Consider the following 57,204-nt stretch of genomic DNA (forward strand, 5'->3'; position numbering starts at 1 on the left):
CGTCACGTTCGGCAGTGCCAGCAATGCGGCCTTGAGTGACTTCACCAGACGCGGGTTGCGCACGTTGGCGACGTCGGCCATGTAGATCGCCCGGGCAAAACCACTGCCCAGCACCGGCACGGCGTCGTGTGCGGCCGATATATCCACCGCGCTGAGCGGGCGATTTTCCCGGGCGGCCCATGCCAGGGCTTCAGCCTCGTCATCCAGATCCAGCCAGTACAGACCGGTGGTGTGCACTTCAGGATCAACCCCAGTGGCGGCAAACAAGCGCTCGCCCAGCTGTGGATAAAAGTCCTGGGACCAGTGAGCCAATGCGGTGACCGCCGGGCTGTAGCGCCACGGGTAAAGCGGCGAAACGATGCCGCCACCGGCCCAGGACGATTCCTGGCCGACGCTCGAGCGATCCAGCAGCACAACGCTTTGCACTTCGGAGGCGAGATTGAACGCCGTCAGCAAACCAATCACCCCGCCGCCGACAATCACCACTTGCTGTTGCCTGGTCATGTTCTGATCCAATCGTTAAATAGACAGAGGGTACAAAAGGCACCCGAAAAAAACTCAGCGCCCCCAGCAGTCTTTGCTGGTCAGGCCGGATTCCGCGTTGACCATACCGAGCACACCGGTGTTGGTGATGGTCAGATCACCGCACTTGTCAGTGGCCATGCTCGAATCAGCCTTGCGCACCGCCGTCAGCAGAAAGGTCTGGTCGGTCAGGGTCGGTGTGATGCTGTAGTAATCATTGCCGGCACTGAGGCCCGTCGCATCGGTGTAGGCATTTTTCTGCGAGTAGAAGCGCTCCAGGAGTTGCGCCTGCTCCGAGAGCAGACCGGCTGCTTCTGCGCGACGGCCCTTGTTCATGTATTCGGTGAGACTCGGGGCAGCAATGGTCATGACAATACCGATGATCGCAATCACGATCATGATTTCGATCAGGGTAAAACCGCGGTTGGAACTACGCATGCATCAACTCTCACTCACTGTATTTGTCGCCACATGATGCGACGGCTGCCGCCGGATTTTTCCATCCCCGCAGTACCGTCGCCAGTGGAATCGTTCACGACCCCGCCGCTGTCGCTGGCGTCCCGGGTCGAATGTTCTCCGATAAAGATCACGCCATCGGATAGTGTGTCGCTGTTGTCGACCACTCCATCGGCGTTGCTGTCGAGCATCTTAACGCTGATCGCAGCGGGCAGCTTCAGGCAGACGGCCTTCAACCCCTGATTGCTGTGATAAAAACCGTACCAGTTGCCATTGGCCAGACAGGTTGGCCGGTTCAGCGCTGGCGAATCCACTGATGTGGCAGCGTGCGCCGACATCGACAGGTCAAGCGCGACGACAACAAATAGTTGCGACCATAACCTGGCAGGTCGCTCAGTACTTCGCATAGATGCTCTCCACCACACTGCGCGAGTGCCCCGCGATGCCGACTGCCGTTACCCGATACAAGGTTGCCGGGGTATTGATTGGCACATTCACCGCATTTTGGCTGATACCGATGTTTTGCACGCCATAAAAACCCTTGTCCGATGCAATCCAGGTCACGCCAGAAGAGGCGTTGAAACCGGCAGCGGTAATTGTCGAAGACTCGGACGGTGGTGCACATTGCACGATGCCGCTGCAAACAGGCAGCGCATAACTGTCCCGCTGCACCGTACCCTCGCCGACCCGCAATGCGGCTTCGGCACTCTGGAACGACTGGTTGCGCAAGGCGACGCTAGCGGCCATTTTTTCCTGCAGGGTGGCGCTCTGCATCGATGAAAGACCAATCAACGTCAGCAAGAGCAAGAACACCAGGCTGACCAACAGGGCCATGCCGCGTTGGGCGAAATACGTCTTGGGAGCACGATTCATTGGCACTCCCTCATGGCAAGCGGTTGCGCAGGGCGGCAACCACGTTGAAGGTTTGATCGGCCACCCGGTGGTTCGGATCGAAGAGAGTCAGGCTCAGGCGAACACTACGAATCAGCGCGGGGTCCGGCGGGTTGCTGCTGTAACGCGAAGCTGCCAGATCAGTGGCCGTGCTGGCCAGGCCGAAGCTCACGTCAAAAGCGCTGACGTTATCCACCAGCACCTGTGGTGCTGCAGCCCCGCTCTTCATCAGCAGTTGGTCGTTGCTGTAGCTATAAGTCAGCCGCCGGATCGGAAATGCCAGCTGCCCTGCCACTGGCTTCCGACCTTCACTGTAGGCCGTCGAATGGGTTCGACAATCGGAAAGTACGGTCCAGTCCGGCTTGTCACCATTAACGCCGACATCCGCCGTAACCAGCGTCAACTTACGGCCGCCGCTGTCCCAACGGATCGGTGCTAGCTGACTGGCATGGAAATCACCTTTCTGACTTGAATCGGTGATCGTTTCCAGACAACCGAACATCCCGACCATGCGGACTTCCTGAATCATTTTGCTCAACACAAAACGTGCGTCCTCCTGCATGTTCGCGGCCGCGTTCTGGCTGAGATAAGTGTTCTTGGCTGCGATGAAAACCTGCACCACGCCCAGCACCACGATCAGGCTCAATGCCAGGGCGATCAGCAACTCGACCAGGCTAAAACCCCTGCTGCGCCGACTCACGGGATCACCGTCGGATCAATGTCCGCGCGACTGCTCAGGACGAAATTGCGCCGCGAGTCGGCAGCCTTCGCAGCCCGCGAGTCGTCCCAGGTAATCGTGATGGTGTACACCTTCTGGCTGACAGTGACACTGCCCGTCGCGGAGGCACCGAGTGAACTGACGATGTTGGTGTTGAAGTCAAACAGGTCCTGATCCCGGGTAACGTCGGGGTTGCCCGAAGTCGGCGGCGCAATGGTGTAATCCGCTGCGGCATTGGCGCGAATGCGGTCCATCAGGTCGTAGGCGATAAAACTGGCCTGACTGGTCATGCGCGCGCTGTCCGTGTACTTCAGCGCATTGAGCTGAAACGCCGCCGCCCCCAGCAAGCCCACTCCCAGAATGACTAACGCCACCAGGACTTCGACCAGCGTCATACCCTCCTGCGCTCTTTGCCTCCCGGCCCTCATCCGCAACTTCCACCCATTAGAATTCGTCCGTTCAAACACACCGTCAGCGTCCTGCTTTGTGTGCCCCGCCCATAGCTGATCACCACCTCTGAGGACGGTGATGACAATCCGCCCATACTGTTGAAATCGATGGCAGTGATGCCAGAGGTTAGCGCCAGAGTTGCGCCGCCGCTCATCGCCGGAACAACCCGCAATACATTGGCCAAAGCGCCAGTACCGTCGTAAATCGTCAGCTCCCCGCTCCAGACATCCCCGCCGGCCGTCGGGCGCACCCGTGTGGTATTGCCCCGATCGATGGCTTCTAACCGGGCAAAATTCAAGGCTCGTCGCAGGTCAGCGATTTCAGTATCAGCCCTGGTTGTTTGCGTCGAGCGGGTAAACGCCGGCACAGCCAGAGTCAGCAGAATCAGAAGGATCGCGATCGCGACCAGCAACTCGATCAGCGTGAAACCTTTTGTAGGATGATCCATCGGGGCCTTCTGTTTCCTTCGGCTATACCTGCTCTTGCGCGGCACCACATTCGAGCGATGCGGTGCGTTTGCGTTGCCATTTCTCGCGCAGGGATTGCGCGAGCCACAGCACGCCACGGAGGGAGATGTCATGCGGCAACAAGGCTTCAGCCTGATCGAACTGCTCATGGGACTGGCAATTACAGGAATTGTTCTGCATTTGGTCAGTCCGGCGTTCGCAACGCTGATCGAATCGAACCAAAGACAGCAAGCGGCACAGGCTCTGTCCAGCGGTATTCGTACCGCCCGGAACGAAGCCATCACCCGCAACCAGGCCGTGGTGATTCACGGCATCAATGGCGACTGGGGCCAAGGCTGGCGGATCATTCTGGATATCAGCGGCAAAGGGGAAATGGACAGCGACAATCCACTACTGACCGAACGCCAGAGCGGCCCACGCGTGTCGATTGTGGGGAACAGTACGGTCGAAAGCTCCATACGGTTCAGAGGCCAGGGCGAGTCACTGTTAGGAGGGACTTTACACATTTGCGCCGTTCGCGAACCGGTGAGCCAACATCAAGTGGTGCTGGCTCGGACCGGTCGCGTCAGCCTGCGCAGCGACAAGGCTGAGCATCCGTTATGCGAAAAAAGGAGAACATTCAGGTCAACGAGCGAACGCGCAGTTCTTTAGGCATCGAGAACGTGATGTTTTCCTCGCGACCGGCCAGTTCATCGGCACCGGTTGCACCCCAGGCCTGCAACTGCTGGATCACGCCGCGCACCAGGACTTCCGGGGCGGATGCACCGGCGGTGATACCGATACGCTCAACGCCGTCGAACCAGCTCTTTTGCAGGTCTTCAGCACCGTCGATCAGGTAGGCAGGAGTGGACATGCGTTCTGCCAATTCGCGCAAGCGATTGGAGTTGGAGCTGTTCGGGCTGCCGACCACCAGCACCACGTCGCACTCGTCCGCCAGTTGCTTGACCGCATCCTGACGGTTTTGCGTGGCGTAGCAAATGTCGTCCTTGCGCGGTCCACCGATGGCCGGAAAGCGCGAACGCAGGGCGTCGATAACACGACTGGTATCGTCCATCGACAGCGTGGTCTGGGTCACGAAGGCGAGCTTTTCAGGGTTGTTCACCTGCAACGCCGCGACATCCTTCTCGTCTTCGACCAGGTAGATCGCGCCGCCATTGCCGCCATCGTACTGGCCCATGGTGCCTTCGACTTCCGGGTGACCGGCGTGGCCGATCAGAATGCACTCTCGGCCGTCACGGCTGTAGCGCGCCACTTCGATGTGGACTTTGGTCACCAGCGGGCACGTGGCGTCGAACACTTTCAGCCCACGACCAGCCGCTTCGCTGCGCACGGCCTGGGAAACGCCGTGGGCACTGAAGATCACGATGACGTCGTCCGGCACCTGATCCAGTTCTTCAACGAAGATCGCTCCACGGGAGCGCAGGTCTTCGACGACAAATTTGTTGTGGACCACTTCGTGGCGTACATAGATCGGCGGCCCGAAGACTTCCAGGGCGCGGTTGACGATTTCGATCGCACGGTCCACACCGGCGCAGAAGCCACGGGGGTTGGCGAGTTTGATTTGCATGCTGTGCCTCGTGTCTTGCGCGCAAGAAATAGCGAAAACTGTAGAAACTAACTGTGGGAGCGAGCAAGCCCGCTCCCACATTTTTGACCGTGTCCGGTCAGTTACAGCGCTTTGACGGAAATGATTTCCACATCAAAGGTCAAGGTCTTGCCCGCCAGCGGGTGGTTGAAGTCGATGGTCACTTGCGCGTCATCGAACTCTTTGACCACGCCCGGCAATTCAGTATTGGCCGCATCGTTGAAGATCACCAGCAAACCAGGCGACAGTTCCATGTCCTGGAACTGGGAACGCGGGATGATCTGCACGTTTTGCGGGTTCGGCTGGCCGAAAGCGTTTTCCGGCTCGATGCTCAGCGTACGCTTGTCACCGGCCTTGAAACCGAACAGCGCCGCTTCGAAACCTGGCAACAGGTTGCCATCACCGACCTTGAAGGTCGCCGGGGCTTTGTCGAAAGTGCTGTCCACCGTGTCGCCGTTCTCCAGGCGCAATGCGAAATGCAAGGTGACTTCCGTGTTCTGGCCGATGCGTTGTTCAGCCAATACCTGTTCAGTCATGAACGGTTTCTCCGGTCTTTTTACTTTTGAACATATCCAGTGCCAGCATGACAGCACCAACAGTAATGGCACTGTCGGCAAAGTTGAACGCCGGGAAGTGCCAGCGGTTCTGCCAATGCACCAGAATGAAATCGATCACATGGCCCAGGGCAATGCGGTCATACAGATTGCCCAGCGCGCCACCGAGCACCAGTGCCAGCGCAACCGCCAGCCAGGTCTCGTTGCGGCCCAGACGCTTGAGCCACACCACCAGCACCGCACTGACCACGATAGCGATCAACGCGAACAGCCAGCGCTGCCAGCCGGAGCTGTCAGCCAGGAAGCTGAACGCCGCGCCAGTGTTGTAGGCCAGGGTCCAGCTGAACAAATCGGGAATCACCACGATTTGCTGATACATCTCGAGCTTGCCTTCAAAGTAGAACTTGCTGGCCTGGTCGATGACCAGGACCAGCAGACTCAACCAAAGCCAGCTCAGCCGTCCGAAACGGCCAACGGCATTAGGCATAATGACGGACCTCGCCAGCGCCGCTGATGTTGTCGACGCAACGGCCGCAGATTTCCGGGTGCTCCGGGTTCACGCCGACGTCTTCACGGCAGTGCCAGCAACGAGCGCACTTGGCGTGGCTCGACTTGACGATCTTCAGCTTCAGGCCGCTGACTTCGGTGACCACGGCATCGGCCGGTGCTTGCACCAGCGGTGCAACAGCAGCGGTCGAAGTGATCAGTACGAAGCGCAGTTCGTTGCTCAGTTTGGCCAGGTCGGCGGTCAGTGCGTCTTCGGCGAACAGCGTCACTTCGGCCTGCAGGTTGCCACCGACGGCCTTGGCGGCACGCTGGATTTCCATTTCCTTGTTGACCGCAACCTTCACGGCCATGATCCGGTCCCAATACGCGCGACCCAGTTCGAAGCCTTCCGGCAATTCGGTCAGGCCTTCGTACCAGGTGTTGAGCATCACCGACTCGTTACGCTCACCCGGCAGGTATTGCCACAGCTCGTCAGCGGTGAAGGCCAGGATCGGTGCGATCCAGCGAACCAGCGCTTCGCAGATGTGAAACAGCGCGGTTTGCGCCGAACGGCGGGCCTTGCTGTTCGCGCCAGTGGTGTACTGACGGTCCTTGATGATGTCGAGGTAGAAGCCGCCCAGTTCCTGCACGCAGAAGTTGTGGATCTTCGAGTACACATTCCAGAAGCGGTATTCGCCGTAGTGCTCTTGCAGCTCGCGCTGCAGCAGCAGGGTACGGTCCACGGCCCAACGGTCCAGAGCCAGCATTTCTTCGGCCGGCAGCAGGTCGGTGGCCGGATTGAAGCCGGTCAGGTTCGAAAGCAGGAAGCGCGCGGTATTACGGATACGCCGGTAGGCGTCCGCACTGCGTTGCAGGATCTGCTCGGAAACCGCCATTTCGCCCGAATAGTCGGTCGAAGCGACCCACAGACGCATGATGTCGGCGCCCAGGGTGTCGTTGACTTTCTGCGGAGCAATCACGTTGCCCAGGGACTTGGACATCTTGCGGCCGGACTCGTCGACGGTGAAGCCGTGGGTCAGCAGCTCGCGATACGGCGCGTGATTGTCGATGGCGCAACCGGTCAGCAGCGACGAGTGGAACCAGCCACGGTGTTGGTCCGAACCTTCCAGGTACAGGTCGGCGCGCGGGCCGGTTTCGTGGCCCATCGGGTGCGAACCGCGCAGGACGTGCCAGTGCGTGGTGCCCGAGTCGAACCAGACGTCCAGGGTGTCGCTGATCTTGTCGTACTGCGGCGCTTCATCGCCCAGCAACTCGGCGGCGTCCAGCTTGAACCAGGCCTCGATGCCTTCGACTTCAACGCGCTTGGCCACGATTTCCATCAGCTCGACGGTACGTGGGTGCAGCTCGCCGCTTTCCTTGTTCAGGAAGAACGGGATCGGCACGCCCCAGTTGCGCTGGCGGGAAATGCACCAGTCCGGGCGGTTGGCGATCATCGAGTGCAGGCGCGCCTGACCCCAGGCCGGAACGAACTGTGTTTCTTCGATGGCTTTGAGCGAGCGCTGACGCAGGGTGTCGCCGGTGGTCGGCTGCTTGTCCATACCGATGAACCACTGCGCGGTGGCGCGGTAGATCAGTGGGGTCTTGTGGCGCCAGCAGTGCATGTAGCTGTGTTCGATAATAGTGGTGTGCAGCAGCGCACCGACTTCGGTCAGCTTGTCGACGATGGCCGGGTTGGCCTTCCAGATGAACTGGCCGCCGAAGAATTCCAGCGAGGTCGCGTACACGCCGTTGCTTTGGACCGGATTGAGGATGTCATCGTTGACCATGCCGTACTTCTTGCAGGTCACGAAGTCGTCCACACCGTAGGCCGGAGCGGAGTGAACCACACCGGTGCCGGCGCCCAGTTCAACGTAGTCGGCCAGGTAAACTGGCGACAGACGGTCGTAGAACGGGTGACGGAAGTTGATCAGCTCCAGCGCTTTACCGGTGGTGGTCGCAATGACCGAACCTTCCAGCGAGTAGCGCGCCAGGCACGACTCGACCAGCTCTTCAGCCAGTACCAGCAGCTTGTCGCCGACGTCGACCAGGGCGTAGTTGAATTCCGGGTGAACGTTCAACGCCTGGTTGGCCGGGATGGTCCACGGGGTGGTGGTCCAGATCACGATCGAGGCAGGCTTGGCCAGCGATGGCAGGCCGAAGGCGGCAGCCAGTTGGGCTTCATCGGCAATCGGGAACGCCACGTCGATGGTCGAGGACTTCTTGTTCTCGTACTCGACTTCCGCTTCGGCCAGGGCCGAACCGCAGTCGAAACACCAGTTCACAGGCTTCAGGCCCTTGAACACGAAACCACCCTTGACGATTTCGGCCAAGGCACGGATTTCACCGGCCTCGTTCTTGAAGTCCATGGTCTTGTACGGGTTGGCGAAGTCGCCCAGCACGCCGAGACGGATGAACTCGGACTTCTGCCCTTCGATCTGCTCGGTGGCGTAGGCCCGGCACAGTTCGCGGGTCTTGTCCGCGCCCAGGTTCTTGCCGTGGGTCACTTCGACCTTGTGCTCGATCGGCAGGCCGTGGCAGTCCCAGCCCGGAACATAAGGCGCGTCGAAGCCCGACAGGGTCTTCGAACGGATGATCATGTCCTTGAGAATCTTGTTCAGCGCATGACCGATGTGAATCGAGCCGTTGGCGTACGGAGGGCCGTCGTGCAATACGAACTTCGGACGATCCTTGCCAATCTCGCGCAACTTTCCGTACAGGCCAATACTGTCCCAGCGCTGCAGGATCTGCGGTTCGCGCTGTGGCAGGCCGGCCTTCATTGGGAAGGCGGTGTCCGGAAGGTTTAGCGTGGCTTTATAGTCGGTCATTTAAGGCTCTTCATTAGCGATGGGCGCTAGGTGCGGCTAGTGCACGGGCGGCGGCGACATCCGCGTTGATCGCCGTTTTCAACGCCTCCAGAGAGGCGAAACGCTGCTCTTCGCGCAGCTTGTGGTGGAAAACCACCGTTAAACGCCGGTCATACAGATCGCCGGCAAAATCTAAAAGATGCACTTCCAGGTGGGCTTTGCCATCACCTTGAACCGTGGGCCGCACGCCAATGTTGGCGACGCCGGGCCAGGTCTTGCCGTCGATCTCGACATCCACCAGGTAAACCCCGGTGAGCGGCACGCGACGGCGCTTGAGTTGAATATTGGCAGTGGGCGTACCCAACTGCCGGGCCAGCTTCTGGCCATGCAATACGCGACCGGCGATCCGGTACGGCCGCCCGAGCAGGCGTTCGGCCAGGGCGAAATCCGCGGCGGCCAGGGCATTTCGAACTTGCGTGCTGCTGACCCGGATGCCATCGAGTTCGACGGTTTGTGCCGCTTCGACGGTAAAACCCTGAAGGGTGCCTGCCTGTAGCAGGAAATCGAAATCTCCCGCGCGGTCACAGCCGAAACGGAAGTCGTCACCGACCTCCAGATGCTGCACGCCAAGGCCATCCACCAGAATGGTATCGACGAATTCACTGGCACTGAGCTTGCTCAGGCGCTGGTTGAAAGCCAGGCAAAGCACACGGTCGACGCCTTCGGCGGCCAACAATTGCAGCTTGTCCCGCAGGCGGGCCAGACGGGCCGGCGCGGTGTCCGGAGCGAAGAACTCCCGCGGCTGCGGCTCGAAAATCACCACGCAACTGGGCACGCCCAACTCGAGCGCACGCTCACGCAGGCGCGCCAGGATAGCCTGGTGGCCACGGTGAACACCGTCAAAGTTGCCAATAGTGGCGACACAGCCCCGATGCTGGGGGCGCAGATTGTGGAGGCCTCGAACCAGCTGCATAACGCGCTTCTTGCTCATAAAGTGGTCGATTATAACCACACCCGGCGGCCGACGACAGGCAACACCGTAACCCAAAGTGATCAAGCCGACAAAACCGCCGGCTCGCCCGTGTTTATCGAGGCCAGAACCTCAGCCCAGCGCCTTGCGATTGAAGTCGCGCAAACGAAAGCCCATCAACACTAACATGCCGAAATAAGCCACCACACCGGCAACGACCAAGGCACCCAGGCGCAGGAAACGCTCAAGCATCTGCCCCTCGCCCCAGGCCGGCATGAAATGCATCCCGGCCAGCAATACGCCCGACATCACCGATACCGCGATCACCAGTTTCAAGCCGAACTTCGCCCAGCCCGGTTGTGGCTGGTACATCTGCTGTTTGCGCAGTTGATAGAACAGCAACCCCGCATTCAAGCAGGCACCAGCGCTGATAGCCAGAGCCAGGCCGGCGTGGGCCAGCGGTCCGATCAACATCAGGTTGAACAGCTGGGTGACCACCAGGGTGAAAATCGCGATTTTTACCGGCGTGCGGATGTTTTGTTGCGCATAAAAGCCCGGCGCCAGCACTTTGATCACGATAATCCCGAGCAAACCGACGGAGTAGGCGATCAACGCGCGCTGGGTCATCGCCGCATCATGGGCATCGAACTGACCGTACTGGAACAGCGAAACCGTCAACGGCTCGGCCAGAATCCCCAGCGCCAGGGCGCAAGGCAATACCAGCACGAAGCATAGGCGCAGGCCCCAATCGAGGATGCGCGAGTATTCGTGACGATCCTTGCTGGCGTAGGTCTTGGCCAGGGTCGGCAACAGAATCGTCCCCAACGCCACGCCCAGCACGCCGGAAGGCAGTTCCATCAAGCGGTCGGCGTAGTACATCCAGGACACGGACCCGGCAACCAGGAACGAAGCGAAGATGGTGTTGATGATCAGCGAGATCTGACTCACCGAGACACCGAGGATGGCTGGCAGCATCTGCTTCATTACGCGCCAGACGCCGGTGTCGCGCAGGCTCAGGCGCGGCAGCACCAGCATGCCGATTTTTTTCAGGTGCGGCAGCTGGTAGAGCAACTGCGCCAGGCCACCTGCCAGAACCGCCCAGCCGAGCGCCATTACGGGCGGATCGAAGTACGGCGTGAGGAACAACGCAAAAATAATCATGCTGACGTTGAGCAGCGTCGGCACGAATGCCGGGACCGAAAAACGGTTCCAGGTGTTGAGGATCGCGCCCGCCAGCGACGACAGGGAAATCAGCAATATGTAGGGAAAGGTCACCCGCAACAGGCTGGAAGTGAGCTCGAATTTTTCCGGGGTATCGGTAAAACCCGGCGCAGTGACCCAGATGACCCACGGCGCGGCGATCATGCCCAACACCGTGACCAGCGCCAGTACCAGCGTCAGCAGGCCCGAGACATAGGCAATGAATGTGCGGGTCGCCTCTTCACCCTTCTGGCTTTTGTATTCTGCAAGAATCGGCACGAATGCCTGGGAAAACGCCCCTTCGGCAAAGATCCGCCGCAACAGATTGGGCAATTTGAAGGCGATAAAGAAGGCGTCAGTCGCCATTCCCGCGCCAAATGTTCGCGCAATGAGGGTGTCGCGAACAAACCCCAGAACCCGGGAAAGCATCGTGATAGAGCTGACGGCGGCCAACGATTTGAGCAGATTCATGGAAAGAGTTTGTGCCTGTCGATAAACAGCAGGCGAACTACGCGCCTACTTATGCGATACTCCGCGCCGCAACAGCACAGAGCCAAAGCTCGCGAGTTTACAGGTCGCACGCCGGAAAGAAATCTCCAAGCTTGCTTCACCTACCACTTAGCGGAACGTCTCAACCGCCCTTGACAAGACCTCAACTCATCGGCATGATTCGCGGCCTATTTTGTTTGCTATTTCCTAAAAAGTCTTTCGAGGAGCTCGACGGTGGCCAACTCACCTTCCGCCAAAAAACGTGCAAAACAGGCTGAGAAGCGTCGCAGCCACAACGCCAGCCTGCGTTCCATGGTTCGTACCTACATCAAGAATGTAGTTAAGGCCATCGACGCAAAAGACGCTGAAAAAGCTCAAGCTGCATACGTTCTGGCTGTGCCAGTTATCGACCGTATGGCCGATAAAGGCATCATCCACAAGAACAAGGCTGCTCGCCATAAGAGCCGTTTGAATGGCCACGTTAAGGCCCTGAACGTTGCCGCTGCTGCCTAAGCGACTCGTTCATTAAAAAACCGACCTCAGGGTCGGTTTTTTATTGCCTGCGATTCAGTGAATTCGACGCAAAAAAATGTGAGAGCGAGCCTGCTCGCCCCCACAGCTCTGATTGTGTGAAATTACTGAGTGTGGGCCCACGGCAAAATCGGAATCGCCGTCACCGCATTCTGCGGACTGCCCTCGATCAGGCGATCGCTGTACACCAGATACACCAGCGTATTACGCTTCTTGTCGAGGAAACGCACCACCTGCATGGTCTTGAACACCAGGGACGTGCGCTCCTTGAACACCTCGTCGCCATCCTTGAGCTCACCCTTGAAGCTGATAGGCCCGACCTGCCGGCAAGCGATAGACGCTTCAGCACGATCCTCGGCCAAACCAAGACCCCCCTTCACCCCACCGGTCTTGGCGCGCGACAGATAGCAGGTCACACCATCGACCTTGGGATCATCAAAGGCCTCGACCACGATCCGGTCATTCGGCCCGACGAACTTGAACACCGTCGACACCTGACCAATCTCTTCGGCCGAAGCCAACAGCGGCATCGCCAACAGCAACCCCAACAATCCTTTTGCCACGCGCATTCAGGTATTCCTTCAGACCAGGATCAGGTTATCGCGGTGAACCAGTTCCGGTTCCGCCATGTAACCCAACAGACCGACAATCGCCTCGGACGACTGACCGATGATTTTTTGCGCTTCCAGCGCACTGTAGTTGGCCAGGCCACGGGCAATTTCACGACCGTCAGGCGCCACGCAGACCACCATCTCACCGCGACGGAAACTGCCCTGGACCAACTTGACGCCGACCGGCAGCAAACTTTTATTGCCCTGGGACAACGCCATCACCGCACCCGCATCCAGCACCAGGGTGCCACGGGTTTGCAGATGACCGGCCAGCCACTGCTTGCGCGCCGCCAGCATGCCGCGCTCCGGCGACAGCAAGGTGCCGATGCGTTCGCCCGCCTTGAGGCGATCCAGCACACGCTCGATGCGCCCACCAACGATGATGGTGTGAGCGCCGGAACGGGCCGCCAGACGCGCAGCACGCAACTTGGTCTGCATGCCGCCACGCCCCAGCGCACCACCAGTGCCGCCCGCCACCGCATCGAGCGCCGGATCATCGGCACGCGCCTCGTAAATCAGCTGGGCATCCGGATTATTGCGCGGATCGGCGTCGAACATGCCGTCGCGATCCGTCAGGATCACCAACAGGTCAGCCTCGACCAGATTCGCCACCAGCGCCGCGAGCGTGTCGTTGTCGCCAAAACGGATTTCGTCGGTGACCACGGTGTCATTCTCGTTGATCACCGGAATAACCTTCAGCTCGACCAGCGCACGCAAGGTGCTGCGGGCGTTCAGGTAGCGCTTGCGATCGGACAAGTCGTCGTGAGTCAGGAGAATCTGCGCGGTATGCCGGCCATGCTCGGCAAAGCTCGACTCCCAGGCCTGCACCAACCCCATCTGACCGATTGCGGCGGCAGCCTGAAGCTCGTGCATCGCACTGGGTCGCGAGGTCCAGCCCAAACGGCTCATGCCGGCCGCCACCGCCCCGGAGGACACCAGCACCAGTTCGACACCCGCCTCATGCAAGGCCACCATCTGCTCAACCCAGACACCCATTGCCGCGCGATCCAGGCCTTTGCCGTCCGCCGTCAGCAAAGCGCTGCCGATCTTCACGACCCAACGCTGCGCACCTGTCACCTTGCTCCGCATCATCTTCAACCTTAGCTTGAGGGCAACGCGACCTAGCACTGCCCGTGACGTTATTCGTGGTTACTCGTGACCAACAATCGATTTCCAGATACCAAAACGCCGCTCGATTGAGCGGCGCTTAAGTTTATCGCAACGAATCAGTCACGCACGTAAATGATTTCCGGACCGTCTTCGTCATCCACATCTTCTTCGTCCCAATCATCGTCGCCGATGTCGTGGACCGACTTCACGCCGCTGCGACGCAGGGCACGCTTGTCATCCAGCGCCTGCAGCTGCGCGCGAGCTTCATCTTCGATGCGCTGATCGAGATCGGCCAGCTCTTCCTTGTAGGCCGGGTCATTGGCCAGGCGATCAGCACGATCTTCCATGTAACGCATGATGTCGTGGCACAGACGCTCGGTACCAAGCTTGGAGATGGCCGAAATCACGTAGACCGGACCCGTCCATTCCAGGCGATCAACGATTTCCTTGACGCGAGCATCGTGCTCTTCATCAAGGATCTGGTCGCACTTGTTCAGGACCAGCCAGCGATCACGCTCCGCCAGGGACGGGCTGAACTTGATCAGCTCGTTGACGATCACTTCAGCGGCATCCGGTGCGCTGGCGTCATCCAGCGGCGCCATGTCCACGAGGTGCAGCAGCAGACGCGTGCGCGCCAAGTGCTTGAGGAAGCGAATGCCCAGGCCAGCACCTTCGGAAGCACCCTCGATCAAACCCGGAATATCGGCAATGACGAAGCTCTTCCAGCGATCGACGCTGACCACACCCAGGTTCGGCACCAGCGTGGTGAACGGGTAGTCGGCAACTTTCGGCTTGGCAGCCGAAACCGAACGAATAAAGGTACTTTTACCAGCGTTCGGCAAGCCCAGCAGACCGACATCAGCCAGTACTTTCATTTCCAGCTTCAGGTCGCGCTGCTCACCCGGCTTGCCCGGAGTGGTCTGGCGCGGCGCGCGGTTGGTACTGGATTTGAAACGGGTGTTACCCAGACCGTGCCAGCCGCCCTGCACTACCATCAACTTCTGACCGGCCTTGGTCAGGTCGCCGATGACTTCCTGAGTCGCGGAGTCGATCACCGTGGTGCCGACCGGAACGCGCAGGATCAGGTCTTCACCCTTCTTGCCGGTGCAGTCGGTGCTGCCGCCGTTGGAGCCACGCTCGGCATCGAAGTGCCGGGTGTAACGGTAGTCCACCAGGGTGTTGAGGTTTTCGTCGGCCATCATGTAGATGGAACCGCCGTCACCGCCATCACCGCCGTTCGGGCCACCGTTCTCGATAAATTTTTCCCGACGGAAACTCATGGCGCCATTGCCGCCATCACCAGCCTTTACGCGAATCGATACTTCATCAACAAACTTCATAACAAACGCCTCTCGCCATACGGACGAGCCGAAAAACAATCAAGACATAAGACTCTTGCAAAAATGAGCGCAGCGACCCTGAACCACGATACCTACATCGTACGCCGACAGCCCATACAAACAGCTTTGCAAGAGACTCACCCCACAAACGAAAAAGCCCCGTCGCGAGACAGGGCTTTTCCAGCGATCGCGCAATTAAGCTGCGACTACGCTCACGTAACGACGACCGAAGGCGCCTTTTACTTCGAACTTGATCACGCCTTCGACTTTAGCGAAGAGGGTGTGATCTTTACCCATGCCAACGCCGTAGCCAGCGTGGAATTGGGTGCCGCGCTGACGCACGATGATGTTGCCTGCTTTGATAGCCTGGCCGCCATACATCTTCACGCCAAGGCGTTTGGCTTCTGAGTCGCGACCGTTACGGGTACTACCACCAGCTTTTTTGTGTGCCATGAGTTCAATTCTCCTAGTGAGGAATTAGGCTGTAATTAAGCCTGAATACCGGTGATTTTGATCTCGGTGTACCACTGGCGGTGGCCCATACGCTTCATGTGGTGCTTACGGCGACGGAACTTGATGATGCGGACTTTATCGTGACGACCTTGGGAGATCACTTCAGCCACAACGGTAGCGCCAGCAACAACTGGAGCGCCGATATTCACGTCGTCGCCATTGGCAACCAACAGAACGCGATCAAAGGTAACGGATTCGCCGGTAGCGATTTCCAGTTTTTCGATCTTCAGGTATTCACCTGGGGCGACTTTGTACTGCTTGCCGCCAGTAACGATTACTGCATAAGACATGGTATTTCTCCGATAATCCTGCTCACCCAGCTCTTTATAAGAAGAGGTATTGGCTGGCATGGCTGCATGGGGCTGGAGGCCCGCTTGCAATTGCGTAAGGCAGGTGCTGCCCAGGAAGTTCAGGGTGCGCGATTGTACGCAAGGCACGAGCGCCTTGCAAGGGGCCGTCCATCGCGCCTTGACACCTGCAAGCGTGGGTCCTAGCATGCCGCGCAACCCTTCTGGAGCGACTGTCGCTGATGCAACCCCAAGCTTTCTACCGCGCGGTCGCGGACGATTTTAGCGCCGTCGACGGCATCATCAAGAAGCAGCTGACTTCCCGAGTGCCGCTGGTATCGAAAATCGGCGATTACATTACCTCGGCCGGCGGCAAACGCCTGCGTCCTTTATTGGTGCTGTTGTGTGGCAAGGCTCTTGGCCGTGAGGGCGACGAACTGCGCCTGCTGGCCGCGACCATCGAGTTCCTGCACACCGCTACCCTGCTGCATGACGACGTGGTCGACATGTCCGGCATGCGCCGTGGCCGCTCGACCGCCAATGCCATGTGGGGCAACGCGCCCAGCGTACTGGTCGGCGACTTCCTGTATTCGCGCTCGTTCGAAATGATGGTCGAACTGGGCTCGATGCCGGTGATGAAGATCCTTTCGCAAGCCACGCGCATCATCGCCGAAGGCGAAGTGTTGCAGCTGTCGAAGGTTCGTGACGCCAGCACCACCGAAGAAACCTACATGGAAGTCATCCGCGGCAAGACCGCGATGCTCTTCGAAGCCTCGACCCACAGTGCCGCCGCCCTGTGCCAGGCCTCGCCGGAACAGTCCGAAGCCCTGCGTACATTCGGTGATCACCTGGGCGTGGCCTTCCAGCTGGTCGATGACCTGCTCGACTACAAAGGCGATGCCGAAACCCTGGGCAAGAACGTCGGTGACGACCTGGCCGAAGGCAAGCCGACCCTGCCGCTGATCTACACCATGCGCGAAGGTACGCCGGAACAGGCCGCCTTGGTGCGCAAGGCGATCCAGAAAGGCGGGATCGAAGACCTGGAAAGCATCCGCGAAGCCGTGGAAGCCTCGGGCTCGCTGGAGTACACCGCGCAACTGGCCCGTGACTATGTGGCCCGTGCGATCAAGTGCCTCGAAGCGCTGCCTGCCAGCGAGTACCGTGATGCACTGGTTGAACTGAGCGAGTTCGCGGTCGCGCGTACGCACTGACCACGAATATCCCTTGTGGGAGCGGGCTTGCTCGCGAATGCGGCGTGACAGTCGACAGAGATGTTGAATGTCATTCCGTCTTCGCGAGCAAGCCCGCTCCCACAGGTTCTTCCACGCTGCACCCCCTCCCCGCTAAAACCCTATATAATGTGCGCTTTTAACGATCCTGAATCCAAGGAGCCTTAGTGAGCACGTTGCCACCCTGCCCAAAATGCAATTCCGAATACACCTATGAAGACGGCGCCCAGCTGATCTGCCCCGAGTGCGCCCACGAATGGTCCGCCAGCGGTGAAGCCGAAGCTGCGTCCGATGACGCAGTGAAAAAGGATTCGGTCGGCAACGTCCTGCAGGACGGCGACACCATCACCGTAATCAAGGACCTCAAGGTCAAGGGTACGTCTTTGGTGGTCAAGGTCGGCACCAAGGTCAAGAACATCCGCTTGTGCGATGGTGATCACGACATCGATTGCAAGATCGACGGCATCGGCCCGATGAAACTCAAGTCCGAGTTCGTCAGAAAAGTCTGAGCCTGCTGTTACCCATCCCGCGCCCGGCGTGGGATGGCGTCTCACCCTCCCCGCTTCACCCAGTAAATCCTCGCAATAGCCAAACGCCAGTCGATTTGACCTGACGCAATCTTTACCCGGAAAAAAGCGCAAACCGCCAATAGACCCTTGCTATTTGATGAATAAGAATTATTCTCATAAAGCCCTTCAATGGAGATGAGAACCATGACTTACTTGATCGATGCCTGGCTGGACCGCCCACACCCTTACCTCAGGATCCTGCATCGGGAAACCGGGGAAGTCTGTGCGGTGCTTGAAGAAGAAGCCTTGAGTGAACTGCAGGACCAGGGTGATCTTGATCTCAATGGCCTGAGTTCCAGCGAGCCGGTGGTGCTCAAGGAACTGGTGCGTAATCTGTTTCTGTTCTGCTATGCCCGGGCGTTGCGCCCGCACAGTGAACTGCACCACAAGATCGAAATATGAAAATCACCGAAGAAACTGTGGGAGCGAGCCTGCTCGCGAAAGCGATCTGACATTCAACACTTATGCTGACTGACACTCCGTCTTCGCGAGCAGGCTCGCTCCCACATTAGCCCGACGTCATATCGGGCCGGGTATTACAGAACGTCCAGCAACTCGACGTCGAACACCAGTACGCTGTGCGGCGGGATGCTGCCAACGCCTTGAGCGCCGTAAGCCAGTTCGCTCGGCACGTACAGGCGCCATTTGCTGCCGGCGTTCATCAGTTGCAGGGCTTCGGTCCAGCCGGCGATCACGCCGCCAACCGGGAATTCCGCAGGCTCGCCGCGCTCGTACGAGCTGTCGAACACAGTACCGTCGATCAGGGTGCCGTGGTAGTGAGTACGCACGGAATCTTCACGGGATGGCTTGGCGCCTTCACCAGCGGTCAGGACTTCGAACTGCAGGCCGGAAGCCAGAGTGGTGATGCCGTCACGCTTGGCGTTTTCAGCCAGGAAGGCCAGGCCTTCGCCAGCAGCCGCTTCAGCCTTGGCTGCAGCTTCGGCCTGCATGATTTCGCGGATGACTTTGAAGCTGGCGGACATTTCTTCCTGACCCACACGGCTTGGCTTACCGGCGAACGCGTCGGTCAGACCTGCCAGGATCGCGTCCAGGCTTACGCCCGGTGGCGGGTTGTCGCGCAGTTGGTCGCCCAGCTGACGGCCAATGCCGTAGCTGACGCGGGTTTCGTCGGTGGACAGATTTACTTCGGACATGACACTGCTCCGCTGTGCGGACGGCTCGGGAACTTGCCATGCGTGCACAGCGCGTCCCGGAGCGCCCGGAACCAAAAGGGCCAGCAGACTAGCACAGATGTCATGCCATTGATGAGGGGCCTCAGGCGATCGGCACCTTCAGGTTTTCCTCCACATCGGCAACCAGGCCGCACATTTCGTCATGCACGACCGTGTGCACAAGATTGAAGTGCAACTTTGGAAAGGAGCGCAGCACATCACGGGCATGCTCCACCGAACGCAGGCTCATCATGTGCCCGCGCGTATCGCTCAAGGGATACGCCGTGCCATGCATCCGCGCCTCCAGCAGGTAGATCCCGCCCTCCATCGAGATCAGGTTCAGCTCATCGACCTTCCCGGCGACGGCATACGCATTCAACTCTTGCAGGTTCATGAGCGCACCTCACGCAGTAGCGAGCCTCTTTACAGGGATAGGCTTCGGCGCATCAAAGCACAAGCCACCGGCCAGACCGTTTGTCTGTTACTGCAGGAGCTAGTGGCGAGCGAGCTTGCTCGCGCCGGGCTGCGTAGCGGCCCCAAAAAAGCGGGATCACTTCGCCATCCAGCGGGAGCAAGCTCCCTCGCCACAAAGGGAGCCGGTCCGGATCAGTGCTTGGTGACTTTATCCAGGTAACCCATGGCAAATGCCGAGACCACGAAGGTCATGTGGATGATCACGTACCACTGCAGATGCTCGGGATCGACGTTCTTGGCGTCCATGAAGATGCGCAGCAGGTGAATGGACGAGATCGCCACGATCGATGCCGCCACCTTCATCTTCAGCGACGAAGAGTCCATCGTGCCCAGCCAGTTGAGCTTCTCCTTGCTGTCGTCGATGTCCAGTTGCGAGACGAAGTTCTCGTAGCCGGAAATCATCACCATCACCAGCAAACCGCCCACCAGGGCCATGTCGATCAAAGACAGCAGCACCAGGATCAAGTCCGATTCGGCCATCGAAAACACGTTCGGGATGACGTGGAAGACTTCCTGGAAGAATTTCAGTGCCAGCGCCAACAGCCCGAGGGACAGACCGAAATAGATCGGCGCCAACAGCCAGCGCGAGGCGTACATTGCATTTTCGATAAAGCGTTCCATTGAATCTCACAAGTAGGGCTGAAAACGGCGGCGAGTATACCAGCCGCCCGCCTATAGCCAGAAGCTGCCAGAAACCGTCGAAAAATCCGCCACCTGCGCCTGTGTATCAAAGTTTTTCTGCTAGTGTCCAAATCATTGATTGCTCAGTGATGTCGGACAGGAAGACTGGAAAATGGATGTGCGATTGCCTTTGACGAGTGCCGGAATTTGCCTGGCGTTGCTGCTGAGCGGCTGCTCGCCCAGCGACGAAAAACGCCAGGTCAGCCTCGAAGAAAAAACCGCGCAATTCGAAAAGTCGCTGGACGCCATCCAGGATCCGAAGCTCAAGGATGCCGTGTCGGAGCTGGGCGGCTCGCTGCTGCTGCTCGAACGCGCGCAACTCAAGCTCGACAGCAAGCCGATGGAAACCGAATACGGCGAAGACGCCCTCGCCATGCTCAAGCACTACCCGAACCCGCAGGCCCTGGTCGACACCTACATCAACGGATTGTTCGTGCTGCAAAAGGACTCCAGTTCCGACTACCTGACCGATCTGCAACCAGTGTTCCCCTTCACTTTCAGCGTTCCTGCAGCGTTTTTGTTTCCCCATGGCCTGGAATGGCAGTCGGTCACGCTGAGCAACAAACGGGTGATTGCGTTCCAGCCGGAATGGTCGGAAACCGACCCCGGCATTCAGCTCAGCCCATCAAGTTCCAACCTGACCAACCCCGATGACCTGACCGTGGCCTACCCCTTCATCGAAGGCCTCGACATCGACAGAAAGCAACAACCGCAACCGGTGAGCCTGCAAGGCAAGGTCGAAGTCATCGCGCCACGTCGCCTGTACAGCTTCGACCTGACGAAAAAGGACGTAGGCCAGACCCGCACCAATGACAACCTGAGCGTCACCCTGCTGGCATTGACGAACAGCTACGCAGAAATCGAATACAACAACAGCGCGCCGCTGGCCCCCGAAGTCAGTGAAACTCCGCTCAACCCGCTGATCGTCCAGGCCAGGGACAGCACCGGGCAATTCATCGCGCGCGCCGGCTCAATCAACGAAACCTCAGTACAAATTGCCTTCTATCAGCAGCAACTGGCCAAGATGCAGCAGCAAAAGAGCTGGAGCGAGGCCCTGGAAAAACAGCTCGACGAAGAACAACGCAACTTTGAGAAACAGCAGGCACGACATTATTCGAAGGTGTACTTCAACGGGACAATCGAAACCCTCGAAGTCAGCATGCTGGATTTTTCCGCCGTCACGGTCACCCGAAAGGACCTCGACCTGCCGATCCGGCGCTTCGATGCCAATACCACGGACAAGTCCATCCAGCCCTTGAACCTGTCCGTGGTGGTCTATGACGATCAGGCGGCGAGCTGGCTGAAAGGGGCAACGCTGAGTGAGGATCAACTGAAAAAGAACGTCAGCATCAGTCAGTCGGTCGACGACCCCAGCGCTGCGCGAATCGAATTCACTCACCTGCGCACCTTCAACGATGAACTGCTCGGCACATCGTTCAACCCCGGCGAAAGTCCGGTGAGCTTCTTTACCGAAGACACGCTTGGAAAACGCGACGAGCCGATCGAACTGCCGTCAGAGGCGTACCAGATCGACCCCCTGCGCGGCACCATCACTTACGACCTGAATCTGTTTCCGCAGACTCCGGCCTATGCGGTGGGCTCGATGCCGCTGTTCCTGGCCGCGGTCGACAAGCAAACCGTCGATGCCCGTCAACTGCCCAAGGGCCTCGCGCTCAAAGACAATGCACTGGTGGTGGACCTGAAGGCATTTCCCGCACAGGACTGGCGCTTTTTCGCCAAGGACGACAGCGGTAATTACTTGAAGGAGATTCTATCGGTCAGCCATGGCGCGAGCACACAGGGTCCGGCGCAGTTTGCCGTGCATTATTTCTATGGGCAGCCTACGCGCCTGGAAACCTACCAGCGCACTGACCTCGCCACCGTGCAATATGGTTTCGAAGTCAAACTCGACAAGGCCGACATGACGCGCCTTGATCAATAGTGCCACTCAGTGCTCAGGGTGAAACTCGAAACCGCCCATGTTCCGGCAGCGACCACCATTGATTTCCCGCAGTTGGGCTTGCAGGTGCAGGCACCAGATTTGCGGATCGTCGGCCAATTCGTAGCCGTGCAGGGTCAGGCTTTCAACGATGGTGTCGAGGATTGATTCAGCGACGAACGGACCATGAAACGGGCCTTGGGCCTTGATGGCCGAAGGTTGCTCACCGGCCATTCCGGCGGCGAACAGCAGAGTCCACATGCCCGTATCTCCCGCCAATGGACGGATGGCACATTCGATACGGGTCACAAGGCCCAGGCATTGACGGGTAAGGCAGAGGTTGCGCGACATGGCGGCGACCCTCGGTAGATCCGGTATTCAGCCCCCATGGGAAGGCTGTTTCGATCCTGTGATTACGTCGATATCCTTGAGCAGAGAATAGAAGAAAAGTCCGGCTTGCAGGCCAGGGCGAGACCGAAAGGCGCCGAATGGTCATAGTGTGAATATTGACGTCATTTCGACGACGCTTTTCCAGTATTCACACAAACAAATGTGGGAGCGGCGGTGCGCCGCTCCCACATGGGTTACTGCATCAAGCCGGTTTGGTTTCCGCCAATGCCTCTTGCGCCAACTCCTTCTCGGCTTCCTTGAGATCATCCTCACTGATCATTTCCGCGATAACCCGCAGGCGCTCCACGACTCGCGCGTTCACGCTGCCTTCAGGAAACTCGCCATTTTCGTCCGGCTCGCCGGCCGGTTCGCCGACCAGCAAGCTCAAGGCTTCGTCGGCCTGACGGACCGCGTAGACATGGAACTGCCCCGCACGCACTGCCGTCAGCACCTTCTCGTCGAGCATCAGGGTCGCGACGTTGGCGTGAGGAATGATTGCCCCCTGCTCGCCGGTCAAGCCGCGGGCTTCGCACAGACGGAAGAAGCCCTCGATCTTCTCGTTGACCCCGCCAACCGCCTGCACTTCGCCGAACTGATTGATCGAACCGGTGATGGCGAAGCACTGCTTGAGCGGGGTTTTCGACAAGGCCGAGATCAGGGTGCAGGCCTCGCCCAGGGAAGCACTGTCGCCATCGACATAACCGTAGGATTGCTCCAGGGCGATGCTCGCGGAAATCGCCAGCGGAAACTCCTGGGCGTAGCGGCTGCCCAGATAACCGGTAAGGATCATCACGCCTTTGGAGTGGATTGGCTGGCCGAGGTTGACCTCACGCTCGATGTCGACAATACCGCTGCCGCCGGGGTACACCGTGGCGGAAATCCGCGCCGGCACGCCGAAGGCCGAGTCACCGACCTCCAGAACGGTCAAGCCGTTGCACTTGCCGACCGCCGCGCCGTCAGTGTCGATCAGGATGATCCCGGCCAGCATGTCGTCGAGAATCCGCGCCGACACCCGCCCGGTCCGCGTGGCCTTGGCCTTGAGCGCACGTTCGATGTGCCCGGCGTCGGTCATTTCATCGCCAGCCAGGTGACGAATGAAATCCGCCTCGCTGACCAGTTGAAACAAATCACCGATACGCGCCGACAAACGCCCCTGATGCTCGGCCAGACGCGCACTGTAGGTCGCCAGGCGTGCCACCGCATCGGCTGTCAGCGGTGCCATGCCTTCCTCGGAAGTACGGGTCTTGAGCAACTGGGCGAACTGCTCCAGGCTCTCGTCGACCATCGGGATGTCTTCGTCGAAATCCACCAGGACGCGGAACATCTCCTGGAAGTCCGGATCGAGGTCTTGCAGCGTGTAATACAGCTGACGGGCACCGATGATGACGACCTTGACCTGCAACGGTATGTGTTGCGGTGTCAGGGTCACGGTGGCCAGACGCCCCAGTTCACCCAGCGGTGACTCCATTTTCAGCTTGCGCGATTGCAGGGCGCGTTTCAGCGCGTCCCACACGAACGGCTCGCTGAGCATTTTGTCCGCTTCAAGGATCAGGAAACCGCCATTGGCCCGGTGCAAGGCACCCGGTCGCAGTTGGCGGTAGGTGGTGTACAGCGCGCCCTGATCGGTGCTGTATTCGATGCGACCGAAAAGGTTTTCATAGGTCGGGTGCGGCTCGAACACCACCGGCGCACCGCCGCTGGCCGAGTGACCGACCACCAGGCTCGGCGCGTATTGTTCTTCCAGCAACTTGCGGGCGACAGCGTCGGTCTTGCTGTCGTCCACCAGTTGCTCGACCACGGTCTTGAGCAAGTACACCTGCATCGCTTGCAGATAACCGCAGACCGCCGCGTTCTCGGCGTACTTCTCCGACAGTGGCGACAACAATGGCTGCAAGGCCAGGGTGATGGTTTCTTCGTTCAGATGACGCAGCTGGTTGCTCGATTCGCGCTTCCATTGCGGCAGGCTGGCGAGCTCTTCGTTCAGGCGCTCCTCCAGTGCCGAAATATCTTCGTGAAAGCGCTCGCGCTCGGCTTCCGGCAACTGGGCGAATTCAGCCTCGTCCAACGCCTTGCCATCGCTCATCGGGGTGAAGGCAATATTGCTGGCGTCGCGGTAGAGCGCGACTTCCTTTTCCAGGGCCAGACGCTCGATGACGTCAAGGGCCTTGTCGTAGCGCTGGTTGAAAGCGCGGTCGATGCTGCTTTTCTTCTGCTGGTAGGACGGATGCTCGAAGACTGCCGGAAATGTCGCCAGCAGGTTGTCGATCAAAACGTTGATATCGCCAATGAAGTTACCGGCAGTGCCCGACGGCAACTCCAGGGCACGTGGTTCGCGCGGTTCATCGAAGTTGTTGACATAGACCCAGTCCGCCGGGGTCTGCAGGCGCTTGCCTTCGGCCTTGAGGTAGCGTTTGACGAACGAGAACCGGCCGGTGCCGGGCTCGCCCATGACGAATACGTTGTAACCGGGGCGTGGCATGGCCACACCGAACTGCAAGGCTTCGACCGCACGTTCCTGGCCAAGCACACCGCGAAAGGGCTCCAGATCATTGGTGGTAGAGAAGCTGAACTGTTCAGCGGAAAACGGACGGGTCAGCGCTTCGGGCGCTAGACGCAAGCTGGCAGCAACAGGATCAGGCATCGGGCTTCCTTACAATCAGGCGGGGCAGATGGCAGCATTCTGGCGCTGCCCATGCCCGACTGGCAAGGAGCGCCGCAGGCCTGAGCATTGTCAATCGGCCAACCCCAGGCGGGCCGGGCTTGCGCCGGTGTTTCCCATGAATGTTTTGCAAAAAATCACGGAACCCCGTGATCGTGCCTAAACTCCAAACTGCGCGGCTGGGCTAATGCCCGGCCCACTGGCACCGGAACGGGCCAGACTCCCTTGTCTATTGGTATGCACACAAAGAGAACAAAGCTATGAAACGGATTCTTCTTGGTACTCTCTTCACCGCTGTATCCATCAATGCCATGGCGCAAGCGCCAGGCGGTCCGGATTGCGGTTGGGGCAACATGCTGTTCGAAGGCCAGCGTGGTACTCCAGCTCACTTCCTGGCATCCACCACCAACGGCACCTCCGGCAACGCAACCTTCGGCATGACCTCAGGCACCAACGGTTGCGCAACCAATTCGGCGCTGACCTATGGCGGCAAATCCTGGTTTGCCATGAATGGCATGATGAACGAGCTGTCCGAAGACATGGCCAAGGGTCAGGGCGAAGCGCTGACCACCTATGCCGTGGTACTGGGCGTGGCGCCGGAAGACCGTGCGCACTTCGCCGCCGTCACTCACGAACACTTCCAGCAGATCTTCAGCAAGGCTGACGTGACTGCAGAAGACGTGCATACCAACACCCTGGCCGTGCTCAAAGCCGACCCTCGTCTGGCCAAGTACGCGACTCAGGCTTAAGCTCGACCCGCCCCGCTTCTTTCGGGAAGCGGGTTTTATTTTTTGGACCTGCCCCTCTTTGGGTCTTTTTCTCAAGTATTTAAGTTGCCCTCTATGCTCAAACGCCTTGCCTGGCTGGCGCTGTGTGTCTGCGCCCCGCTGTCCGCCGCGCCTCACATCGATCCACAACGTTTGCAGCAACTGGCCAACGACCCTTTCTGGATCTCCCTGGGCCATTACGAAACCGCCAAGCTCGGTGGCTGGCGCAGCTATGTCAGTGACCGGAAATTTTTCCTCGCCGCTGACGGCAATGAACATCCGGACCATGAACTGGCGGCGACTGTACAAGCCTTGTACGCCCCGGCCAGTGCCGGTGAAACACACGCTCAATGCGTCTACCCGGCCCGCACCCGCTGGCTGAAAGAACAACTCGGCCTGGCCGGCCTGCCAACGCCGGACTGCGCCGGATTCAAGCAATGGTTCAAGGACGTCTCGCCCGACAGCGCGGTGATGATCTTCCCGGCGGCCTACTTGAACAGCCCGTCCTCGATGTTCGGCCATACCCTGTTGCGCATTGACCAGGCCGAAGTGAAGAGCGACAAGACTTCGCTGCTCAGTTACGCGATCAACTTCGGCGCCTACATCGAGGGCTCGGACAACAGCATCATCTATGCCTGGAAAGGCCTGATGGGCGGCTATCCCGGCCTGTTCGCGATGGTGCCCTACCAGGAAAAACTCTCGGAATACCGCAGCCTGGAAAACCGCGACCTGTGGGAGTACCGCCTGAACCTGACCCGGCAGGAAACCGCGCGCATGGTCGAGCATGTCTGGGAGCTCAAGCAGATCAAGTTCGACTATTTCTTCTTCGACGAAAACTGCTCGTACCGCTTGCTGGAACTGCTGCAAGTGGCCCGCCCGGGCCTGCGCCTGACCGAGCAATTCCCGCTCACGGCCATCCCGACCGACACCGTCAAAGCCGTGAAAGCGGCTGGGCTGGTGGAATCGATCCAGTATCGTCCGTCCCGGGAGCGCGAGTTGCTCAGCCGCGCCGAGCCGTTGGACCCTGAAGAGCAGCAATGGGTGCTGAAAGTCAGCGCCGATCAGAAACAATTGCAGGACCCGGCATTCAAGGCGCAACCCCGCGACCGTCAGGCGCTGATTATCGATGCGGCCTATCGTCTGGAGCGTTACCGCGCCAATGGCCAGGAGCGCGACCCGGCGCGCGCCCAGCGCAGCTTCGAACTGCTGCGGGCAATCAACCAGAACCCGGCGCCGGAGCTGGATATCCCGCAACCGGGCCTGCCTGAAGACGGTCACGAGTCCCGCACCTGGCAGCTCGGCCTCGGCACCCGTGGAGATAAAGCCTTTGGCGAGTACGGCTTGCGCATGGCTTATCACGACCTCAATGACAACAACGAAAGCTTTCCCCTTGGCGCGCAGATCGAAATCCTGCAATTGAAACTGCGTCAGTACGAAGGCAATGACTGGCAAGTGCAGCAACTGGACCTGGCGACCATTCGCTCCCTGACCCCGCGTAACGAATTGCTGCAACCGCTGTCATGGCAAGTCACTGGTGGCCTGGAGCGGGTGCCGGGCAAGCACGATGACCAGACCCTGGTCAGCCATGTCAACGGCGGTGGTGGCGGCACCTGGCAACTGGGCGATGACCTGCTCGGTTTTGCCCTGGGCACCGTGCGTATCGAGCACAACAGCGACTTCGCCGCGTTCATTGCCCCGGCCGCCGGGTTCAACAGTGGTGTGCTGTGGAAAAACCCTCTGGGCAATTTGAGCCTGGAAGCCAAGGGCGACTTTTTCACCAATGGTGAAGTGCGCCGCAGCCTGAGCCTGAATCAACAGTGGGAAATATCCCGCAATCTCGGACTGCGCTTGAGCGCCCAGCGTGAGTTCAGCCATTTGGCAACGGCCGAGAACGAAGTGATGCTTGAGCTGAAGTGGTATCACTACTGACCTGACACACCACTTACCCTGTGGGAGCGGGCTTGCTCGCGAATGCGATATGCCACTCAACATTGATGCTGGCTGACACGCCCCTTTCGCGAGCAAGCCCGCTCCCACAGGGGGTTATGTGGTGTTCGACAAAATGCATGCACTCCTTTCACATACACCCGACAAATCCACTTCTAGACTTTATCTATGGGCCATCGGCTTGGGAGAGTGAGACGGATGGCCGGGTGTAAAGCCTGGCAGCAGCAGAAAGATCAGGACGCCGCCCGGGCCTATCACTCGCCATAAGTCGTTTTCAGACATCCGGTGAAACCAAATGCCTGCGACCATGGCCCAAACCCTATACCGGGAGAATTCCATGAGCCGTGCCTTCGTCAATGAAGATAACGCCGCCGCGCAAGCCGATCAGCCAGTCGAACGGCAGGTCAGCGCGCAGCCCAATTACGTCACGCCGCAAGGCCTGGACCTGTTGCAGGGAAAAGTCACCGAACTGCAAACCCTGCACGCCGAACAATCGGCCAAAGGCGAGCAGGCCGACAAGCAGCGCCTGGCGGATCTCGAACGTGATTTGCGTTACTTCAAGCAGCGCCTGGGCAGCGCTCAGGTGGTACCCGCCGCGACTTCGACCGAGAAAGTGCAGATCGGCAGCTGGGTGACCTACGCCGATGAACACGCCACCGAACGCCGGGTACAACTGGTGGGCGAAGATCAGGCCGATGCCGCCCACGACCTGATCAATTGGGGTTCACCGTTGGGACGGGCACTGCTCGGCGCACGACTCAACGATGAAGTGCTGTGGCAGCGCCCTGCCGGGGATCAATTGATTGAGGTGATCCGTATCGAACCGGCTTAGACCACACCTTGGGCGAGCATGGCATCGGCGACTTTGACGAAGCCGGCGATGTTCGCGCCCTTGACGTAGTTGACCCGGCCGTTCTCCTCACCGTAATTCACGCAAGCGTGGTGAATCGACTGCATGATCGCGTGCAGCTTGCTGTCCACTTCGCCACCGGTCCATGCCAGGCGCATGGCGTTCTGCGACATTTCCAGCCCGCTCACCGCCACACCACCGGCGTTGGACGCCTTGCCCGGCGCGAACAGAATGTCGGCCTCGATGAACAGATCCACCGCCTCAAGGGTGGTCGGCATGTTCGCGCCTTCGGCCACGCAGATGCAGCCGTTGCGCAGCAAGGTGCGAGCGGCGTCGGCATCCAGTTCGTTTTGCGTCGCGCACGGCAGTGCGATGTCGCAGCTCAGGCCCCATGGCAGTTCACCGGCGCGAAATTCCAGGCCAAAACGGCTGGCCAGCTCACGGATGCGCCCGCGCTGTACGTTTTTCAGCTCCAGCACCGCCAGCCATTGCTCCTCGGTCAGGCCGCTTTCGCAATACAGCGTGCCTTCGGAGTCGGACAGCGAAATCACTTTGCCGCCCAGGTCCATGACCTTGCGCGCCGCGTATTGCGCGACGTTGCCGGAGCCGGAGATCGCTACGCGTTTACCCTCCACGGCCAGACCGCGACGCTTGAGCATTTCTTCGGCGAAGTACACGCAACCGAAACCGGTGGCTTCCGGGCGAATCAGGCTACCGCCGTAGCTTGGGCCTTTGCCGGTCAGCACGCTGGTGAACTGGTTGCTCAGGCGCTTGTACTGGCCGAACAGGAAACCGATTTCCCGCGCACCGACACCGATGTCCCCGGCCGGCACGTCAACGTCAGCACCGATGTGGCGGTACAACTCGCTCATGAAGGCCTGGCAGAAGCGCATGACTTCCGCGTCGCTCTTACCCTTCGGATCGAAGTCCGACCCGCCCTTGCCGCCGCCCATGGGCAATGAAGTCAGGGAGTTTTTGAAGGTCTGCTCGAAGGCGAGGAACTTCAGGACGCCCATGTTCACCGACGGGTGGAAACGCAGGCCACCCTTGTACGGGCCGATTGCGCTGTTCATCTGGATGCGGAAACCACGATTGACCTGGACCTTGCCCTGATCGTCGACCCACGACACGCGAAACACCACCGCACGCTCCGGCTCGCAGATGCGCTCCAGGATGCCGGAGGTCAGGTAATGCGGATTGGCTTCAAGAAACGGCCACAGGGTACGCAGGACTTCTTCGACAGCCTGGTGAAACTCGGGTTGATCCGGGTCGCGTTTTTTCAGGCGCGCAAGGAAGGATTCGACGGATTCGATCATGAAAAAGTCTCGGCAAATTTGTTGTCGTTGGAGGAGATTGGGCCGGACTGTAACAAACGAATCGCGCACAGGAACAGCGCAAAATGTCGCACTTATGAAATTAAATGGTGCACAGGATATAAATAAGTCCGCTTTTTGGACTCATTCTGCACCTGAATAGGGATTCACCATTCGAGCAATGCACCATCAGGAACACCGCCTTCGCGAGCAAGCCCGCTCCCACAGGGATCTTCTTCTGAATTGAGAATTGTGCCTTTCACAAAACCCTGTGGGAGCGGGCTTGCTCGCGAATGGCGCGGCTCGGTGTCATTGAAAAAACACAGGCAAAAAAAACGGAGCCCGAAGGCTCCGCTCTTTATGCAACCAACCTGAAATCAGGCCAGCTTCTTGTGGCGTACACGATGCGGCTGGGCAGCCGCTTCGCCGAGACGCTTTTTACGGTCGGCTTCGTACTCGGTGTAGTTGCCTTCGAAGAACACCGCTTGCGAGTCGTCTTCGTACGCCAGGATGTGAGTCGCGACGCGGTCAAGGAACCACCGGTCGTGGGAGATCACAATGGCGGCGCCCGGGAAGTCCAGCAGGGCCTCTTCCAGGGAACGCAGGGTTTCAACGTCGAGGTCGTTGGACGGTTCGTCGAGCAGCAGGACGTTGCCGCCCTCCTTCAGGGTCAGGGCCAGGTGCAAGCGACCGCGCTCACCACCGGACAGGTCCTTGACGAACTTCTGCTGATCGCCGCCCTTGAAGTTGAAGCGACCGACGTAGGTACGCGACGGGATCTCGTAGTTGCCGATGCGGATCTGGTCGGAACCGTCGGAGATCTGCTGGAACACGGTCTTGCTGCCGTCCAGGTCTTCGCGGCTCTGGTCAACGCAAGCCAACTGCACGGTTTCACCGACTTCGATGCTGCCAGAATCCGGCGTTTCCTTGCCCATCAGCATGCGGAACAGGGTCGATTTACCGGCACCGTTACCGCCGATCACGCCGACGATGGCGCCTTTAGGCATGGAGAACGACAGGTTGTCGATCAGCACGCGGTCGCCATAGCCCTTGGTGACGTTCTTGAATTCGATGACCTTGTCGCCCAGGCGCGGACCGGCCGGGATATAGATCTCGTTGGTTTCGCTGCGCTTCTGGAATTCCTGCGACTGCATTTCTTCGAAGCGTTGCAGACGAGCCTTGGATTTGGACTGACGGGCCTTGGCGCCTTTGCGCACCCACTCCAGTTCTTCCTTCATGGCTTTTTCGTGGGCCGACTGCTGCTTGGATTCGGCAGCCAGACGATCGGACTTGGCTTCCAGCCAACCCGAATAGTTGCCCTCGTAAGGAATGCCCGCGCCGCGGTCGAGTTCCAGGATCCAGCCGGCAACGTTGTCCAGGAAGTAACGGTCGTGCGTGATCGCGACCACGGTGCCCGGGAAGTCGTGCAGGAAGTGCTCAAGCCACGCAACGGAATCGGCGTCCAGGTGGTTGGTCGGTTCGTCGAGCAGCAGCATGTCCGGAGCGGACAGCAGCAGGCGGCACAGGGCCACACGACGCTTTTCACCACCGGACAGAACTTCGACCTTGGCATCCCAGGCTGGCAGACGCAGCGCATCGGCGGCGACTTCCAGTTGACGCTCAAGGTTGTGACCATCGCCGGCTTGCAGGATAGCTTCGAGCTTGGCCTGTTCAGCCGCCAGCTTGTCGAAGTCGGCATCCGGTTCGGCGTACGCGGCGTAGACCTCGTCCAGACGTGCCTGAGCGTTCTTGATGACGCTGACCGCTTCCTCAACCACTTCACGCACGGTTTTGGTCGGGTCCAGAATCGGTTCCTGTGGCAGGTAGCCGATGTTCAGCTCTGGCATCGGACGGGCTTCGCCTTCGAACTCGGTGTCGACGCCGGCCATGATTTTCAGCAGCGTGGACTTACCCGAACCGTTGAGGCCAAGTACGCCGATCTTGGCGCCAGGGAAGAACGACAGAGAAATGTTTTTCAGGATTTCCCGCTTCGGCGGAACAACTTTGCCCAGCCGATGCATGGTGAATACGTATTGAGCCATGGAGAACCTAGGGTCAGTGACTGATGAATGATTGGAGCGCAGGCAATGCCCGGCCAGACCGTGCGCGTCGTCCGTAAGAGGCGACGCTGAAAAAGTCTGAGTCTAGGAGCTGGAACGCTCCCGCGTAACCGGCAAAGCTACCTTAATGACAGATGGCAGTCCAGCCGACGGACAGGGGCTGGCACTTCGCCACAACTCAAGGCATGCTAGCCGCCCTTCGGGCGTCCGGCTTATAGTGCACGTCGCGCCAGTCCAGCCAAACCGCAGGATTACAGCTTGTCCATTGTCCCTCCGCCTCTGACTTCCAGTGCGCCGGCCACAGCGCCCGGCTCCCCCCTGCGCGGGACCTTGAAGGGCACCTTGGCGACACTCGTATTATTGCTGTTGGCCCTGCTGTTCTGGCAGTTGCTCGACCAGTTGCGGGAAACCCAGAAGAACCAGCGCCAGTACACCATCGACTACACCGCCGATCTGGCCGCGCAGGTCAGCCTGAACATGGCGCTCAATGCGCAGATCGCCCTCAACCTGCTGCCGATCGTCGAGCAACCGCAGGACGCCGATGAATTGCAGGCCCTGTTGCGCAAACTGCAACAATCGCTGCCTGATCTGCGCAGCCTGGCGTTGCTCAGCCCCTCGGGAAGAGTCATCAGTGACAGCGCTCCCGACAGCGATGACAGCGACTACCTGGGTGAACTGGTACGCCGCAGCCACGCACAGGCGCACTATTTCAGCAATGCCACCGACGGTTCCGTGGTGCACTTACTGTTGCACCAGGCCAGCGGCAGTTCCCGAGGCTATTGGGTCTTGCGCCTGACACCCACCTTCTTTTCGTCCCTGACCAAACAAGGCGAGGCCGGCGGCCGCCCGTTGTGGCTGGTGGAGAACCGCATCAATCATCAGATCATCAGCCGCGACGAAGCGCTGCCCTCGGTCAATCCGGGAACGTTGACCGCGGACGATGTCGCCAACAGCGTGCTGACCGTCCCGCTGAGCAGCAGCGATTGGCAACTGCGCGGTCTGTTTGACCGTCAGCGCGTACTGGAAGAGCTGCTGCCGGCGTTCATCGGCAAATGCCTGCTGGGCCTGGCGTTTTCCATGCTGCCGTTCCTCGCCTTGCTGAACATGCGCCGGCGTCAGCGCCAGTTGAATGAAGGCCGCCGGCGTTACCAGGACATTTTCGAAGGCACCGGCGTGGCCTTGTGCGTCCTCGACATGTCCGGGCTCAAGGTCTTTTTCGACAAGGCGCAACTGCAGGGCAGCGAGCAACTGCAAGCGTGGCTGGCGATCCCGGAGCAACGACGGCCATTGCTCAAGGAACTGCGGATCACCGAGGTCAACCAGGTTGCGCTGCAACTGCTTAATGTCGATAGCGCCGACAAAGCCTGGAAACTGCTGATCGACGGAAACCCACAGGACGGCACCGCCATCGGCAACCAGGTGCTCGACGCGATGCTCAACCGGCAGCAACAGCTTGAACTGGAAATCAAGCTCCAGGACGCCAGCGGCCGCGACCAGCACCTGTGGCTGGTGCTGCGCCTGCCGCAAACCCAGGACGACTATAAAGCGGTGATCCTGAGCATCACCGACATCACCAGCCGCAAGCTCATCGAACTGTCGCTGCAGGAGCGCGAAGGGTTCTGGTCGGACGTGGTGCGCACCGTGCCGGATCACCTGTATGTGCAGGATGTGATCAGCCAGCGGATGATCTACAGCAACCACCATCTGGGCCAGACCCTGGGTTACAACCGCACCGAACTGCACCAGATGGGCGAATACTTCTGGGAAATCCTCCTGCATCCCGAAGACGCCGACTATTACCACCGCTCCCGCCAGATCCAGCGCCAGGCCGGTTATCGCCAGTTGATGCAGTGCCAATTGCGCTTCCGCCATCGGGACGGCCAGTGGCGACGCTTCGAGATTCGCGAGCAGGCGCTGGCGCGGGACAAGGAAGACCAGGTCACGCGGATCATCGGCGTGGCCAAGGACATCACCGACCAGATCGAAGCCAGCGAATCCCTGCGCGACAGCGAGCAGCGCTACAGGATGCTCGCCGAAAGCATCAGTGACGTGATCTTCTCCACCGACAGCCGCCTTAACCTCAATTACGTCAGCCCCTCGGTGCAAGCGGTGCTGGGTTACGGCGTCGAGTGGATTTTCCAGAACGGCTGGCAATCGACCATCGCCAACCCGCAACAACTGACCGGCATCTACCACCTGATGGACCGGGTCAGCAAAGCGCTGGATCAGCCGGACCAACTGGCGCTGTTGCGCAGCCAGGTGCAAACCCAACTGTTCCTGTTCGATTGCCTGCGGGCCGACGGGCGCAAGATCCCGATCGAACTGCGCCTGGTATTGGTCTGGGACGAACACGGCACCTTCGAAGGCGTGCTCGGCGTCGGCCGCGACATCAGCCAGCAACGCCGGGCCGAAAAAGACCTGCGCATGGCGGCCACGGTATTCGAACACTCGACCTCGGCGATCCTGATCACCGACCCGGCCGGCTACATCGTCCAGGCCAACGAAGCCTTCAGTCGTGTCAGCGGTTACGCCGTGGAGCAGGTCCTCGACCAGCTGCCGAACATGCTGACGGTCGACGACCAGCAGGAAGCCCATCTGCGTTACGTGCTCAAGCAATTGGGCCAGCACAGTACCTGGGAGGGCGAAGTCTGGCTCAAGCGCCGTAATGGCGAGCATTACCCGGCCTGGGTCGGGATCACCGCCGTGCTCGACGATGAAGGCGACCTGGCCAGCTATGTGTGTTTCTTCAGCGACATCAGCGAGCGCAAGGCCAGCGAGCAGCGGATTCACCGCCTCGCCTACTACGACGCCCTGACCCACCTGCCCAACCGTTCGCTGTTCCAGGATCGCCTGCACACGGCACTGCAATCGGCCGAGCGGCAGAAGTCGTGGGTGGTGCTGATGTTCCTCGACCTCGACCGTTTCAAGCCGATCAACGACTCCCTGGGCCACGCCGCCGGCGACCGCATGCTCAAGGAAATGGCCACGCGCCTGCTCGGTTGCGTCGCCGATGACGACACCGTGGCGCGTATGGGCGGTGACGAATTCACTTTGCTCCTGCAACCGCGAGCCAACCGTGAAATCGCCCTGAACCGGGCGATCCATGTGGCCGAACAGATTCTCGCCAGCCTGGTGAAACCCTTCGTGCTCGAAGGCCGCGAGTTCTTCGTCACGGCCAGTATCGGCATCGCCCTGAGTCCACAGGACGGCAACGAACTCAGCCAGTTGATGAAGAACGCCGACACCGCGATGTACCACGCCAAGGAGCGTGGCAAGAACAACTTCCAGTTCTATCAGGCGGACATGAACGCCAGTGCGCTGGAGCGTCTGGAGCTGGAAAGCGACTTGCGCCATGCCCTGGAACAGAACGAATTCGTGCTGTATTACCAGCCGCAGTTCAGCGGTGACGGCAAGCGCCTGACCGGTGCCGAGGCGCTGTTGCGCTGGCGTCATCCACGCCGCGGGCTGGTGCCGCCGGGGGATTTCATTCCTGTGCTCGAAGAGCTCGGGCTGGTGGTGGATGTCGGCGACTGGGTGATCAGCGAAGCCTGCCGCCAACTCAAGGCCTGGCATCAGGCCAGGGTGCGGGTGCCGAAGGTGTCGGTGAACATCTCGGCGCGGCAGTTCTCCGACGGCCAACTCGGTACGCGAATCGCCACCATCCTCAAGGAAACCGGCCTGCCACCGGCGTGCCTGGAACTGGAGCTGACCGAAAGTATCCTGATGCGTGAAGTCAGCGAGGCGATGCAGATCCTCGACGGCCTGAAAAACCTCGGCCTGAGCATTGCGGTCGACGATTTCGGTACCGGTTACTCATCGCTCAACTACCTCAAGCAATTCCCGATCGATGTTCTGAAGATCGACCGCACCTTTGTCGATGGCCTGCCCAGCGGCGAGCAGGATGCACAGATTGCCCGGGCAATCATTGCCATGGCCCACAGCCTGAACCTGGCGGTGATCGCCGAAGGCGTGGAAACCCAAGAGCAGCTGGATTTCCTGAGGGAGCACGGTTGCGACGAGGTACAGGGTTATCTGTTCGGTCGACCGATGCCGGCCAATCGGTTCGAGGCCCAATACAGTAACGATGCATTGTTCATGTTTGATTGACCACTGCCGTCTCAACGTGCCTTGAACACCGTACTCATCTCATGCACTCGTACAGGCTGGTCAGGTTCTTCGACACGCGCAGCCAGCGCAGGCACCGTCGTACCTTGTGCCACCATCGGCTCGCTGCTGAAGTTCACGGTGATGCGCGTTCCATCGGCAAAGCTTGATTGCTGGAGCGCGCGATCTGTCGACAACACCTTGAAATCCACCATCGCCACGTTGAACAGCCGCTCGTGCAGCGGGCGGAAGATTCGGTCATAGGCCGCGATCACCGGCAGATCGCGATCGAGCACTTCATCGGCCAGGTGATAAAGCGGTGGCACCATGTACAACAGCTGCAGAAGCGCCGTCGCCTCCCACTCATTGCTGAATTTCAATGAGCCGTACTCCCAGTGATGGGTTGTCACGACGCTGTCATGCAAGGCGATCTGATAAAGCGGCAGGCGAAACCATGGCGAGCGCACATAACGGGCGATCGAAGACTTGAGCGGTACAGGCTTGAAGTAAAGACTGGGCGTTTCGTCGGGCCAGTAACGGCCTCGATAGTACGGCGAGCGTGAATCCTTCATGTCAGGATCCATCCAGGCGAAGGGCTGCGTCGTCATGCCCTGGGCAAACGCGAACTGTGGGGCGTACCAGGACAACCCGCCTTCCGTCCCGGTCACCAGGCCAAATGCCCGGGCAGGATAAGCCAGCCTCTGGCGCACGCTCTGACTGTCCTGCGACTCACTGGTCTCGCGCCCGGGCGTATGGTCCTCACGCGGTGGGCCGGCGCCATCCACATCCAGGAAATAGCTGTTGAGCCCAGCGTTTTGTGCAATCGCATCGATGCGTTTTCGAGCATAGTCATGGGCTGCACGAGCGCTGACATACACCCCCCGTCCGCCAAAACCGGTGGCGGGTTGGCCGTTTTGATCCCGGTAACCGGCATTCGCCAATTCATCGCCCATCTGCGCGGTAGACCAGGTTGCCGCAAGGTTCGAGGGGTGAGCGCTGCCATAGCTGTCATAGACGCCGACCAGGTAACCCGCCGCCTTGGCCTGTTCAATGGCTTCAGGATGCCAAAGCGCCGTTCGCCACTCACTGACGCCCAGCCAGGCACGGCGCAAACCTGCCGATTGCAGCGCGCTGACCAAGTCGGTCGAGAGACCGCCTCCCCAACCTCGGGCGGGAGCCAACAGCGGACCGAAGGCCTGTTCCATGGCGACGCTCATATCCCGTGCCCATGCCACTTCACCGCCAGGGTCATGCCCGCCCGGCAGCGGTGTCACTTCGGGACGGGCAATCACCTTCAACAGTGCCGCGTTGAGCGCTCGAATCACCTCTCTTTTCAGCCACGGCTCGATATCACCCGGGTTCCTGGCTGCCGCCTTGAACGCCTTCTCGACGGTTTTGCGCTTTTCATCATCAAGCACCTTCCACAGACGGCCCGCCAGTTGCGTGTCATCGCCTCGCTGGCGCCGAAACTGTTCCAGAAACGCTCTCCATTGAACGATGTCCGCGACTTTCAGCGGATCGCTGCCCCACAGATAGATATGAGATGCCCCTCCTAACCGGGCGACTTCGGGCGTCGTAGCGATCTTGTCGTTCAAGGAGACAAACTGGCCGCTTGCTTGCAGCCACTGCCGGTATCCACGCGCCCCGGCCAACGGGTCCTGCGGACCGGGCACAATACGCAGGGTATAAGCGGCATCGGGTGATAAAGAGGAGAAGCGGTGAGTAAAACCAGGTCGTGCCCGATCTTCCCTGCGTTCGACATCAAACGTTGTATCCAGGGGTGTTTCCAACAGCCAGGTCACGGAAAGCCCCTCTCGCAACTCCGTCCAGAACGGCATGGAAAGAATACTCAGCACACTTTCCGGCTCGTAACGACGCACCATCCAGTCAAGCCACCCGGGGTCGTCCGCCGGCACATAACTGCCCTCGCCAAAAGGAAATGCATAAGCCCTGATGGCCCCGGGATCCGCGGTCCGTGGCCAGTTCAACACCGATGGACCTTGCGACCGGACTGACACCCGTAAGGCACCGAACTCGATATTGGCCGCGACCTTGTACCGGGCCGTACCTGCCGCCACTTGCCATTCGTGATCCGACAGCCGCTCGACCCTGCTACCGCTGAACGCCGGGGACGCCAGCGCCAGGCGCTTGCCCTGTGAAGTCGTGAGGGAAATGGCCAGCGTGTCCGGATCGATTGCAAACTGCCCGGCGGGACTGTCCAGCAGCACAGGATCATTGGCCAGGGCGTACGTCGTGCCGGGCACCATGCAAGCCAACAGGATGGCCCATGCAAGGGCTATCCGACGAAATGGGCAAGCCTGCGCAGAAACGGGCGTGGTGGGCATCAGATCGGTTACGGGCATCATCCATCGGCCTCCTGTCCAGCGTTCAGGGGCAAGACGCTCGTCAGCTCAAGTCTTTATCCAGGCTTCCAGAACAAGGTGTGCCCCGCAAAAAACAAGGATGCCCAATGCGACTCCGTGCTTCAGGGATAATTTGTGTCCGAATATTCAGCCGCGCACCGTGAATGCCACTTGTCTGCGACATGATGCCGTTTCATATGCCATCTAAAACCCATTGGGTTAGAATGCCCCCCTTTTCCGCCCCCGATCCTTGAGGACCGCCATGTTCAGCCGTGATTTGACTATTGCCAAGTACGACGCCGATCTCTTTGCCGCCATGGAGCAAGAAGCTCAGCGCCAGGAAGAGCACATTGAGCTGATCGCTTCGGAAAACTACACCAGCCCTGCTGTGATGGAAGCCCAAGGCTCGGTACTGACCAACAAGTACGCCGAAGGTTACCCGGGCAAGCGCTACTACGGTGGTTGCGAGTACGTAGACATCGTCGAGCAGCTGGCTATCGACCGCGCCAAAGAGCTGTTCGGCGCCGACTACGCCAACGTTCAGCCGCACGCCGGTTCGCAAGCCAACAGCGCCGTTTACCTGGCCCTGCTGTCGGCCGGCGACACCATCCTGGGCATGAGCCTGGCCCACGGCGGTCACCTGACCCACGGTGCCAGCGTTTCGTCTTCGGGCAAGCTGTACAACGCCATCCAGTACGGCATCGACGCCAACGGCCTGATCGACTACGACGAAGTCGAGCGCCCGGCCGTTGAGCACAAGCCGAAAATGATCGTGGCCGGTTTCTCTGCCTACTCGCAGATCCTCGACTTCCCGCGCTTCCGTGCAATCGCCGACAAAGTAGGTGCCTACCTGTTCGTCGACATGGCCCACGTGGCCGGTCTGGTCGCCGCTGGCGTCTACCCGAACCCGGTTCCATTCGCTGACGTCGTGACCACCACCACCCACAAGACCCTGCGCGGTCCACGTGGTGGCCTGATCCTGGCTCGCGCCAACGCCGATATCGAGAAGAAGCTGAACTCCGCCGTATTCCCGGGCGCTCAGGGTGGTCCTCTGGAGCACGTGATCGCGGCCAAGGCGATCTGTTTCAAGGAAGCGCTGCAGCCTGAGTTCAAGGTTTACCAGCAGCAAGTGGTGAAGAACGCCCAGGCCATGGCCAGCGTGTTCATCGAGCGCGGTTTCGACGTGGTTTCCGGTGGTACTCAGAACCACCTGTTCCTGCTGTCGCTGATCAAGCAGGAAATCTCCGGTAAAGACGCCGATGCCGCGCTGGGCAAAGCGTTCATCACCGTGAACAAGAACTCCGTGCCAAACGATCCACGTTCCCCGTTCGTCACCTCCGGCCTGCGCTTCGGCACCCCGGCTGTGACCACTCGTGGCTTCAAGGAAGCAGAGTGCAAGGAACTGGCCGGCTGGATCTGCGACATCCTGGCTGACCTGAACAACGAAGCGGTGATCGATGCCGTTCGTGAGAAGGTCAAGGCCATCTGCAAGAAGCTGCCGGTGTACGGCGCTTAATCAGCCCGTTAAACCGTAGCTATAAAAACCGGCCAGAGATGGCCGGTTTTTTTTCGCCCGTTTTTTATTCAGCCGGGGGAAAGGCTCTAAACCGGGCTCACTCACCAACTGGTAAGACCGGTCATGCCAATTTTCTAATTTTTACTTGCGAACACCCAAAAATAGCGCCTAGACTGCGCCTGCACTGGACATACCGGTAAGACCACAATAATTAAGTCCTGAATCTGATGTGCTCCGCACACGGCAGCCAGGACACCGACCAGGATTCCTCCCATGCTCAGATGGTGCTCGCGTTCAATCTTCCTCCAAGTGGTTCTCGGACTGGTGCTCGGCATCGTCTGTGGGCTGACCCTTCCCGAATACTCCGCTCAGCTCAAACCGCTCGGTGACGGTTTTATCAAGCTGATCAAAATGCTCATTGGCTTGATTGTGTTTTGCGTAGTGGTCAGCGGCATCAGCGGTGCCGGCGACCTGAAGAAGGTCGGCCGTATCGGCCTAAAATCGGTGATCTACTTTGAAATCCTGACCACCATCGCTCTGGTGATCGGTCTGGTGTTTGCCTTCAGCACCGGTATCGGCAGCGGCGCGAACATTCACCTGGAGCAGCTTTCCGCAGCCGACATGGGCGACATTGCCCAGCGCGGCCAGCACATGCACACCACCACACAGTTCCTGATGGACCTGATTCCGACGTCGGTGATTGGTGCCTTTGCCGATAACAACATCCTGCAAGTCCTCCTGTTCTCTGTGCTGTTCGGCAGTGCGCTGAATCTGGTGGGCGAGGCGGCATCGGGCATTTCGCGGCTGATCAATGAACTCAGCCATGTGATTTTCCGCATCATGGGCATGATCGTGCGCCTGGCGCCGATCGGTGTGTTCGGTGCGATCGCCTTCACCACCAGCAAGTATGGCCTGGACTCGCTGCAACACCTGGGCAGCCTGGTCGGCCTGTTCTACCTGACCTGCGTGGCTTTCGTGACGCTGATTCTCGGCCTGGTGATGCGCCTCTCTGGCTTGAAGATGTGGCCGTTGCTCAAGTACCTGCGCGAAGAACTGCTGATCGTCATGGGCACCGCTTCGTCCGACGCTGTGCTGCCTCAAATCATGCGCAAGCTTGAGCACCTGGGCATCGGCAGTTCGACGGTCGGGCTGGTGATTCCAACGGGTTACTCGTTCAACCTCGACGGTTTCTCGATCTACCTGACCCTGGCCATCGTGTTCATCGCCAATGCCACCGGCACGCCGCTGGCAATGACCGACCTGCTGACGATTCTGTTGGTATCGTTGATCACCTCCAAGGGGGCCCACGGTATTCCGGGCTCGGCGCTGGTGATTCTGGCGGCCACCCTGACAGCCATTCCGGCCATTCCGGTGGTGGGCCTGGTGCTGGTGCTGGCCGTGGACTGGTTCATGGGGATCGGCCGGGCGCTGACCAACCTGATCGGTAACTGCGTGGCGACCGTCGCCATCGCGCGATGGGAAAAGGACATCGATGTGCAGCGGGCGAACAAGGTACTTTCGGGCCAGGCGGGTTATACCTTCCAGCCAAGAAAACCGATTGCACCGGCACATCAGCAGGAATTCTGAATCAACGGTGTGCCGGCCTCGCCTTGGCCGGCACACCTTCACCACTTTTAAATGCTCATGGAGCGAACAGTGATTACCTCGTCGACCGTCGTAACTTCAGTCGTGGAAAAACTACGGGCCGCCTTGGCCCGAGGTCAGTGGCGCTCCGGCGAAATGCTGCCGGGGCAACGTGAACTGGCCGAACAGCTGGGTATCAGCCGCCCGAGCCTGCGTGAAGCCGTCATCGTCCTGGAAACCCTTGGCCTGGTGCGTTCGATGCCGGGCAAAGGCGTGGTGGTGCTCGAAGCCAATCTCGCTGACAACCAGGCGCATGACAGTGCAGTGGCCGCAGCGAGCCTGGAAGACGTGCTGCAACTGCGCTACACGCTCGAGCCGTTCATCGTCGGCCTCGTGGCGCAGTCCATCAGCAGCAAGGAGGTCGGGCAACTGCGCCTGACCCTGATGGACATGCGCGAAGCCCTGGAGGCCAATGACAGTGAAGCTGGCGTAAGCGCCTACATCGCGTTCCACGAAGAGCTGTTCACGCTGACGTCGAACCCGATCTTCCAGAGCGTGGTCCAGCAAACCAGCAATGCCCTCAAGCAAAGCGCCGAAGTGTTGCGCAACTCCCCGGAGCATCTGGCTGAACGCCTTGAAGAAAACGAAGCCGTGGTGCGCGCGATCCGCAACAAGAACAGCGCCCAGGCCAGCGCCGAGATGCGCCGGCACATTTTGTGCGAAGGCCAGCGCATGGGCATCGAACTGAACATCCCGGAAGACAACCTCGGCAGTTGAAACCTCTTCGAACTGGAGATTGGCCATGAACAGCTTCGCCTCGCCACAAACGCTCGCCACCCTGCCCGTCCGCCCGTCGGTGGATGATCTGTATTCGCGTGTCCTCGATGCCATTTTCGAACAGCGCATCCATTCGGCCAGTCGCTTTACCGAAGAAAGCCTGGCGCAGATGTTCGGTGCAAGGCGCAGCGACATGCGTGATGTGCTGACGCGGCTGTCCCACCAGCAGATCATCATCCTTCGGGTCAACCATCGTCCCCGCGTCGCCGAGCTTGATGCCGAGCAGACCCGGCAGACACTGCACGCCCGGCGTCTGGCCGAGATCATGCTGGTGCGGCTGGCGTGTCAGCGACCCTGCGCGCAAGACTTGAAGCGCCTGCGGACACTGGTCGATAACGAGCATCAGTGCACCGAGCGTGGCCGGGCGATTCGCTTGTCGGGAGAGTTTCATCTGCAGTTGGCACAAATGGCGGGGAATGCACCGCTAGCGCATTTCCTTGAGAGCCTGGTACCGCTGACTTCCTTGGCGATTGCGCAGTTTGATCTGCAGCAGAAGGAATATTGCGTGGAGCACATGGAGATTCTGGATGCGCTGGAGCGAGGCGATGCCGCGAAGGCCCAAGTCGCGCTCAACCGGCATCTGGATTACCTGGAAGATTTGTTGCTGAGTCCTGCATCGGTACTGGGCCAAAACTGTGCCGCAGGTTAGTCCGCTTTCGGCGGAACGCCGCCCGGAGCAGGCTCGCCCCCACAGGGAACTGCACTTCAAGTGTGGGAGCGTGCCTGCTCGCGATGGCGGCTCAGGGCTCACTGCAATTTTTGACGTTACTGCGCAGCCACCCGCGCAAACCCCTCGCGGATCTTTTTTTCCGGCAAGTCATCGGCAATGAACACGATCACGCTTTCGCGCACGTCGTCTTCCGCCCACTCGGTATCCCAGTCAAAACCATAAAGCTTCAGCACCCCCTGAAACACCATGCGACGGGATTCACCAAGAATGTTCAACACGCCTTTGTAGCGCAGCAACTGCTTGCCATGCTCCTCCAGCAGTTCGTTCATGAACTCGCTGAGCTTGTCGATATCCAGCGGTTTTTCAGTGCGCAGCACCAGACTGGAAATGCGGTCGATAGACGGAGCTGCCTGGCTGACCGGGCGCAAACTCACGCCGCCACCGAGGTCGGCGTTGAGGTTGAAACCGCGCACATCTAGCAACTCGGCCAGGTCGATCTTGCCGTGGTCAACCATGCGGATCGGCGCACGCCGGTTGATGCGGGTCAGGCGTTCGCTCAACGCGGTGAAGGTCGGTTCGTCCACCAGGTCGCGCTTGCTCACCAGCAAGCGGTCGGCGAATCCGACCTGCGCCTGGGCGATAGTCTGGGTCAGGTGCAGGTCTGCATGTGCCGCGTCGACCAGGGTAATGATGCCGTCGAGGATATAGCGCTCACGCAACTCTTCGTCGATGAAAAAGGTTTGCGCCACCGGTGCCGGATCAGCCAGGCCGGTGCATTCGATCACCAGGCGGTCGAAGGCGATGTCGCCCCGGTCCAGACGCTCGAGCAACAGATAAAGCGCTTTAGTCAGGTCGGTGTGGATGGTGCAGCAGACGCAGCCGTTGGACAGCGTCATCACTTGTACCGGCTCATCGCCCAACAACTGGGTATCGATACCGGCATCGCTGAATTCATTCTCGATCACGGCAATTTTCAGACCGTGCTCGGCCTTGAGCAGGTGACGCAACAGGGTAGTCTTGCCGGCGCCGAGGAAGCCGCTGAGGATTGTTACGGGGATGGGAGAGGACAAAATTGATCTCCTGTTTCACAAAACTGATAAACAACACAAAACAAATGTGGGAGCGAGCCTGCTCGCGAAGGGGCCGTCAGCTTCAACAAATAGGCTGACTGGGACACCGCTTTCGCGAGCAGGCTCGCTCCCACAGGTTTTGCTGTTAACCCGCAATCCGGATCAACAGCACTTCGGCCCACCCTTGCCACCGTAACGGGCTTCCTGACGCTCCCGAAAGAACATCTCATAGCTCATCACCGGTTTATCCGGGTGCTTGGTCTGCATATGCTCGACATAGTTGTCGTAGTCGGGCATCCCGACCATCAGGCGCGCGGCCTGTCCGAGGTATTTACCGAGGCGACTCAAGTCATTGAACATGCTGCAATCCTCTGGTTACGCATCCGGCAGCGCCTGGAATGGCGACTCTTTATCCGTACGCTCTTTTTTACCCCAGGCGGCAATACCGACCTTGAGTGCATAGAACAGGATGCTGAACACCACGAACAGGAACAGCGCGGTCAGCGTTGCGTTGGTGTAGGCGTTGAAAATCACGTGCTGCATCTGGGTGATGTCCTTGGCCGGGGCGAGGATCTGGCCGTTGGCCAGGGCATCGCTGTATTTCTTCGCCAGGGCCAGGAAGCCGATCGCCGGGTTGGCATCGAACAGCTTGATGAAGCCCGCTGTCGTGGTGCAGATCAACAGCCATACGGCTGGCAACATGGTGACCCAGACATAACGCTGGCGTTTCATCTTGATCAGCACGACGGTGCCGAGCATCAGCGCGATACCGGCCAGCATCTGGTTGGAGATACCGAACAGTGGCCACAGGGTATTGATGCCACCCAACGGATCGATCACGCCCTGATACAGCAACCAGCCCCACATGGCCACACAACCGGCGGTGGCGATCAGGTTGGCGGTCCAGGATTCCGTGCGCTTGAGCGCCGGAACGAAGGAGCCGAGCAAGTCCTGCAGCATGAAACGCCCGGCACGGGTGCCGGCATCCACGGCAGTCAGGATGAACAGCGCTTCGAACAGGATCGCGAAGTGGTACCAGAACGCCATGGTGTTCTCGCCCGGCAGAACACTGTGCAGGATCTGCGCGATACCGACCGCCAGGGTCGGCGCACCACCGGCACGGGCCAGGATGGTGGTTTCACCAATATCGTGGGCTACGGCTTGCAGGGCTTCCGGGGTAATCGCAAAGCCCCAGTTGCTGACGGCTGTCGCAACGGCCACCACATCACCGCCGACCACGGCCGCCGGGCTGTTCATGGCGAAGTACACGCCAGGCTCGATCACTGAAGCGGCAACCATGGCCATGATCGCCACGAACGATTCCATCAGCATGCCGCCGTAGCCGATGTAGCGGGCGTTGGTTTCGTTATCCAGCAGCTTCGGCGTAGTGCCGGAGGAAATCAGCGCGTGGAAACCGGATACCGCACCACAAGCGATGGTGATGAACAGGAACGGGAACAGACCGCCCTTCCATACCGGGCCAGTGCCGTCGACAAACTGGGTCAGGGCCGGCATTTTCAGCTCGGGCATGGTCACCAGGATGCCGATGGCCAGGGCGACGATGGTGCCGATTTTCAGGAAGGTCGACAGATAGTCACGCGGTGCCAGGATCAGCCACACCGGCAGTACCGCCGCGACAAAACCGTAGCCGATCAGCATCCAGGTGATCTGGATACCGGTAAAGGTGAAGGCCTTGGCCCACACCGGATCCGCGGCAATCTGCCCGCCGAGCCAGATCGAACCCAGCAGCAGCAATACGCCGATCACCGAGATCTCACCGATACGACCCGGGCGGATGTAGCGCATGTAGATGCCCATGAACATCGCGATCGGGATGGTCGCCATCACCGTGAAAATCCCCCAAGGGCTTTCGGCCAGGGCTTTGACCACGATCAGTGCCAGCACCGCGAGGATGATGATCATGATCAGGAAGCAGCCGAACAGCGCGATGGTGCCGGGGATGCGGCCCATTTCCTCACGGACCATGTCCCCCAGGGAACGCCCGTTGCGGCGGGTGGACATGAACAGGACCATGAAGTCCTGAACGGCACCGGCCAGCACCACGCCGGCGATCAGCCACAGAGTACCGGGCAGGTAGCCCATCTGCGCCGCCAATACCGGGCCGACCAGAGGCCCCGCGCCAGCGATGGCCGCAAAGTGGTGACCAAAAAGAATGTGCTTGTTGGTTGGAACGTAGTCCAGACCGTCATTATTGAGCACAGCGGGAGTGGCCCGTCGCGCATCGAGTTGCATGACATTGTTAGCGATGAACAGACTGTAGTAGCGGTAGGCGACCAGATAGATGGCCACGGCAGCGACCACAATCCACAAGGCGTTGATTGCCTCGCCTCGGCGCAATGCCACGACACCCAGGGCGCACGCACCTACGATTGCCAGCACCAGCCAAGGCAAATGGCGTAGCGGGCTATTATTATTTTTCATTTTATTATTCCAGCCAGAGTGGACAAGAAAGACAGCCACCCCGAGTTTAGCGCTCCTGACGGCAAAGACCATACCCCGACATTGGTCTAGACACCTGCACGCGCTGGCAGCCTCTGATCATGCGGGTCTATAGTCAGCGTACATTTCCGAGGATCGCGCCATGAGCGAGCACCCTGCCGAACGTCGCCGCTTCAAACGTATTGCGTTCGATGCCCGAACCGAGCTGAGCCAGGGTGAGTCAACGTGGCCGGTGAAGTTGATCGACCTGTCGCTCAAGGGCTTGCTGATCGAGCGACCCGATCCCTGGCTGGGCAATCCACAGCAGGATTTCCTGGTGGACATTCATCTGAGCGAAGAGGCCGACATCACCATGGATGTGCAACTGGCCCACGACGACCATGGCCAACTCGGCTTTGTCTGCCTGCACATCAGTCTGGAGTCCATCGAACGCCTGCGGCGATTGATCGAGCTCAATCTCGCTGATCCGCAGGAACTGGAGCGAGAACTAGGTGCGCTGATCGAGATCTAGCCATCACCGAAAATCTTTGTGGGAGCGAGCTTGCTCGCGATGGCGGCCGTTCAGTCAATAAAGAGATTGTCTGAATCAATGCTATCGCGAGCAAGCTCGCTCCCACAGGGTTTGTATTCAACCTGCAAGTTATTCGAACAATGCATCCAACGCCTGCTCCAGACGCGTAACAGCAATAATCTGCAACCCAGCCGGCGCCTCCTTCGGCGCATTGCCCTTGGGCACGATGGCCCGCTTGAACCCGTGCTTGGCAGCTTCCTTCAAGCGCTCCTGACCACTCGGCACCGGACGCACCTCACCGGAAAGCCCGACCTCACCGAATACCAGCAGATCGTGGGGCAACGGCCGGTTGCGCAAGCTGGACATCACCGCCGCCATCAACGCCAGGTCGGACGCCGTTTCCAGCACCTTGACTCCGCCGACCACGTTGAGAAACACGTCCTGGTCGTGGGTCGGAATGCCACCGTGGCGGTGCAGCACCGCCAGCAACATTGCCAGCCGGTTCTGATCCAGCCCCAGCGTGACCCGACGGGGGTTGGCCAGGTGGCTGTCGTCCACCAGCGCCTGAACCTCCACCAGCATCGGCCGCGTGCCTTCCCAAGTTGCCATCACCACGCTACCCGGGACTTCTTCCTGGGCACGGGTCAGAAAAATCGCCGAGGGGTTGGAGACTTCTTTCAGGCCCTTGTCGGTCATGCCGAACACACCCAGTTCATTGACCGCACCGAAACGGTTCTTCACTGCCCGCAACAAACGTAGGCGCCCGTCGGACTCGCCTTCGAAATACAGCACGGTGTCGACCATGTGTTCCAGAACCCGAGGGCCAGCCAGCGCGCCTTCCTTGGTGACGTGGCCCACCAGGAAAATCGCTGTGCCGCTCTGTTTGGCGTAACGCACCAGCAACGCCGCGCTTTCACGCACCTGGGATACGCCCCCCGGTGCCGATTGCAGTTGCTCGGTAAAGATCGTCTGGATCGAATCGATCACCATCACCTTGGGCTTTTCCTGACGAGCCGTGGCAATGATGGTTTCGATGCAGGTTTCGGTCATGACCCGCAGTTGATCCTGGGGCAACCCCAGGCGCCGCGCACGCATGGCCACTTGCTGCTGGGATTCTTCGCCGGTGACGTACAGCGCCGGCATGCTCTTGGCGAGGTTGCACAAGGTTTGCAACAGAATGGTCGACTTGCCGATGCCGGGGTCGCCACCGATCAGCACCACCGAGCCATCCACCAGACCGCCACCCAGAACCCGGTCGAGCTCGCTGGAAGCGGTGGAGAAGCGCGGAATTTCTTCGACACTGACTTCGGCCAGGGTCTTGATCTGCGCCTGCTGGCCGGTCCACCCGGTACGACCGCTGGGGGCGGCTGCCCCGCCGCTTTCCACCATGGTTTCGGTGAGCGTGTTCCAGGCTCCGCACTCACCGCACTGGCCGGCCCATTTGGGGAAGGTTGAGCCGCACTCGGTGCAGCCGTACATGCGCTTGGCCTTGGCCATCGGAACTCCCGGAAAAAAACGCGATGATAGCTCAGCTGAAGCGCGCGAGTGCGGCCGGATACTTCGCAACCCTTTTGGTGACTTCAAACAGCCCCATTAAACTCAGACAGATTGATACACACTCACTTACAAGCCTTGTATAAGTTTTTTGTTCAATATAACCAACAAACTCTAGAGACAAGCTCTATTGCGCAACTTGAAAACCTATACAAACCTTATTCATTTACACATTTAAAACACAACCTCAAATACACTTACATAATGCGCGGTTATTAACCAAGAAAAATACGCAACTTGCCAACCCCAAAACTAACCAAACAGTCCACATTCCGCCCGCCGACTTCTAACTACCCGATAAACTTAACGTCCCGATCCAGGGATAGTCCCTTGACCCTGGCTCGCTCACACATAGAAGCCATATCGCTGAAAAACGTCGTATGCAAAACACCGCAAAAGGCCTGGCCACCCCACAGTTGAGATCAATCGGTGCGTTTTTCAACATCACCCGCCGTCGATTGCTGCAAGCACGGCAGGCAGTTGATTCGAGCAGAATGCGATTTGCTGATTTACACTGCGCTCATCAATCTCATCTGTAACAAGGAAATAACCTATGGGCGTGCTAAATGAGTTCAAGGCCTTCGCGGTCAAAGGCAACGTGGTCGACATGGCCGTCGGCATCATTATCGGTGCGGCCTTCGGCAAGATCGTTACCTCGTTTGTCGGTGACCTGATCATGCCGCCAATCGGGATGCTGATCGGTGGCGTGGACTTCACTGATCTGGTCGTAACGCTCAAGGCAGCGGACGGCGCGACTCCGGCGGTGGTGCTGGCTTATGGCAAATTCTTCCAGACCATCATCGACTTTGTCATTGTCGCCTTCGCGATCTTCATGGGCGTCAAGGCCATCAACCGCCTGAAGCGCGAAGAGGCCGTGGCCCCTAGCCTGCCGCCGGTTCCAACCAAGGAAGAAGAGTTGCTGGGCGAGATCCGCGACTTGCTCAAGGCCCAGAACAACCGGCCTTGACAGCATTGGCAAAAAAGTACGGCGCCTTCGAGGCGCCGTTTTTTTTACCAGAAATTTTCTACCGCCACCTGGCCGGGGCGCCGGCTGAGGCTCAAGTGCATGTCCCGCTGTTTAAGCAGCTTGCGCGTGTCATCGATCATCTGCGGGTTGCCACACAACATGACCCGAGAATGCTCAGGGGTCAGCGCAACACCCGCCGCGCGCTCCAGTTCGCCGTTTTCAATCAGCGTAGTGATCCGCCCGTTCAATGAACCGGGATGCTGCTCACGAGTGACCGTGGTGATGAATTGCAGTTTGTGTGCGTACTCTGCCAGATAATCACGCTGGGCCAGCCCGGCGATCAGCTCCTGATAAGCCAGTTCCCGGGCTTCGCGAACGCTGTAGACCAGGATGATCCGCTCGAATCGCTCCCAGACTTCGAAGTCCTGGAGTATCGACAGGAACGGCGCGATGCCCGTGCCTGTGGATAACAGCCACAGATCGCGCCCATCGACAAAACGGTCCAGCGTCAGGTAACCGAACGCCTGGCGGTCGACCAGCAATGCATCGCCAACCCCCAGGCGGCTGAGCTCGCTGGTGAACTCACCGCCCGGTACGACAATTGAAAAGAACTCGAGGAACTCGTCATAGGGCGAGGACACCATGGAGTAGGCGCGCCATACCGTGCTGCCGTCAGCCTTGGTGACACCCAATCGGGCAAACTGCCCCGCCCGAAACCGAAACCCTGCGTCCCGGGTGGCACGCAAGGTAAACAGGCTCTGGGTCAGGGGATGAACCTCAAGCAAGGTCTGACGGGTAAATTTTTCTTCACTGACGGACATGGAAGGCTCCAATCGAAGATGCCCCAGTGTCCCGCAAAGAAAGCGGCGTAACCACCGACAATTTGTAGTGACATTAATCCATACCAAAGACTGTTTACCAAATGCAACATACATCAATGATTACAAAATGCCACACGACATCTTATAACGCCTCCATTGTCTAAGAACCTTCAACACACTTTTCCAACAGTCAAAAGAGCAAAATTGTCGGACCATTTCTGTAAGAACTGTCCTACACTCCGTGACGTGCCGCATTTCGGATCCAATACTGCCAACGGACAATACGCACATGGAGAAAATACTATGGAGATTTGGAAGGAGTCACAGCTCAATCATTTGGCGCACACGCAAGAGATCAATACGGCCTATCGAATCGCGCTCAACTTCGTTAGAAACCTTGGATATAAATTTTGTGGATTTTCAGTTACTTCTAACTCAGTCGGAGCCGACGCCAGTACGGTGAACCTGAACAATTTTCCCCATGAGTGGAACGTTCAATATGAAAAAAACAACGTCACGCAAATAGACCCGGTAATAGCGCATTGCAATCACTCAACGCTGCCCGTTCTCTGGAGCGAAGAGCTTTTTTCCAGGACGCCATGGCTATGGCAGTTGCTGCAGCAACAAGGTTTGCAGCATGGCTGGTCCCAGGGGATCCACGATGAGGAAACCGGCCTGCGCAGTATTCTCAGCCTGGCCAGAAGCCACTGCCCGATTTCAGCCTATGAGCTGTACGAGCATCTTGGATTCTCGGTATTCATCAGCCGCCATTTGCACGCACTGGCGCTCGCAATGCACCCGGAAAAACCGGCTCGCCCCCAGGCTCCCCCCTTGTCACGGAGGGAACTCGAAGTATTGAAACTCTCAGCCGATGGCAAGACGGCCTATGAAATTGCCAGGATTCTCAGTTTGAGTGAACGCACCGTCAATTTTCATGTGCACAGGGCTATCGAGAAGTTCGGCGTCAATAACAAGATTGCGGCAGTCATCGCCGCGGCCCGGTCCGGAGCCATCTGAAAGCGCCCGCCCGCGAGAAAACCTGCGGGTAATCCAGGCAAAAAAAACGTACCATTTGCGGTCCTTCCTGAGTGATGGCGTGTAGACCGTCACGACGCAGTTCACTCGGACGGCTCCGCCCGCTCCAACGCCTTCGGGCAGCGGGACATCCGTAGATTACCCAGAGCCCCGCCCCATGCCTTTGCTCGAAACACCCTTCGCCAGCCTCGACCTGATCCGCCAGCCCGAACAGCAGAACGAACCGCTGCAAGCTTTCGATGCGGCCGATGAATACCTGCTCAATCACCTGGCCGAACAGCAGCCGGCGTCGGACACCCGGGTATTGGTGCTCAATGACAGTTTCGGCGCGCTGGCGGCCAGCCTGGCGGGCAAGGTGCGAGTGGTCAGCAGCGGTGATTCGTTCCTGGCCACGCAGGGTCTGGAAAAGAACCTGGTGCGCAACGGCCTGGCCTTTGATGCGGTGCCGAGCATACCCGCCAGCGAAGCCATTGCCGGGCCGTTCGACTGCGTTCTGATCCGTGTACCGAAAACCCTGGCCCTGCTGGAAGAACAACTGATTCGCCTGCAAGGCCAACTGGCACCCGGCGCCCAAGTGGTCGCCGCAGCCATGATCAAGCATCTGCCCCGGGCGGCGGGCGACTTGCTGGAGCGTTACATCGGCCCCGTGCAAGCCTCGTTGGCGGTGAAGAAGGCGCGGTTATTGATTGCCACGGCTCAGGACAAAACGCCAGCAGTGTCGCCTTACCCAACGCGATACAGACTCGATGAACCGGCTATCGAACTGCTCAACCACGCCAATGTGTTTTGCCGCGAAGGCCTGGACATCGGCACCCGGGCATTTTTGCCACACCTGCCGAAAAACCTCGGCTCGGCGCAAGTCGCCGATCTCGGTTGCGGTAACGGCGTCCTGGCCATCGCCAGCGCCCTGCAAAACCCCGAGGCCCACTACACGCTGGTGGACGAGTCATTCATGGCGGTGCAATCGGCGTCCGAGAACTGGCGCGCAGCCTTGGGTGAACGGGAAGTGATCGTGCGCGCCGGCGATGGCCTGGCCGACCAGGAACCGCAATCGCTCGACGTCGTACTGTGCAATCCACCGTTTCACCAGCAACAGGTGGTGGGCGACTTCCTGGCGTGGCGGATGTTCCAGCAGGCCCGCGAAGCGCTGGTCGTGGGCGGCGCGCTGTACATCGTCGGCAATCGTCACCTGGGCTACCACAGCAAGCTGGCGCGATTGTTCCGGGGGGTCGAGCAAGTGGCGGCCAACCCGAAATTCGTGATCCTCAAGGCACGCAAGTAACAGGCAAAAAAAACCCTCCGGTCGGAGGGTCGTAAATCCGTGCCCTTAGGCCACGGGAGAGATGTCAGTGCGTGGTCAGGCCGGCTGCGTTCATGAACATACGCATCAGGCTGGCGACGATGAACAAGGCGCCCACGCTGCCGACCCAGATAAGGGCCAACCAGCCGAGCCGCTGCCACAGCGGCTTTTTTTCGGCTTCTTCAATGTCGTGCAGGGAATGTTTTGCAGCCATAACGTCAATCCTCTTCAAGATTGATGGCGTCGCATCCGACGCCATCGTCGGAACGCCGCCCGGAGTAAGCTCGCTCCCACAGGTTCGTTGTGCAGCAGACTAGTGATAGCCGTCTTCATGGGTGACCTTGCCGCGGAACACGTAATAGCTCCAGAAGGTGTAGCCCAGGATGAACGGGATGATGAACAGCGTGCCCACCAGCATGAAGCCCTGGCTTTGCGGCGGCGCGGCGGCGTCCCAGATCGAGATCGAAGGCGGGATGATGTTCGGCCACAGGCTGATGCCCAGCCCGCTGTAACCGAGGAAGATCAGCACCAGGGTCAGCAGGAACGGCGTGTAGTGCGCGTTGCGGGCCACGGCGCGGATCAGGCCGTACATTGTCACCAGCACCAGGATTGGCACCGGCATGAACCAGAACAGATTCGGCATGGTGAACCAGCGAGCGGCGATATCCGTGTGGGCCAACGGAGTCCAGATACTGACGATGCCGATCACCGCCAGCAGCACGAAGGCCAATGGTCGTGCCAGGTCATGCATCTGTTCCTGCAATTTGCCTTCGGTCTTCATGATCAGCCAGGTACATCCGAGCAAGGCATACGCCACCACCAGCGCCGCACCACAGAACATCGTGAATGGGGTCAGCCAGTCCAGTGAACCACCGGCGAACTGCCGGTTGACCACCGGCAGCCCATCGATGAACGCGCCAAGCGCAACGCCCTGGAAGAACGTCGCGGTGACCGAACCACCGATGAACGCCTTGTCCCACAGGTGACGCTTGTCGTCCCCGGCCTTGAAGCGGAACTCGAAGGCCACGCCGCGGAAGATCAACCCGATCAACATCAGGATCAGCGGCAGGTACAACGCCGAGAGCACCACTGAGTAGGCCAGAGGAAACGCGCCGAACAACGCCGCGCCCCCCAACACCAGCCAGGTCTCGTTGCCGTCCCAGACCGGGGCGACGGTGTTCATCATCACATCGCGATCGGTCTTGCCCGGAATGAACGGGAAGAGAATGCCGATACCCAGGTCGAAACCGTCCATGACCACGTACATCATGATGCCGAAGATGATGATCACGGCCCAGATCAGCGGAAGATCAATACCCATGATTCAAATCTCCTTGGTCAGGCTTTGGCCGGCATCGGCGTGATCGTCGTCGGCGGCCGACAGCGGACGGGCCGGTGTGCGTTTCTGGCCGGGGCCACCGTCGTTGGTTTCCTTGCCTTCGTCGATCTTCGGCCCCTTGCGCACCAGGCGCATCATGTAGCCAAGACCGGCGCCAAACAGCGCGAAATAAACCACGACGAACAGGATCAGGGTGATGCTCATCTGCATGAAGCTATGGTTGGACGACGCATCCGCCGTACGCATCAGGCCATAGACCACCCATGGCTGACGGCCGATTTCCGTGGTGAACCAGCCGGCGAGGATCGCGATCAGGCCGGACGGCCCCATCCACAATGCCAGGTACAGGAACGGCCGCGAGGTATAGAGGGTGTCGCGCTTGCGCAGCCACAGGCTCCACAAACCGGTGAAGATCATCAGCATGCCCAGGCCTACCATGATCCGGAACGACCAGAACACGATGGTCGAATTCGGCCGGTCTTCAGGCGGGAACTCCTTGAGCGCCGGCACCTGTTTGTCCAGGGAGTGCGTGAGGATCAGGCTGCCCAGGTACGGGATCTCGACGGCGAATCTGGTTTTTTCCTCCTTCATGTCCGGCCAGCCGAACAGGATCAACGGCGTCGCCTCGTTGCCCTTGTTTTCCCAATGCCCCTCGATCGCGGCGATTTTCGCCGGCTGATGCTTGAGCGTATTGAGACCGTGGAAATCACCGATGACCGCCTGGATCGGCGCAACGATCAATGCCATCCACATGGCCATCGAGAGCATTTTGCGGATCGCCGGGTTGTCCTTGCCGCGCAGCAAATGCCAGGCCGCGGAAGAACCGACGAAGAATGCCGTGGCGACGAAGGCTGCCGTGGCCATGTGCATCAGGCGATACGGGAACGAAGGGTTGAAGATAATCGCCAGCCAGTCGGTGGGGATGACCTGACCGTTGACGATTTCGAAGCCCTGTGGGGTCTGCATCCAGCTGTTGGACGCGAGAATCCAGAACGTGGAGATCAACGTACCGATGGCCACCATCACGGTGGCGAAGAAGTGCAGGCCACGCCCGACCTTGTTCCAGCCAAACAGCATGACGCCCAGGAACCCGGCCTCGAGGAAGAATGCCGTGAGTACTTCATAGGTCAGCAACGGCCCGGTCACGGAACCGGCGAAATCCGAGAAGCGGCTCCAGTTGGTGCCGAACTGATAGGCCATTACCAGGCCGGAAACCACTCCCATGCCGAAGTTGACGGCAAAGATCTTCGACCAGAAATGGTAGAGGTCACGGTAGGTGTCGTTATGGGTTTTCAGCCACAGGCCTTCGAGTACCGCCAGGTAACTCGCCAGGCCGATGGTGATGGCCGGAAACAGGATGTGGAACGAGATGGTGAACGCGAACTGAATTCGGGCGAGATCAAGTGCCTCTAAACCGAACATAAGTCTTCCTCTGTCAGGTAGTACGGCTGCTGGCTGGAAGCCTGCACCCACGGCCCCCACGGATATGGAGTGTGGCGAATCTCTGTTTGTTCTTCTTTTTGCACGCATCACAACGCAGGGAGTCTGGCCTTGCGGCCGCCGGATCAATTCCTTTTGTGGGTCTTGACCTGGATCAATCAACGTTGAAAGAGTAGTCCCAATTTCGGGGATGAACCGCGTGGTCTTTTGCCGCGTGACAAGTTGCCTCACGGCTTTTGTCATCGACAGCAACACATTCCCTGTGGGAACCTGGAGAAAATCGATGTCTGGCTAACTAATTTTTTGTCACGGCAACTTTTTGTTACAGGTTGGTGATAATCTCGCCGTTCCCCTCTCCCCAGACTTCCCCGCAGATGCCCAGCCAAGAGCCCTTGCTGTTACGTCACCATCGCCCTTTTCTCGCGTTCTGGCTGGCCCGGGTATTTACCGCCAGCGGCTTCCAGATGCTCACCGTAGCCATCGGCTGGAACCTGTACCAATTGACCGGCAACGTGCTCGACCTGGGTCTGGTCGGCCTGGTCGAGTTCGCCCCGCGCGTACTGTTCATGCTGCACACCGGGCACGTCGCCGACCGCTATGACAGGCGCAAGGTCGCGGCGATCTGCCAGTCCTTGCAGGCATTGATCGCCCTGTCGCTGGCCATCGGCAGCGCCACCGACCATGTCACCCGGGAAATGATCTTTATCCTGGCCTTCCTGCTCGGTGCGGCTCGCTCCTTTGAAATGCCCACCACCCAGGCCCTGCTGCCCAGTATCGTGCCCAGCGCGCTGTTTCCCCGCGCGGTCGCCGCCGCGCAATCGGCTCAGCAATCGGCCACCATCGTCGCCCCTGCCCTCGGCGGCTTGCTCTACGCCTTCGGCAGCGTCTGGGTGTATGGCCCGACGGTGCTGCTGTATGTCATCGCCTGTTCGCTGATGCTCAACCTGCCGGCCCGGCAAACCCCGCTCAACAAGGGCAAGGCCACTCTGGATTCGCTGCTGGCGGGTATTCGCTTCATCCGCAGTCGTCCGGACATTCTCGGGGCGATCTCCCTCGATCTGTTTGCGGTGCTATTAGGTGGCGCCACGGCGCTGCTGCCGGTGTTCGCCAAGGACATTCTGCTGACCGGCCCGTGGGGGCTGGGCCTGCTGCGCTCGGCACCGGCGGTGGGCGCGCTGCTGATGTCGCTGTTCCTGGCGCGGTTTGCCGTGGAACGCAACGTCGGGCGGGTGATGTTCACTGCCGTAGGCATCTTCGGCGTGGCAACCATCGCCTTCGGCCTGTCGACCTCGTTCTGGTTTTCCCTGGCGGTGTTGGTGGTGCTGGGCGCGGCAGACATGATCAGCATGGTGATCCGCGCCTCGTTCGTTCAACTGGAAACCCCGGACGAAATGCGTGGCCGGGTCAGCGCCGTCAATGGTCTGTTCATCGGTGCCTCGAACCAGTTGGGCGAATTCGAATCGGGCCTGACCGCCCACTGGTTCGGCACTGTGCCAGCGGTGGTCATGGGCGGGATCGGTACGCTGGTGGTGACCGGGGTGTGGGTCAAACTGTTCCCGACTCTGGCGAGCCGCGATCGCATGCACGTGGCTAAAGATG

53 protein-coding genes (2 of these 53 running past the window's edge) are annotated in these 57,204 nt (G+C 59.5%); 19 read left to right on the plus strand and 34 right to left on the minus strand.

Features of this window, described 5'->3' with window-relative positions:
- The 7 genes in view from thiO to AB4O40_RS13405 are tightly spaced (at most 54 nt apart) and all read right to left on the minus strand, a layout consistent with a single transcriptional unit that may run on beyond the window.
- Positions 1-504, minus strand: the 5' end (the start) of a protein-coding gene (gene thiO / locus AB4O40_RS13375) for a glycine oxidase ThiO (RefSeq protein ID WP_056728681.1). It extends 597 nt beyond the left edge of the window; 504 of the gene's 1,101 nt are visible here — the first part of the coding sequence; it begins with the start codon at positions 502-504; its stop codon lies off the left edge, out of view.
- A 54-nt stretch (positions 505-558) separates the two neighbouring features.
- Positions 559-960: a type IV pilin protein gene (locus AB4O40_RS13380; protein WP_056728683.1), complete on the minus strand. Its 402-nt coding sequence runs from the start codon at positions 958-960 to the stop codon at positions 559-561.
- 14 nt (positions 961-974) lie between these two features.
- The gene (locus AB4O40_RS13385; protein WP_056728685.1) at positions 975-1,385 is read right to left on the minus strand and encodes a hypothetical protein; all 411 of its coding nucleotides are present in this window, start codon (positions 1,383-1,385) and stop codon (positions 975-977) included.
- The gene (locus tag AB4O40_RS13390; RefSeq protein ID WP_056728687.1) at positions 1,372-1,851 is read right to left on the minus strand and encodes a pilus assembly PilX family protein; all 480 of its coding nucleotides are present in this window, start codon (positions 1,849-1,851) and stop codon (positions 1,372-1,374) included. Before AB4O40_RS13390 ends, AB4O40_RS13385 begins: the two co-directional genes overlap by 14 nt.
- Positions 1,852-1,861: 10 nt before the next feature.
- Complete coding sequence (locus tag AB4O40_RS13395; protein WP_056728689.1) at positions 1,862-2,569, minus strand: PilW family protein; 708 nt, start codon at positions 2,567-2,569, stop codon at positions 1,862-1,864.
- Complete coding sequence (pilV, locus tag AB4O40_RS13400; RefSeq protein WP_056728691.1) at positions 2,566-3,015, minus strand: type IV pilus modification protein PilV; 450 nt, start codon at positions 3,013-3,015, stop codon at positions 2,566-2,568. The genes AB4O40_RS13395 and pilV overlap by 4 nt, the downstream gene beginning before the upstream one ends.
- Positions 3,012-3,485, minus strand: a complete 474-nt coding sequence (locus AB4O40_RS13405) for a GspH/FimT family pseudopilin (RefSeq protein WP_056728693.1) — start codon at positions 3,483-3,485, stop codon at positions 3,012-3,014. The genes pilV and AB4O40_RS13405 overlap by 4 nt, the downstream gene beginning before the upstream one ends.
- A gap of 130 nt (positions 3,486-3,615) precedes the next feature.
- Between AB4O40_RS13405 and AB4O40_RS13410 the strand changes: the two genes are divergently transcribed.
- A complete protein-coding gene (locus AB4O40_RS13410; RefSeq protein WP_460054206.1) occupies positions 3,616-4,155 on the plus strand; it encodes a GspH/FimT family pseudopilin in 540 nt (179 codons plus the stop codon).
- Here the strand turns inward: AB4O40_RS13410 and ispH are convergent.
- The 6 genes from ispH to murJ form a co-directional block, all read right to left on the minus strand.
- Positions 4,124-5,071 (minus strand): 4-hydroxy-3-methylbut-2-enyl diphosphate reductase, encoded by a 948-nt coding sequence (gene ispH, locus AB4O40_RS13415; protein WP_056728697.1) that lies wholly within the window; start codon positions 5,069-5,071, stop codon positions 4,124-4,126. The two genes, AB4O40_RS13410 and ispH, sit on opposite strands and share 32 nt — an antisense overlap.
- 101 nt (positions 5,072-5,172) lie before the next feature.
- Positions 5,173-5,610 carry an FKBP-type peptidyl-prolyl cis-trans isomerase gene (fkpB, locus tag AB4O40_RS13420; RefSeq protein WP_172435403.1) on the minus strand — a complete coding sequence of 146 codons (438 nt, stop codon included), beginning with the start codon at positions 5,608-5,610 and terminating at the stop codon, positions 5,173-5,175.
- Positions 5,611-5,617: 7 nt separating this feature from the next.
- The gene (lspA, locus tag AB4O40_RS13425; RefSeq protein WP_056728699.1) at positions 5,618-6,130 is read right to left on the minus strand and encodes a signal peptidase II; all 513 of its coding nucleotides are present in this window, start codon (positions 6,128-6,130) and stop codon (positions 5,618-5,620) included.
- Positions 6,123-8,954 carry an isoleucine--tRNA ligase gene (ileS, locus tag AB4O40_RS13430; RefSeq protein WP_056728701.1) on the minus strand — a complete coding sequence of 944 codons (2,832 nt, stop codon included), beginning with the start codon at positions 8,952-8,954 and terminating at the stop codon, positions 6,123-6,125. The genes lspA and ileS overlap by 8 nt, the downstream gene beginning before the upstream one ends.
- Positions 8,955-8,967: 13 nt before the next feature.
- Positions 8,968-9,906 (minus strand): bifunctional riboflavin kinase/FAD synthetase, encoded by a 939-nt coding sequence (gene ribF, locus AB4O40_RS13435; RefSeq protein ID WP_056728703.1) that lies wholly within the window; start codon positions 9,904-9,906, stop codon positions 8,968-8,970.
- 129 nt (positions 9,907-10,035) lie between these two features.
- Positions 10,036-11,574 carry a murein biosynthesis integral membrane protein MurJ gene (gene murJ, locus AB4O40_RS13440; protein ID WP_056728705.1) on the minus strand — a complete coding sequence of 513 codons (1,539 nt, stop codon included), beginning with the start codon at positions 11,572-11,574 and terminating at the stop codon, positions 10,036-10,038.
- Positions 11,575-11,826: 252 nt separating this feature from the next.
- On the opposite strand from murJ, the gene rpsT reads away from it, so the two are divergent.
- Positions 11,827-12,105: a 30S ribosomal protein S20 gene (rpsT, locus tag AB4O40_RS13445; RefSeq protein ID WP_020798646.1), complete on the plus strand. Its 279-nt coding sequence runs from the start codon at positions 11,827-11,829 to the stop codon at positions 12,103-12,105.
- A 122-nt stretch (positions 12,106-12,227) separates the two neighbouring features.
- Here rpsT and AB4O40_RS13450 read toward each other — a convergent pair whose 3' ends face one another.
- The 5 genes from AB4O40_RS13450 to rplU all read right to left on the minus strand — a co-directional run bounded on the left by AB4O40_RS13450 (position 12,228) and on the right by rplU (position 15,987).
- On the minus strand, positions 12,228-12,692 hold the full coding sequence (locus AB4O40_RS13450; RefSeq protein ID WP_056728707.1) for a CreA family protein: 465 nt from the start codon (positions 12,690-12,692) through the stop codon (positions 12,228-12,230).
- A 12-nt stretch (positions 12,693-12,704) separates the two neighbouring features.
- The gene (gene proB, locus AB4O40_RS13455; protein WP_056728709.1) at positions 12,705-13,823 is read right to left on the minus strand and encodes a glutamate 5-kinase; all 1,119 of its coding nucleotides are present in this window, start codon (positions 13,821-13,823) and stop codon (positions 12,705-12,707) included.
- A gap of 137 nt (positions 13,824-13,960) precedes the next feature.
- Positions 13,961-15,184, minus strand: coding sequence for an Obg family GTPase CgtA (cgtA, locus tag AB4O40_RS13460; protein WP_008052064.1), 1,224 nt, complete (start codon positions 15,182-15,184; stop codon positions 13,961-13,963).
- Between the two features lie 195 nt (positions 15,185-15,379).
- Entirely contained in the window at positions 15,380-15,637 is a 258-nt protein-coding gene (gene rpmA, locus AB4O40_RS13465) for a 50S ribosomal protein L27 (RefSeq protein WP_003281574.1), read from the minus strand.
- 35 nt (positions 15,638-15,672) lie between these two features.
- Positions 15,673-15,987 (minus strand): 50S ribosomal protein L21, encoded by a 315-nt coding sequence (gene rplU / locus AB4O40_RS13470; protein ID WP_003176051.1) that lies wholly within the window; start codon positions 15,985-15,987, stop codon positions 15,673-15,675.
- A 239-nt stretch (positions 15,988-16,226) separates the two neighbouring features.
- Between rplU and AB4O40_RS13475 the strand changes: the two genes are divergently transcribed.
- From AB4O40_RS13475 to AB4O40_RS13485, 3 genes are all read left to right on the plus strand, one after another.
- Positions 16,227-17,195: a polyprenyl synthetase family protein gene (locus AB4O40_RS13475; RefSeq protein WP_056728713.1), complete on the plus strand. Its 969-nt coding sequence runs from the start codon at positions 16,227-16,229 to the stop codon at positions 17,193-17,195.
- 185 nt (positions 17,196-17,380) lie between these two features.
- A complete protein-coding gene (locus tag AB4O40_RS13480; protein WP_008028840.1) occupies positions 17,381-17,722 on the plus strand; it encodes a zinc ribbon domain-containing protein YjdM in 342 nt (113 codons plus the stop codon).
- Between the two features lie 204 nt (positions 17,723-17,926).
- Positions 17,927-18,184 carry a PA4570 family protein gene (locus tag AB4O40_RS13485; protein ID WP_008052059.1) on the plus strand — a complete coding sequence of 86 codons (258 nt, stop codon included), beginning with the start codon at positions 17,927-17,929 and terminating at the stop codon, positions 18,182-18,184.
- Between the two features lie 134 nt (positions 18,185-18,318).
- Here the strand turns inward: AB4O40_RS13485 and AB4O40_RS13490 are convergent, their stop codons facing one another.
- The 3 genes from AB4O40_RS13490 to AB4O40_RS13500 all read right to left on the minus strand — a co-directional run bounded on the left by AB4O40_RS13490 (position 18,319) and on the right by AB4O40_RS13500 (position 20,049).
- The gene (locus AB4O40_RS13490; RefSeq protein WP_008052058.1) at positions 18,319-18,936 is read right to left on the minus strand and encodes an FKBP-type peptidyl-prolyl cis-trans isomerase; all 618 of its coding nucleotides are present in this window, start codon (positions 18,934-18,936) and stop codon (positions 18,319-18,321) included.
- Between the two features lie 121 nt (positions 18,937-19,057).
- Positions 19,058-19,348: a DUF6482 family protein gene (locus AB4O40_RS13495; protein ID WP_008052057.1), complete on the minus strand. Its 291-nt coding sequence runs from the start codon at positions 19,346-19,348 to the stop codon at positions 19,058-19,060.
- A 212-nt stretch (positions 19,349-19,560) separates the two neighbouring features.
- A complete protein-coding gene (locus tag AB4O40_RS13500; RefSeq protein WP_007970904.1) occupies positions 19,561-20,049 on the minus strand; it encodes a TIGR00645 family protein in 489 nt (162 codons plus the stop codon).
- Between the two features lie 172 nt (positions 20,050-20,221).
- Between AB4O40_RS13500 and AB4O40_RS13505 the strand changes: the two genes are divergently transcribed.
- A complete protein-coding gene (locus AB4O40_RS13505; protein WP_056728715.1) occupies positions 20,222-22,051 on the plus strand; it encodes a hypothetical protein in 1,830 nt (609 codons plus the stop codon).
- A 6-nt stretch (positions 22,052-22,057) separates the two neighbouring features.
- Here the strand turns inward: AB4O40_RS13505 and AB4O40_RS13510 are convergent, their stop codons facing one another.
- On the minus strand, positions 22,058-22,399 hold the full coding sequence (locus AB4O40_RS13510) for a PA4575 family protein (RefSeq protein ID WP_008052055.1): 342 nt from the start codon (positions 22,397-22,399) through the stop codon (positions 22,058-22,060).
- Between the two features lie 241 nt (positions 22,400-22,640).
- Positions 22,641-25,079: a Lon protease family protein gene (locus AB4O40_RS13515; RefSeq protein ID WP_056728717.1), complete on the minus strand. Its 2,439-nt coding sequence runs from the start codon at positions 25,077-25,079 to the stop codon at positions 22,641-22,643.
- Between the two features lie 278 nt (positions 25,080-25,357).
- Here AB4O40_RS13515 and AB4O40_RS13520 point away from each other — a divergent pair, with 278 nt between their 5' ends.
- The 3 genes from AB4O40_RS13520 (at position 25,358) to AB4O40_RS13530 (ending at position 28,643) form a co-directional block, all read left to right on the plus strand.
- Complete coding sequence (locus AB4O40_RS13520; protein ID WP_008052053.1) at positions 25,358-25,846, plus strand: DUF3015 domain-containing protein; 489 nt, start codon at positions 25,358-25,360, stop codon at positions 25,844-25,846.
- Between the two features lie 93 nt (positions 25,847-25,939).
- Entirely contained in the window at positions 25,940-27,793 is a 1,854-nt protein-coding gene (locus tag AB4O40_RS13525) for an Lnb N-terminal periplasmic domain-containing protein (protein WP_460054194.1), read from the plus strand.
- Between the two features lie 355 nt (positions 27,794-28,148).
- Positions 28,149-28,643, plus strand: a complete 495-nt coding sequence (locus tag AB4O40_RS13530; RefSeq protein WP_056728721.1) for a GreA/GreB family elongation factor — start codon at positions 28,149-28,151, stop codon at positions 28,641-28,643.
- On the opposite strand, the gene gdhA is transcribed toward AB4O40_RS13530, so the two are convergent.
- On the minus strand, positions 28,640-29,977 hold the full coding sequence (gdhA, locus tag AB4O40_RS13535; protein WP_056728723.1) for an NADP-specific glutamate dehydrogenase: 1,338 nt from the start codon (positions 29,975-29,977) through the stop codon (positions 28,640-28,642). The genes AB4O40_RS13530 and gdhA overlap by 4 nt on opposite strands.
- 374 nt (positions 29,978-30,351) lie before the next feature.
- The gene (gene ettA, locus AB4O40_RS13540) at positions 30,352-32,016 is read right to left on the minus strand and encodes an energy-dependent translational throttle protein EttA (protein ID WP_223541993.1); all 1,665 of its coding nucleotides are present in this window, start codon (positions 32,014-32,016) and stop codon (positions 30,352-30,354) included.
- A gap of 276 nt (positions 32,017-32,292) precedes the next feature.
- Here ettA and AB4O40_RS13545 point away from each other — a divergent pair, with 276 nt between their 5' ends.
- Positions 32,293-36,141: a sensor domain-containing protein gene (locus AB4O40_RS13545; protein WP_223541994.1), complete on the plus strand. Its 3,849-nt coding sequence runs from the start codon at positions 32,293-32,295 to the stop codon at positions 36,139-36,141.
- 11 nt (positions 36,142-36,152) lie between these two features.
- Here the strand turns inward: AB4O40_RS13545 and AB4O40_RS13550 are convergent, their stop codons facing one another.
- Entirely contained in the window at positions 36,153-38,504 is a 2,352-nt protein-coding gene (locus tag AB4O40_RS13550) for a glycoside hydrolase (protein ID WP_460054189.1), read from the minus strand.
- 259 nt (positions 38,505-38,763) lie between these two features.
- On the opposite strand from AB4O40_RS13550, the gene glyA reads away from it, so the two are divergent.
- From glyA to AB4O40_RS13570, 4 genes are all read left to right on the plus strand, one after another.
- Entirely contained in the window at positions 38,764-40,017 is a 1,254-nt protein-coding gene (gene glyA, locus AB4O40_RS13555) for a serine hydroxymethyltransferase (RefSeq protein WP_460160154.1), read from the plus strand.
- Between the two features lie 273 nt (positions 40,018-40,290).
- Complete coding sequence (locus AB4O40_RS13560; RefSeq protein ID WP_056728732.1) at positions 40,291-41,604, plus strand: C4-dicarboxylate transporter DctA; 1,314 nt, start codon at positions 40,291-40,293, stop codon at positions 41,602-41,604.
- A gap of 69 nt (positions 41,605-41,673) precedes the next feature.
- Positions 41,674-42,378 (plus strand): FadR/GntR family transcriptional regulator, encoded by a 705-nt coding sequence (locus tag AB4O40_RS13565; protein ID WP_414914859.1) that lies wholly within the window; start codon positions 41,674-41,676, stop codon positions 42,376-42,378.
- 25 nt (positions 42,379-42,403) lie between these two features.
- Positions 42,404-43,087: a GntR family transcriptional regulator gene (locus tag AB4O40_RS13570; RefSeq protein ID WP_223541996.1), complete on the plus strand. Its 684-nt coding sequence runs from the start codon at positions 42,404-42,406 to the stop codon at positions 43,085-43,087.
- 116 nt (positions 43,088-43,203) lie between these two features.
- Here AB4O40_RS13570 and yjiA read toward each other — a convergent pair whose 3' ends face one another.
- From yjiA to AB4O40_RS13585, 3 genes are all read right to left on the minus strand, one after another.
- Complete coding sequence (gene yjiA / locus AB4O40_RS13575) at positions 43,204-44,178, minus strand: GTPase (protein ID WP_056728737.1); 975 nt, start codon at positions 44,176-44,178, stop codon at positions 43,204-43,206.
- A 162-nt stretch (positions 44,179-44,340) separates the two neighbouring features.
- Positions 44,341-44,538: a YbdD/YjiX family protein gene (locus tag AB4O40_RS13580; protein WP_007895266.1), complete on the minus strand. Its 198-nt coding sequence runs from the start codon at positions 44,536-44,538 to the stop codon at positions 44,341-44,343.
- Between the two features lie 15 nt (positions 44,539-44,553).
- Positions 44,554-46,620, minus strand: a complete 2,067-nt coding sequence (locus tag AB4O40_RS13585; RefSeq protein ID WP_460054183.1) for a carbon starvation CstA family protein — start codon at positions 46,618-46,620, stop codon at positions 44,554-44,556.
- A gap of 160 nt (positions 46,621-46,780) precedes the next feature.
- Between AB4O40_RS13585 and AB4O40_RS13590 the strand changes: the two genes are divergently transcribed.
- Complete coding sequence (locus AB4O40_RS13590; RefSeq protein ID WP_046041754.1) at positions 46,781-47,149, plus strand: PilZ domain-containing protein; 369 nt, start codon at positions 46,781-46,783, stop codon at positions 47,147-47,149.
- 129 nt (positions 47,150-47,278) lie between these two features.
- Here AB4O40_RS13590 and radA read toward each other — a convergent pair whose 3' ends face one another.
- Complete coding sequence (radA, locus tag AB4O40_RS13595; protein WP_223541998.1) at positions 47,279-48,646, minus strand: DNA repair protein RadA; 1,368 nt, start codon at positions 48,644-48,646, stop codon at positions 47,279-47,281.
- Positions 48,647-49,256: 610 nt separating this feature from the next.
- Between radA and mscL the strand changes: the two genes are divergently transcribed.
- The gene (mscL, locus tag AB4O40_RS13600) at positions 49,257-49,670 is read left to right on the plus strand and encodes a large-conductance mechanosensitive channel protein MscL (protein ID WP_056728743.1); all 414 of its coding nucleotides are present in this window, start codon (positions 49,257-49,259) and stop codon (positions 49,668-49,670) included.
- A gap of 44 nt (positions 49,671-49,714) precedes the next feature.
- Here the strand turns inward: mscL and AB4O40_RS13605 are convergent, their stop codons facing one another.
- Positions 49,715-50,491 (minus strand): ferredoxin--NADP reductase, encoded by a 777-nt coding sequence (locus AB4O40_RS13605; RefSeq protein ID WP_056728745.1) that lies wholly within the window; start codon positions 50,489-50,491, stop codon positions 49,715-49,717.
- A gap of 303 nt (positions 50,492-50,794) precedes the next feature.
- Between AB4O40_RS13605 and AB4O40_RS13610 the strand changes: the two genes are divergently transcribed.
- Entirely contained in the window at positions 50,795-51,508 is a 714-nt protein-coding gene (locus AB4O40_RS13610) for a helix-turn-helix transcriptional regulator (RefSeq protein WP_056728747.1), read from the plus strand.
- A 175-nt stretch (positions 51,509-51,683) separates the two neighbouring features.
- On the plus strand, positions 51,684-52,808 hold the full coding sequence (locus tag AB4O40_RS13615; protein WP_460054180.1) for a methyltransferase: 1,125 nt from the start codon (positions 51,684-51,686) through the stop codon (positions 52,806-52,808).
- Positions 52,809-52,872: 64 nt separating this feature from the next.
- On the opposite strand, the gene AB4O40_RS13620 is transcribed toward AB4O40_RS13615, so the two are convergent.
- From AB4O40_RS13620 to AB4O40_RS13630, 3 genes are all read right to left on the minus strand, one after another.
- Positions 52,873-53,040, minus strand: coding sequence for a DUF2474 domain-containing protein (locus AB4O40_RS13620; RefSeq protein WP_082563037.1), 168 nt, complete (start codon positions 53,038-53,040; stop codon positions 52,873-52,875).
- A 99-nt stretch (positions 53,041-53,139) separates the two neighbouring features.
- Positions 53,140-54,147 carry a cytochrome d ubiquinol oxidase subunit II gene (gene cydB / locus AB4O40_RS13625; protein WP_460054177.1) on the minus strand — a complete coding sequence of 336 codons (1,008 nt, stop codon included), beginning with the start codon at positions 54,145-54,147 and terminating at the stop codon, positions 53,140-53,142.
- 3 nt (positions 54,148-54,150) lie between these two features.
- The gene (locus AB4O40_RS13630) at positions 54,151-55,587 is read right to left on the minus strand and encodes a cytochrome ubiquinol oxidase subunit I (RefSeq protein WP_460054175.1); all 1,437 of its coding nucleotides are present in this window, start codon (positions 55,585-55,587) and stop codon (positions 54,151-54,153) included.
- Positions 55,588-55,979: 392 nt separating this feature from the next.
- Between AB4O40_RS13630 and AB4O40_RS13635 the strand changes: the two genes are divergently transcribed.
- Positions 55,980-57,204, plus strand: partial view of an MFS transporter gene (locus tag AB4O40_RS13635; RefSeq protein ID WP_008050777.1) — the 5' portion only. It continues 26 nt past the right edge of the window; the window shows 1,225 of its 1,251 coding nt (coding positions 1-1,225); its start codon is at positions 55,980-55,982; its stop codon lies beyond the right edge, outside the window.

This window comes from Pseudomonas sp. S2_F07 (assembly GCF_054668325.1).

Excerpts from the sequence above, each read along its gene's own strand:
- AB4O40_RS13380 (WP_056728683.1), bottom strand. The coding sequence starts at position 960 with ATGCGTAGTTCCAACCGCGGTTTTACCCTGATCGAAATCATGATCGTG.
- AB4O40_RS13385 (WP_056728685.1), bottom strand. The coding sequence starts at position 1,385 with ATGCGAAGTACTGAGCGACCTGCCAGGTTATGGTCGCAACTATTTGTT.
- AB4O40_RS13390 (WP_056728687.1), bottom strand. The coding sequence starts at position 1,851 with ATGAATCGTGCTCCCAAGACGTATTTCGCCCAACGCGGCATGGCCCTG.
- pilV (WP_056728691.1), bottom strand. The coding sequence starts at position 3,015 with ATGAGGGCCGGGAGGCAAAGAGCGCAGGAGGGTATGACGCTGGTCGAA.
- AB4O40_RS13405 (WP_056728693.1), bottom strand. The coding sequence starts at position 3,485 with ATGGATCATCCTACAAAAGGTTTCACGCTGATCGAGTTGCTGGTCGCG.
- AB4O40_RS13410 (WP_460054206.1), top strand. The coding sequence starts at position 3,616 with ATGCGGCAACAAGGCTTCAGCCTGATCGAACTGCTCATGGGACTGGCA.
- ispH (WP_056728697.1), bottom strand. The coding sequence starts at position 5,071 with ATGCAAATCAAACTCGCCAACCCCCGTGGCTTCTGCGCCGGTGTGGAC.
- lspA (WP_056728699.1), bottom strand. The coding sequence starts at position 6,130 with ATGCCTAATGCCGTTGGCCGTTTCGGACGGCTGAGCTGGCTTTGGTTG.
- ileS (WP_056728701.1), bottom strand. The coding sequence starts at position 8,954 with ATGACCGACTATAAAGCCACGCTAAACCTTCCGGACACCGCCTTCCCA.
- ribF (WP_056728703.1), bottom strand. The coding sequence starts at position 9,906 with ATGCAGCTGGTTCGAGGCCTCCACAATCTGCGCCCCCAGCATCGGGGC.
- murJ (WP_056728705.1), bottom strand. The coding sequence starts at position 11,574 with ATGAATCTGCTCAAATCGTTGGCCGCCGTCAGCTCTATCACGATGCTT.
- AB4O40_RS13450 (WP_056728707.1), bottom strand. The coding sequence starts at position 12,692 with ATGCGCGTGGCAAAAGGATTGTTGGGGTTGCTGTTGGCGATGCCGCTG.
- proB (WP_056728709.1), bottom strand. The coding sequence starts at position 13,823 with ATGCGGAGCAAGGTGACAGGTGCGCAGCGTTGGGTCGTGAAGATCGGC.
- cgtA (WP_008052064.1), bottom strand. The coding sequence starts at position 15,184 with ATGAAGTTTGTTGATGAAGTATCGATTCGCGTAAAGGCTGGTGATGGC.
- rpmA (WP_003281574.1), bottom strand. The coding sequence starts at position 15,637 with ATGGCACACAAAAAAGCTGGTGGTAGTACCCGTAACGGTCGCGACTCA.
- rplU (WP_003176051.1), bottom strand. The coding sequence starts at position 15,987 with ATGTCTTATGCAGTAATCGTTACTGGCGGCAAGCAGTACAAAGTCGCC.
- AB4O40_RS13475 (WP_056728713.1), top strand. The coding sequence starts at position 16,227 with ATGCAACCCCAAGCTTTCTACCGCGCGGTCGCGGACGATTTTAGCGCC.
- AB4O40_RS13485 (WP_008052059.1), top strand. The coding sequence starts at position 17,927 with ATGACTTACTTGATCGATGCCTGGCTGGACCGCCCACACCCTTACCTC.
- AB4O40_RS13490 (WP_008052058.1), bottom strand. The coding sequence starts at position 18,936 with ATGTCCGAAGTAAATCTGTCCACCGACGAAACCCGCGTCAGCTACGGC.
- AB4O40_RS13495 (WP_008052057.1), bottom strand. The coding sequence starts at position 19,348 with ATGAACCTGCAAGAGTTGAATGCGTATGCCGTCGCCGGGAAGGTCGAT.
- AB4O40_RS13500 (WP_007970904.1), bottom strand. The coding sequence starts at position 20,049 with ATGGAACGCTTTATCGAAAATGCAATGTACGCCTCGCGCTGGCTGTTG.
- AB4O40_RS13505 (WP_056728715.1), top strand. The coding sequence starts at position 20,222 with ATGGATGTGCGATTGCCTTTGACGAGTGCCGGAATTTGCCTGGCGTTG.
- AB4O40_RS13510 (WP_008052055.1), bottom strand. The coding sequence starts at position 22,399 with ATGTCGCGCAACCTCTGCCTTACCCGTCAATGCCTGGGCCTTGTGACC.
- AB4O40_RS13515 (WP_056728717.1), bottom strand. The coding sequence starts at position 25,079 with ATGCCTGATCCTGTTGCTGCCAGCTTGCGTCTAGCGCCCGAAGCGCTG.
- AB4O40_RS13520 (WP_008052053.1), top strand. The coding sequence starts at position 25,358 with ATGAAACGGATTCTTCTTGGTACTCTCTTCACCGCTGTATCCATCAAT.
- AB4O40_RS13525 (WP_460054194.1), top strand. The coding sequence starts at position 25,940 with ATGCTCAAACGCCTTGCCTGGCTGGCGCTGTGTGTCTGCGCCCCGCTG.
- AB4O40_RS13530 (WP_056728721.1), top strand. The coding sequence starts at position 28,149 with ATGAGCCGTGCCTTCGTCAATGAAGATAACGCCGCCGCGCAAGCCGAT.
- gdhA (WP_056728723.1), bottom strand. The coding sequence starts at position 29,977 with ATGATCGAATCCGTCGAATCCTTCCTTGCGCGCCTGAAAAAACGCGAC.
- ettA (WP_223541993.1), bottom strand. The coding sequence starts at position 32,016 with ATGGCTCAATACGTATTCACCATGCATCGGCTGGGCAAAGTTGTTCCG.
- AB4O40_RS13550 (WP_460054189.1), bottom strand. The coding sequence starts at position 38,504 with ATGATGCCCGTAACCGATCTGATGCCCACCACGCCCGTTTCTGCGCAG.
- glyA (WP_460160154.1), top strand. The coding sequence starts at position 38,764 with ATGTTCAGCCGTGATTTGACTATTGCCAAGTACGACGCCGATCTCTTT.
- AB4O40_RS13560 (WP_056728732.1), top strand. The coding sequence starts at position 40,291 with ATGCTCAGATGGTGCTCGCGTTCAATCTTCCTCCAAGTGGTTCTCGGA.
- AB4O40_RS13570 (WP_223541996.1), top strand. The coding sequence starts at position 42,404 with ATGAACAGCTTCGCCTCGCCACAAACGCTCGCCACCCTGCCCGTCCGC.
- AB4O40_RS13580 (WP_007895266.1), bottom strand. The coding sequence starts at position 44,538 with ATGTTCAATGACTTGAGTCGCCTCGGTAAATACCTCGGACAGGCCGCG.
- AB4O40_RS13585 (WP_460054183.1), bottom strand. The coding sequence starts at position 46,620 with ATGAAAAATAATAATAGCCCGCTACGCCATTTGCCTTGGCTGGTGCTG.
- AB4O40_RS13590 (WP_046041754.1), top strand. The coding sequence starts at position 46,781 with ATGAGCGAGCACCCTGCCGAACGTCGCCGCTTCAAACGTATTGCGTTC.
- radA (WP_223541998.1), bottom strand. The coding sequence starts at position 48,646 with ATGGCCAAGGCCAAGCGCATGTACGGCTGCACCGAGTGCGGCTCAACC.
- mscL (WP_056728743.1), top strand. The coding sequence starts at position 49,257 with ATGGGCGTGCTAAATGAGTTCAAGGCCTTCGCGGTCAAAGGCAACGTG.
- AB4O40_RS13605 (WP_056728745.1), bottom strand. The coding sequence starts at position 50,491 with ATGTCCGTCAGTGAAGAAAAATTTACCCGTCAGACCTTGCTTGAGGTT.
- AB4O40_RS13610 (WP_056728747.1), top strand. The coding sequence starts at position 50,795 with ATGGAGATTTGGAAGGAGTCACAGCTCAATCATTTGGCGCACACGCAA.
- AB4O40_RS13615 (WP_460054180.1), top strand. The coding sequence starts at position 51,684 with ATGCCTTTGCTCGAAACACCCTTCGCCAGCCTCGACCTGATCCGCCAG.
- AB4O40_RS13620 (WP_082563037.1), bottom strand. The coding sequence starts at position 53,040 with ATGGCTGCAAAACATTCCCTGCACGACATTGAAGAAGCCGAAAAAAAG.
- cydB (WP_460054177.1), bottom strand. The coding sequence starts at position 54,147 with ATGGGTATTGATCTTCCGCTGATCTGGGCCGTGATCATCATCTTCGGC.
- AB4O40_RS13630 (WP_460054175.1), bottom strand. The coding sequence starts at position 55,587 with ATGTTCGGTTTAGAGGCACTTGATCTCGCCCGAATTCAGTTCGCGTTC.